62 protein-coding genes (1 of these 62 cut by a window edge) are annotated in these 57,406 nt (G+C 41.8%); 18 read left to right on the top strand and 44 right to left on the bottom strand.

From position 1 onward, the window contains the following. A protein-coding gene (locus NR125_RS20220) for a hypothetical protein (protein ID WP_071158027.1) crosses the window boundary here: on the bottom strand, positions 1–398 show its 5' portion. Its footprint begins 70 nt before the window's first position; 398 of the gene's 468 nt are visible here — the first part of the coding sequence; the start codon lies at positions 396–398; the stop codon falls past the left edge of the window. A gap of 189 nt (positions 399–587) precedes the next feature. Here NR125_RS20220 and NR125_RS20215 point away from each other — a divergent pair, with 189 nt between their 5' ends. The 4 genes from NR125_RS20215 (at position 588) to NR125_RS20200 (ending at position 4,513) form a co-directional block, all read left to right on the top strand. Continuing rightward, entirely contained in the window at positions 588–746 is a 159-nt protein-coding gene (locus NR125_RS20215) for an aspartyl-phosphate phosphatase Spo0E family protein (RefSeq protein WP_019379400.1), read from the top strand. Between the two features lie 123 nt (positions 747–869). Next, positions 870–1,322: a hypothetical protein gene (locus NR125_RS20210; RefSeq protein WP_019379401.1), complete on the top strand. Its 453-nt coding sequence runs from the start codon at positions 870–872 to the stop codon at positions 1,320–1,322. Positions 1,323–1,814: 492 nt separating this feature from the next. Then, positions 1,815–2,561, top strand: a complete 747-nt coding sequence (locus NR125_RS20205) for an ABC transporter ATP-binding protein (protein ID WP_019379402.1) — start codon at positions 1,815–1,817, stop codon at positions 2,559–2,561. Continuing rightward, the gene (locus NR125_RS20200; RefSeq protein WP_034297307.1) at positions 2,558–4,513 is read left to right on the top strand and encodes an ABC transporter permease; all 1,956 of its coding nucleotides are present in this window, start codon (positions 2,558–2,560) and stop codon (positions 4,511–4,513) included. The genes NR125_RS20205 and NR125_RS20200 overlap by 4 nt, the downstream gene beginning before the upstream one ends. Before the next feature lie 6 nt (positions 4,514–4,519). On the opposite strand, the gene NR125_RS20195 is transcribed toward NR125_RS20200, so the two are convergent. The 16 genes from NR125_RS20195 to NR125_RS20120 form a co-directional block, all read right to left on the bottom strand. After that, the gene (locus NR125_RS20195) at positions 4,520–5,515 is read right to left on the bottom strand and encodes a sensor histidine kinase (RefSeq protein WP_009335151.1); all 996 of its coding nucleotides are present in this window, start codon (positions 5,513–5,515) and stop codon (positions 4,520–4,522) included. Then, entirely contained in the window at positions 5,512–6,186 is a 675-nt protein-coding gene (locus NR125_RS20190; protein WP_009335152.1) for a response regulator transcription factor, read from the bottom strand. The genes NR125_RS20195 and NR125_RS20190 overlap by 4 nt, the downstream gene beginning before the upstream one ends. Positions 6,187–6,308: 122 nt before the next feature. Then, positions 6,309–6,788: a hypothetical protein gene (locus NR125_RS20185; RefSeq protein WP_256815987.1), complete on the bottom strand. Its 480-nt coding sequence runs from the start codon at positions 6,786–6,788 to the stop codon at positions 6,309–6,311. Positions 6,789–6,851: 63 nt separating this feature from the next. Further along, positions 6,852–7,193, bottom strand: a complete 342-nt coding sequence (locus NR125_RS20180) for a hypothetical protein (RefSeq protein ID WP_256815986.1) — start codon at positions 7,191–7,193, stop codon at positions 6,852–6,854. A gap of 106 nt (positions 7,194–7,299) precedes the next feature. Then, positions 7,300–7,785, bottom strand: coding sequence for a nitroreductase family protein (locus NR125_RS20175; RefSeq protein ID WP_009335155.1), 486 nt, complete (start codon positions 7,783–7,785; stop codon positions 7,300–7,302). Between the two features lie 51 nt (positions 7,786–7,836). Beyond that, positions 7,837–9,090, bottom strand: a complete 1,254-nt coding sequence (locus NR125_RS20170) for a multidrug effflux MFS transporter (RefSeq protein ID WP_019379407.1) — start codon at positions 9,088–9,090, stop codon at positions 7,837–7,839. A gap of 40 nt (positions 9,091–9,130) precedes the next feature. After that, the gene (locus tag NR125_RS20165; RefSeq protein ID WP_009335157.1) at positions 9,131–9,520 is read right to left on the bottom strand and encodes a hypothetical protein; all 390 of its coding nucleotides are present in this window, start codon (positions 9,518–9,520) and stop codon (positions 9,131–9,133) included. A 160-nt stretch (positions 9,521–9,680) separates the two neighbouring features. Beyond that, positions 9,681–10,664, bottom strand: coding sequence for a DUF3231 family protein (locus tag NR125_RS20160; RefSeq protein ID WP_251156652.1), 984 nt, complete (start codon positions 10,662–10,664; stop codon positions 9,681–9,683). Positions 10,665–10,735: 71 nt separating this feature from the next. Then, positions 10,736–11,626, bottom strand: a complete 891-nt coding sequence (locus tag NR125_RS20155; RefSeq protein WP_009335159.1) for an EamA family transporter — start codon at positions 11,624–11,626, stop codon at positions 10,736–10,738. A 92-nt stretch (positions 11,627–11,718) separates the two neighbouring features. Further along, entirely contained in the window at positions 11,719–12,411 is a 693-nt protein-coding gene (locus NR125_RS20150) for an AraC family transcriptional regulator (protein ID WP_256815981.1), read from the bottom strand. Between the two features lie 195 nt (positions 12,412–12,606). Beyond that, positions 12,607–13,485 (bottom strand): VanY-A/VanY-F/VanY-M family D-Ala-D-Ala carboxypeptidase, encoded by an 879-nt coding sequence (vanY, locus tag NR125_RS20145; RefSeq protein ID WP_019379408.1) that lies wholly within the window; start codon positions 13,483–13,485, stop codon positions 12,607–12,609. Between the two features lie 89 nt (positions 13,486–13,574). Further along, a complete protein-coding gene (locus tag NR125_RS20140) occupies positions 13,575–14,705 on the bottom strand; it encodes a sensor histidine kinase (RefSeq protein ID WP_256815980.1) in 1,131 nt (376 codons plus the stop codon). After that, complete coding sequence (gene vanR, locus NR125_RS20135) at positions 14,698–15,393, bottom strand: vancomycin resistance response regulator transcription factor, VanR-F/VanR-M family (RefSeq protein ID WP_251156660.1); 696 nt, start codon at positions 15,391–15,393, stop codon at positions 14,698–14,700. The genes NR125_RS20140 and vanR overlap by 8 nt, the downstream gene beginning before the upstream one ends. 107 nt (positions 15,394–15,500) lie before the next feature. Next, on the bottom strand, positions 15,501–15,929 hold the full coding sequence (locus tag NR125_RS20130; RefSeq protein ID WP_251263906.1) for a DUF4181 domain-containing protein: 429 nt from the start codon (positions 15,927–15,929) through the stop codon (positions 15,501–15,503). A gap of 156 nt (positions 15,930–16,085) precedes the next feature. Further along, on the bottom strand, positions 16,086–16,583 hold the full coding sequence (locus tag NR125_RS20125; protein ID WP_019379412.1) for a methylated-DNA--[protein]-cysteine S-methyltransferase: 498 nt from the start codon (positions 16,581–16,583) through the stop codon (positions 16,086–16,088). Next, the gene (locus NR125_RS20120; protein WP_071158041.1) at positions 16,573–17,148 is read right to left on the bottom strand and encodes a bifunctional transcriptional activator/DNA repair enzyme AdaA; all 576 of its coding nucleotides are present in this window, start codon (positions 17,146–17,148) and stop codon (positions 16,573–16,575) included. The genes NR125_RS20125 and NR125_RS20120 overlap by 11 nt, the downstream gene beginning before the upstream one ends. 118 nt (positions 17,149–17,266) lie before the next feature. Between NR125_RS20120 and NR125_RS20115 the strand changes: the two genes are divergently transcribed. Next, entirely contained in the window at positions 17,267–18,187 is a 921-nt protein-coding gene (locus NR125_RS20115; protein ID WP_071158043.1) for a DNA-3-methyladenine glycosylase 2, read from the top strand. A 127-nt stretch (positions 18,188–18,314) separates the two neighbouring features. Here the strand turns inward: NR125_RS20115 and NR125_RS20110 are convergent, their stop codons facing one another. Both NR125_RS20110 and NR125_RS20105 read right to left on the bottom strand, forming a co-directional pair. Continuing rightward, positions 18,315–18,509, bottom strand: coding sequence for a hypothetical protein (locus NR125_RS20110; protein ID WP_071158045.1), 195 nt, complete (start codon positions 18,507–18,509; stop codon positions 18,315–18,317). Positions 18,510–18,597: 88 nt separating this feature from the next. Then, positions 18,598–19,206 carry a YitT family protein gene (locus NR125_RS20105; protein ID WP_019379415.1) on the bottom strand — a complete coding sequence of 203 codons (609 nt, stop codon included), beginning with the start codon at positions 19,204–19,206 and terminating at the stop codon, positions 18,598–18,600. Positions 19,207–19,284: 78 nt separating this feature from the next. On the opposite strand from NR125_RS20105, the gene NR125_RS20100 reads away from it, so the two are divergent. Continuing rightward, positions 19,285–19,794 (top strand): GNAT family N-acetyltransferase, encoded by a 510-nt coding sequence (locus NR125_RS20100; protein WP_019379416.1) that lies wholly within the window; start codon positions 19,285–19,287, stop codon positions 19,792–19,794. Between the two features lie 75 nt (positions 19,795–19,869). Here the strand turns inward: NR125_RS20100 and NR125_RS20095 are convergent, their stop codons facing one another. Next, a complete protein-coding gene (locus NR125_RS20095; protein ID WP_009335172.1) occupies positions 19,870–21,759 on the bottom strand; it encodes a Xaa-Pro dipeptidyl-peptidase in 1,890 nt (629 codons plus the stop codon). Positions 21,760–22,031: 272 nt separating this feature from the next. Beyond that, the gene (locus NR125_RS20090) at positions 22,032–23,294 is read right to left on the bottom strand and encodes a YeeE/YedE family protein (RefSeq protein WP_252245950.1); all 1,263 of its coding nucleotides are present in this window, start codon (positions 23,292–23,294) and stop codon (positions 22,032–22,034) included. A 169-nt stretch (positions 23,295–23,463) separates the two neighbouring features. Between NR125_RS20090 and NR125_RS20085 the strand changes: the two genes are divergently transcribed. Continuing rightward, positions 23,464–24,894 carry a polysaccharide deacetylase family protein gene (locus NR125_RS20085; protein ID WP_256815979.1) on the top strand — a complete coding sequence of 477 codons (1,431 nt, stop codon included), beginning with the start codon at positions 23,464–23,466 and terminating at the stop codon, positions 24,892–24,894. A 35-nt stretch (positions 24,895–24,929) separates the two neighbouring features. Here the strand turns inward: NR125_RS20085 and NR125_RS20080 are convergent, their stop codons facing one another. After that, a complete protein-coding gene (locus NR125_RS20080) occupies positions 24,930–25,412 on the bottom strand; it encodes a GNAT family N-acetyltransferase (protein ID WP_009335178.1) in 483 nt (160 codons plus the stop codon). Between the two features lie 187 nt (positions 25,413–25,599). On the opposite strand from NR125_RS20080, the gene NR125_RS20075 reads away from it, so the two are divergent. From NR125_RS20075 to NR125_RS20065, 3 genes are read left to right on the top strand one after another with little or no spacing between them, the layout of a single operon-like run. Then, a complete protein-coding gene (locus tag NR125_RS20075; protein ID WP_019379419.1) occupies positions 25,600–26,934 on the top strand; it encodes a spore germination protein in 1,335 nt (444 codons plus the stop codon). Further along, the gene (locus tag NR125_RS20070) at positions 26,924–28,003 is read left to right on the top strand and encodes a GerAB/ArcD/ProY family transporter (RefSeq protein ID WP_019379420.1); all 1,080 of its coding nucleotides are present in this window, start codon (positions 26,924–26,926) and stop codon (positions 28,001–28,003) included. The genes NR125_RS20075 and NR125_RS20070 overlap by 11 nt, the downstream gene beginning before the upstream one ends. Continuing rightward, positions 27,990–29,072, top strand: a complete 1,083-nt coding sequence (locus NR125_RS20065; protein ID WP_019379421.1) for a Ger(x)C family spore germination protein — start codon at positions 27,990–27,992, stop codon at positions 29,070–29,072. Before NR125_RS20070 ends, NR125_RS20065 begins: the two co-directional genes overlap by 14 nt. Positions 29,073–29,361: 289 nt before the next feature. On the opposite strand, the gene dnaB is transcribed toward NR125_RS20065, so the two are convergent. From dnaB to NR125_RS20045, 4 genes are all read right to left on the bottom strand, one after another. After that, the gene (gene dnaB / locus NR125_RS20060; RefSeq protein WP_256815977.1) at positions 29,362–30,672 is read right to left on the bottom strand and encodes a replicative DNA helicase; all 1,311 of its coding nucleotides are present in this window, start codon (positions 30,670–30,672) and stop codon (positions 29,362–29,364) included. Next, positions 30,672–31,013, bottom strand: a complete 342-nt coding sequence (locus tag NR125_RS20055; protein ID WP_033196444.1) for a hypothetical protein — start codon at positions 31,011–31,013, stop codon at positions 30,672–30,674. The genes dnaB and NR125_RS20055 overlap by 1 nt, the downstream gene beginning before the upstream one ends. Next, complete coding sequence (locus NR125_RS20050) at positions 31,006–31,758, bottom strand: conserved phage C-terminal domain-containing protein (RefSeq protein ID WP_256815975.1); 753 nt, start codon at positions 31,756–31,758, stop codon at positions 31,006–31,008. Before NR125_RS20050 ends, NR125_RS20055 begins: the two co-directional genes overlap by 8 nt. Before the next feature lie 180 nt (positions 31,759–31,938). Beyond that, the gene (locus NR125_RS20045; protein WP_034297321.1) at positions 31,939–32,379 is read right to left on the bottom strand and encodes a GNAT family N-acetyltransferase; all 441 of its coding nucleotides are present in this window, start codon (positions 32,377–32,379) and stop codon (positions 31,939–31,941) included. A gap of 297 nt (positions 32,380–32,676) precedes the next feature. On the opposite strand from NR125_RS20045, the gene NR125_RS20040 reads away from it, so the two are divergent. After that, positions 32,677–34,644: a M6 family metalloprotease domain-containing protein gene (locus NR125_RS20040; protein WP_256815973.1), complete on the top strand. Its 1,968-nt coding sequence runs from the start codon at positions 32,677–32,679 to the stop codon at positions 34,642–34,644. A 74-nt stretch (positions 34,645–34,718) separates the two neighbouring features. Here NR125_RS20040 and NR125_RS20035 read toward each other — a convergent pair whose 3' ends face one another. The 8 genes from NR125_RS20035 to NR125_RS20000 form a co-directional block, all read right to left on the bottom strand. After that, the gene (locus NR125_RS20035) at positions 34,719–35,219 is read right to left on the bottom strand and encodes a hypothetical protein (RefSeq protein WP_256815972.1); all 501 of its coding nucleotides are present in this window, start codon (positions 35,217–35,219) and stop codon (positions 34,719–34,721) included. Beyond that, positions 35,216–35,842, bottom strand: coding sequence for a DUF5957 family protein (locus tag NR125_RS20030; RefSeq protein WP_009335191.1), 627 nt, complete (start codon positions 35,840–35,842; stop codon positions 35,216–35,218). Before NR125_RS20030 ends, NR125_RS20035 begins: the two co-directional genes overlap by 4 nt. 641 nt (positions 35,843–36,483) lie before the next feature. After that, positions 36,484–37,173, bottom strand: a complete 690-nt coding sequence (locus NR125_RS20025) for a response regulator transcription factor (RefSeq protein ID WP_009335192.1) — start codon at positions 37,171–37,173, stop codon at positions 36,484–36,486. Continuing rightward, on the bottom strand, positions 37,158–38,264 hold the full coding sequence (locus tag NR125_RS20020) for a sensor histidine kinase (RefSeq protein WP_192908208.1): 1,107 nt from the start codon (positions 38,262–38,264) through the stop codon (positions 37,158–37,160). Before NR125_RS20020 ends, NR125_RS20025 begins: the two co-directional genes overlap by 16 nt. A gap of 248 nt (positions 38,265–38,512) precedes the next feature. Next, complete coding sequence (locus NR125_RS20015) at positions 38,513–38,713, bottom strand: hypothetical protein (RefSeq protein WP_256815971.1); 201 nt, start codon at positions 38,711–38,713, stop codon at positions 38,513–38,515. Beyond that, the gene (locus NR125_RS20010; RefSeq protein WP_019379431.1) at positions 38,710–38,910 is read right to left on the bottom strand and encodes a hypothetical protein; all 201 of its coding nucleotides are present in this window, start codon (positions 38,908–38,910) and stop codon (positions 38,710–38,712) included. The genes NR125_RS20015 and NR125_RS20010 overlap by 4 nt, the downstream gene beginning before the upstream one ends. A gap of 280 nt (positions 38,911–39,190) precedes the next feature. Then, positions 39,191–43,021, bottom strand: a complete 3,831-nt coding sequence (locus tag NR125_RS20005; protein ID WP_256815968.1) for a S8 family serine peptidase — start codon at positions 43,019–43,021, stop codon at positions 39,191–39,193. A 341-nt stretch (positions 43,022–43,362) separates the two neighbouring features. After that, on the bottom strand, positions 43,363–43,584 hold the full coding sequence (locus tag NR125_RS20000; RefSeq protein WP_019379434.1) for a hypothetical protein: 222 nt from the start codon (positions 43,582–43,584) through the stop codon (positions 43,363–43,365). A 196-nt stretch (positions 43,585–43,780) separates the two neighbouring features. Here NR125_RS20000 and NR125_RS19995 point away from each other — a divergent pair, with 196 nt between their 5' ends. From NR125_RS19995 to NR125_RS19980, 4 genes are all read left to right on the top strand, one after another. Continuing rightward, positions 43,781–43,966 carry a hypothetical protein gene (locus NR125_RS19995; protein WP_071158071.1) on the top strand — a complete coding sequence of 62 codons (186 nt, stop codon included), beginning with the start codon at positions 43,781–43,783 and terminating at the stop codon, positions 43,964–43,966. A 24-nt stretch (positions 43,967–43,990) separates the two neighbouring features. Continuing rightward, entirely contained in the window at positions 43,991–44,641 is a 651-nt protein-coding gene (locus tag NR125_RS19990) for a pyridoxamine 5'-phosphate oxidase family protein (protein WP_372675474.1), read from the top strand. A gap of 162 nt (positions 44,642–44,803) precedes the next feature. Then, positions 44,804–46,366 (top strand): histidine kinase N-terminal 7TM domain-containing diguanylate cyclase, encoded by a 1,563-nt coding sequence (locus tag NR125_RS19985; RefSeq protein ID WP_256815963.1) that lies wholly within the window; start codon positions 44,804–44,806, stop codon positions 46,364–46,366. Positions 46,367–46,395: 29 nt separating this feature from the next. Continuing rightward, the gene (locus NR125_RS19980) at positions 46,396–47,220 is read left to right on the top strand and encodes an MBL fold metallo-hydrolase (RefSeq protein WP_256815961.1); all 825 of its coding nucleotides are present in this window, start codon (positions 46,396–46,398) and stop codon (positions 47,218–47,220) included. A 58-nt stretch (positions 47,221–47,278) separates the two neighbouring features. Here NR125_RS19980 and NR125_RS19975 read toward each other — a convergent pair whose 3' ends face one another. The 3 genes from NR125_RS19975 to NR125_RS19965 form a co-directional block, all read right to left on the bottom strand. Then, positions 47,279–47,881 carry a hypothetical protein gene (locus NR125_RS19975; protein ID WP_256815960.1) on the bottom strand — a complete coding sequence of 201 codons (603 nt, stop codon included), beginning with the start codon at positions 47,879–47,881 and terminating at the stop codon, positions 47,279–47,281. A 176-nt stretch (positions 47,882–48,057) separates the two neighbouring features. Then, positions 48,058–48,717 carry an NAD(P)H-binding protein gene (locus NR125_RS19970; RefSeq protein ID WP_217025869.1) on the bottom strand — a complete coding sequence of 220 codons (660 nt, stop codon included), beginning with the start codon at positions 48,715–48,717 and terminating at the stop codon, positions 48,058–48,060. Between the two features lie 56 nt (positions 48,718–48,773). Then, positions 48,774–48,965, bottom strand: a complete 192-nt coding sequence (locus NR125_RS19965; protein WP_009335209.1) for a hypothetical protein — start codon at positions 48,963–48,965, stop codon at positions 48,774–48,776. Positions 48,966–49,218: 253 nt separating this feature from the next. Between NR125_RS19965 and NR125_RS19960 the strand changes: the two genes are divergently transcribed. Next, positions 49,219–49,707, top strand: coding sequence for a pyridoxamine 5'-phosphate oxidase family protein (locus tag NR125_RS19960; protein ID WP_009335210.1), 489 nt, complete (start codon positions 49,219–49,221; stop codon positions 49,705–49,707). 486 nt (positions 49,708–50,193) lie between these two features. Here NR125_RS19960 and NR125_RS19955 read toward each other — a convergent pair whose 3' ends face one another. Both NR125_RS19955 and plsY read right to left on the bottom strand, forming a co-directional pair. Further along, positions 50,194–50,673 (bottom strand): DinB family protein, encoded by a 480-nt coding sequence (locus NR125_RS19955; protein WP_009335211.1) that lies wholly within the window; start codon positions 50,671–50,673, stop codon positions 50,194–50,196. A gap of 95 nt (positions 50,674–50,768) precedes the next feature. Beyond that, positions 50,769–51,344, bottom strand: coding sequence for a glycerol-3-phosphate 1-O-acyltransferase PlsY (plsY, locus tag NR125_RS19950; RefSeq protein ID WP_019379444.1), 576 nt, complete (start codon positions 51,342–51,344; stop codon positions 50,769–50,771). A 276-nt stretch (positions 51,345–51,620) separates the two neighbouring features. Between plsY and NR125_RS19945 the strand changes: the two genes are divergently transcribed. Continuing rightward, positions 51,621–52,763, top strand: coding sequence for a Ger(x)C family spore germination protein (locus NR125_RS19945; protein WP_192908203.1), 1,143 nt, complete (start codon positions 51,621–51,623; stop codon positions 52,761–52,763). Between the two features lie 254 nt (positions 52,764–53,017). On the opposite strand, the gene NR125_RS19940 is transcribed toward NR125_RS19945, so the two are convergent. The 3 genes from NR125_RS19940 to NR125_RS19930 form a co-directional block, all read right to left on the bottom strand. Continuing rightward, positions 53,018–53,284, bottom strand: a complete 267-nt coding sequence (locus tag NR125_RS19940; RefSeq protein WP_009335214.1) for a hypothetical protein — start codon at positions 53,282–53,284, stop codon at positions 53,018–53,020. After that, positions 53,281–54,156 carry a helix-turn-helix transcriptional regulator gene (locus NR125_RS19935; RefSeq protein WP_009335215.1) on the bottom strand — a complete coding sequence of 292 codons (876 nt, stop codon included), beginning with the start codon at positions 54,154–54,156 and terminating at the stop codon, positions 53,281–53,283. Before NR125_RS19935 ends, NR125_RS19940 begins: the two co-directional genes overlap by 4 nt. Positions 54,157–54,406: 250 nt before the next feature. Beyond that, positions 54,407–54,853, bottom strand: a complete 447-nt coding sequence (locus tag NR125_RS19930; RefSeq protein ID WP_009335216.1) for an Lrp/AsnC family transcriptional regulator — start codon at positions 54,851–54,853, stop codon at positions 54,407–54,409. A 118-nt stretch (positions 54,854–54,971) separates the two neighbouring features. Between NR125_RS19930 and NR125_RS19925 the strand changes: the two genes are divergently transcribed. After that, positions 54,972–55,526: a cysteine hydrolase family protein gene (locus NR125_RS19925; protein ID WP_009335217.1), complete on the top strand. Its 555-nt coding sequence runs from the start codon at positions 54,972–54,974 to the stop codon at positions 55,524–55,526. 107 nt (positions 55,527–55,633) lie between these two features. On the opposite strand, the gene NR125_RS19920 is transcribed toward NR125_RS19925, so the two are convergent. Continuing rightward, positions 55,634–56,161, bottom strand: a complete 528-nt coding sequence (locus NR125_RS19920) for a P-loop nucleotide/nucleoside kinase family protein (protein ID WP_019379449.1) — start codon at positions 56,159–56,161, stop codon at positions 55,634–55,636. A 306-nt stretch (positions 56,162–56,467) separates the two neighbouring features. Beyond that, on the bottom strand, positions 56,468–56,983 hold the full coding sequence (locus tag NR125_RS19915; RefSeq protein WP_009335219.1) for a DinB family protein: 516 nt from the start codon (positions 56,981–56,983) through the stop codon (positions 56,468–56,470). Positions 56,984–57,406 lie beyond the last annotated feature (423 nt).

Raw genomic sequence — 57,406 nt, 5'->3', positions numbered from 1 at the left:
GGATTAACAATGGCAGAATGCCATATACTCCACCATCCATAATGAAAGAAACCAAATGGATGAGGCAGCATGGCAGCAGCTTCATAGCTCAGGAAAAAGATTTCCCAAATAATAAAGTAACGTATCTTTTTCATGAAAGAACCCGTAAAAGGATACCAATTGATAAACATCAAATTTACTGGAGGGACTAAGATTGTGTAAGCAGGAAATGCTACCCAATCTATCTCTTGTGTAAAGTACCAGTATCCTTTGTATTTCAAATCGATAAAAATATCAAATAATAATTGGAATGCAATAGTAAAAATCCAAATATGGACAATTTTATTGGCTGATATCCCCTTAATGGTCTTATATATAATAAAATTAAACAGAACAACTGAGGTAATTTGTAAGATCATTTTCCACTCCGGAAAGTTTTTTAGATATTATTTGCATTTATTGGGAATTTAATCCTTCTAAATCACTCTCTGACCTTTTATTCATAATTTTTTTGTCAGTTAGAGACTAGTTTTGTCGAAATGATTCAATGTTTTTCCTTTGTTTGCAATAATAGTTCCTGGACTTTTATTATTTAAAGGAGTAAATCAATGTGTCATTTTTGCAGTGAACTTAGAAAAAAGATTCAACTTTTTAGAAAAACACTTATTGAAACTGGAATAAAGAAAGGATTAGAGCATCCTGAGACTATAAAAAACAGTCAGATATTGGATCAACTTATCTTTAGGTTCCAGTCCAAATGTAAATAGGACTCATTATCGTAAAAGATATACTTTTAATAGAAACTCACTTCACCGCCAAATAAGCAGATAAAATTCTAAAAGAGGGCAAGATAGATAAGACATAAATATATAAAAACCCGGAGAATCTGTATGGTCTATATCTATACAATTACAACACTTGCTATCAACTCCATATTGCTGTTCATTATTCCGTTAAAATTAACCCGGCAGGAGCTTTACACAACCTGGCTGGCTGTCACTGTAAATGTGCTTCTTGCAGATTTAATTTTTGGCCATGTGTTAGACCTATACGACTTAATGGATTCAGGCCCCCAGCCATTTGATTTGTTTATTGAAATCACCTTGCCAGCAACATTTGGAATCCTATATGTAAACTTCATGCCTAAACCCAGGAAGAAATTTTTGCTTTACCTTTTGTTTTGGGTCGGTTTTTCTGTATGTTACGAAGTCCTCTCCAGTTACTTTGGCTACGTAGTTTATAAGGGCTGGCATGTATGGTGGTCAGCCCTCTATTATATTGGTGCCTGCCTTTATATGCGCTGGCATTTTCGTTTTATGAGGAAAGAAAAAAAGCCACTATAAACAAGGAGTGGTACACAGTCAAAGTTACGCAGAGAAACAGTATCTCAAAAAAATGCATATAAAGATCAATGCAAAAACAAGCAGTACACACTAATGTGAACCGCTTGTTTTTCTTCATTTTAGGCTGTTTCGCAAGATGTGTTACATTTTGTATATTATATGCTGAGTTGATTGTAGCGAAAGGTACGAGATCCTCGAAATGCTATCGCATATTCCTCGTGCGGTGTTTTTCCGAGGAAGCTTATTCAATGTCCTGCGGGAGTAGCGGGGACAAGTGAGACCCCGCGGAAAGCGGGCAGCCTAGAGGAAATCAACGGACAACATTGATAGGCGCAAAATACCATTATGTAAGCAAAGAGCCTTATTTTATATTGGACACGTTTATGCCGATTCTTCCCCCAACATGACAAAATTGTCACTTTAGATCCTGTTACATCGATGGTTCGCGGGAAAAATAGCCGATATAGTATGGTAGTGAAGGAGGTCGAAACCATGACTAAAATGATACAAACCAAGAACTTATCGAAATCTTATGGAAAAACACAGGTCTTGAAAAATATTGATTTGACTGTTGAACGAGGGGAATTCACTGCCATTATGGGTCCCTCCGGCTCTGGAAAAACGACGTTAATGAATACCCTATCAACCATTGATGCCTTTAGCGGGGGGAATGTTTGGATTGAGGGAAATTCCCTTTTAGATATGAAAAAGAAAGCCCTGCGGGAGTTCCGTCAAAAAAGAATGGGATTTATTTTTCAAGACTATAACTTACTGGATACCTTAACGGTGAAGGAGAATATCCTCCTCCCGCTCTCGCTGCAAAAAACACCTGTTGCAGAAATGGAAAAGCGATTAGCGAAATTGATTGATGCCTTAAATATTGAATCAATTTTACATCAATATCCTTCTGAAATTTCCGGCGGACAGAAACAGCGCACGGCTGCCGCGCGGGCGATTATTACCAGCCCCGCAATTGTATTTGCTGATGAACCAACGGGTGCACTCGATTCCCGATCTGCTACTCAGCTGCTGGAACAAATTCAATTGCTCAATGAAACCTTCAAGACAACCGTTCTGATGATTACGCATGATCCGTATGCAGCCAGCTACTGTCAGCGCGTAGTTTTTCTCCGTGACGGAAAAATCGTCAATGAGATGTTTAAAGGCGAGCAGACGGAAAAGGAATTCTTTGACCGCATCCTGACGATCCAAAGTGCTATAGGAAGTGACTGGCGATGAACTTAGTAGATTTATCATGGAGGAACATGAAGCGGAACTTCCGGCTGTATACCATTTATTTCATTTCCATGTTTGTCGGGGTTGTCATTTACTTTACTTTTTCTGGTCTAATGTTTAACAAAGATGTAGTCGCAGCCATTCAAAATAAAGAAAACTACAAAATGGTCATTTCCCTTGCTTCGGTAATTGTCTTTTTGTTTATTGTCTTCTTTATTTTGTACGCGAACTCCTTTTTCATGAAGCAGCGAAAAAAAGAATTCGGCATGTATTTACTTTACGGAATGAAGGAAAGACAAGTTGCTGCAATGGTCTTCTTTGAAACATTATTCTTGAGCGCCATTTCGGTCTTCAGCGGTATATTAATCGGTGGCTTGCTATCGAAATTTTTCGGTGCGGTATTAATGAACTTAATGCGCTACAATGAGGACATTTCTTTTGCTTTTCCACTGGAAGCCATTGTATCAACAGTTCTGTTATTCGCCTTATTAATCATCATTATTACAATTCAAAGTTATTTTAACGTCCGGCGTGTCCAGTTAGTGGAATTGTTTCATGCAAAGGAAAAAAGGGATAAACCGTTTACATTTTCTTTTGGCCTGGCGTTATTGTCCATTATATTGATTGCCGGGTCTTACTATATGATTACCATAGGAGATACGGATATCTGGAAAGATCATTTTAAAGAAACATTAGCAGCTGTAACAGTGGCTTTGATTGCCGGGACGTATTTATTTTTCCGCCAGTTTTCCGGCTGGATGTTACAAAAGCTGAGTCAAAGGAAAAACTATTTTATTGGCAGTAAGATGTTATGGATCTCCTCTCTCCGTTTTTCTATTCGAGGAAATACAGTCAATTTTACATTCAATTCACTGATTAGTGCGATTGTCATCTTTACAGTCGGATTTATTGCTGTAGATTACGCTGTGAAAGGCGAGGTTGTGAAAAAAGAATTTCCAAATCATATTGCCTTTTCGACCCAGGATGATGCAACTCAAAGACAAATTGAACAGCTGATGAATGACTCACATCCAATCATTGATCATGAAACCATTACAGGGATTCAAACAGAAAAAATCCAGAATAGAAACGCATTTTTTAGCCATCCCGAATATTACACCGAAGAGTTTTACCTTTTTCCGGAGTCCCAATTAAATGCAATTGTTGATTTGCGCAAAGCTGGTGAAAAAGCAGATTTAGAAGGTGAAGAGGCAATTGTATTAACAAGAGGAATTGATGAACCGGAAAAATATAAAAGTTCTCAGCCTGAAATGACCGTTTTGGAAGACAATACATTTCGTGTAGTCGAAAAAATACGATACCCGCTGTTAAGCATCCCAACGAGCCCTGGCGGAAATACCCAGCCCCAGCCTTCTGTACTCATTATTTCAAACGAAGCTTTTGAGAACTTAAGAGAACATCACACCCTTTCTTCATTTGAAATTTATCAAATCGAAGATCCTAAAACATCCAATGATGTATCACGGGAAATATACGACCTCGTTATGAAAACAGAAGGAGCCTATTATTCGGCCTATATTGATATGTATTCCCTTGATACGGAGTCTTCTTCTTTAATCTTGTTCTCCGTTGCCTTTTTTGCCGTTATTGCATTGTTTGCATTAGGGAGTGTCATTTACTTTAAACAGCTGCGAGAAGCTACAGAAGAGCGGGAGCACTACGCCATTTTACGAAAAATCGGTGTAGACGACAAAGAAATGAAAAAGATTATCCGAAAACAATTGCTGTTCGTATTTTTGCCGCCGCTCCTGCTGGGGTTGCTGCACAGCTGGTTCCTTTTATATTACACAGTCATCCTGGTGATAAAAGATTTGCCTTCTTTAACGGCGATTATTTTTTCAGTCATGGGACTATATGTGTTAACGTATCTAATCTTTTACATTTCATCCGTATCTATTTACTACAAAATTGTCAGCGAAAAAAACACACGATGAGTTACATTACTCATCGTGTGTTTTTTGCATTATCAAAAACGGATCGCTATCGAGCGGGAAGTGAACGATAAATTGGGTGTACTCTCTCACATTCGACGTACAGCTAATGTAATGCCCTAACTTGTTGCTTAACTGCTGGGCTAAATATAATCCCATTCCGGTCGACTTCGAATACAATCGCCCCGTTTCTCCGGTAAAACCGCGATTAAATACCCTCGGAAGATCTTTCTGGCTGATGCCAATCCCATTATCCCGAATCAAGAGCTGTTTTTCTTGTGGGGTTTCCGATATGGAAATGGTGATCTCTCCGCCAGGTTCTGTATATTTCAAACTGTTTGTCAGAAGCTGATTGACGATGAACTGGAGCCATTTAGGATCACTTTGAACCTCCAGCATATCTGCCTGAATGTGGATGCGGATATTTTTTGAAATAAAGGTTTTGGAGTGAGACTTTACAATATCCTTAAGAATCTTGATAATATCACATTTCTGGATATCGTAATCCTGATTAAAGCTGTCTAGTTTAGCGTAATAGAGTGCTTGATCAACATAATTCTCAATTTTTGTGATTTCTTCTCTTAAACTGCCTGCGTCCATATCGGTTTGCTGCAGCAGGCGAAGAACAGCAATCGGTGTTTTTATTTCATGGAACCAGGAGACGATAAAATCGTAATGTTCCTTCTGCCTGTCCTGAATCCGATTCATTTCACGTATATGTTCACGCTTCAGCTCATCGATGTGGGTTTTAGCGAACTCTCCTTCCAGAGACAGGCTGTCATAATCCGCCCTTTCCAATTGCCTAATCACGCGCAGGTTTTGCTGGTACCGATATAATAAAAACCCGATCAATACAATCGAAGATAAGGCGAAGGCATAAAGGAATGTCCCCCATGCCAGGCTGCCATTGATATCAGTAAAAAAGATCGCTGCTGAAATCAGGAAACTGATCAGATAGAGGACTATATAAGGTTTTTCATAGGATAGAAAACTAAGGAAGTTCATTCAATTAAATACCCTAACCCTTTCCGAGTGACAATGAAGTCCTCTAGTCCAATTGCTGCAATTTTCCTGCGCATCCGATTCACATTCACGGTAAGTGTATTATCATCGACAAACTGTTCCTCATTCCATAGTGCCTGCATTAAGTCATCCCTCGAGACAATTTTCCCGATATTCCGCATCATCAATTGCAAAAGGATGAATTCATTCCGGCTTAGCTCATTGCTTTGTCCATTAAATTCAATCGTTGAATTGGTCACATTTAATTTCAGGCCGCGATGGATAAAACGGATATTCTCATCTTCCTGATAAGTATACTTCCTGCGGATGAGCGCACTGATCTTCGCGAGAAGGATATCCAAATCAAAGGGCTTCTGGATAAAATCATCCCCGCCCATATTAATGGCCATTATTATATCCATATTTTGATTTCTAGAGGAAAGGAAAATGATCGGCACTTTTGAAACAGAGCGTATTTGCTGGCACCAGTAGTATCCATCAAAAACGGGAAGATTGATATCTAATAAAATGAGGTGTGGACTTGTCTGCTCAAATTCCGTCAGCACCTGGTCAAATTGGGTTACCTCCACCACATCATATTGCCATTTTTTTAGCGTATCAGCGACAATCCGTCTTATTTTAAGATCGTCTTCTATCATCATGATTCTATACATAAATATCCCTCTTTACTGGAATAATGGTCACGTCATTCATTCTGGCACAATTTTTTTAAGTCTTAGGCTAGGGCAGTCTCTATTATTCCACAAGCAGTATATTTGAAATGATCTTTTTTCCATTAGTGATTAAGCTCATCAATGGTCTTAAAAATTCTCGAATACACATCATGAATAGATTCATCAGTCATTTCGTCATTATACAACCCATACCCCCAACTATGAAATGAATCATTTTCTTTGGATTTAAGAACTCCCACAGCATAGCTTTTACCGGCTTCCCATTTCCATGAATCATTATATTCTGGGTCTTTAACAGTAAACGGGATATAACTGCTGGCTGATATAAAAAAGAATGGAATGGATGAATCTGAATATGTATCTGCATATTTGGCTTCAGCTGCTTTAGGAAGATTTTCTTCCGTCATTATAACTGCATCATAAGAGCTCAATTCCTCATTTGTAAGTTCATCAAAAGAAATTTCATGAAACTTCACTTGTTCTTCATTTTCTTCTGGCGGTTCTCCAACTACCGCAATCCTTAATGCCCTTCCATCATACGGCTCGAAGTCAGGGGTTTGAGTACAAGCTGTTAGTAACATGGGTAGAATTAGCAATATATAAGAAATCTCTCTCGTCATTCTTGTCATACTCATCACCTCTGCCTAGATACTATAAACAATTGTGCCAATTATCCCAACAATCATTAAGGCCAGGCCCTTTATAACCTTCCTCTGTCTGAAGGCAGCCATACATCCTGAAACAAAGCCGATGAACACTAAGCCTGCACCTATATGCTGAATGATTTTGATTTCTGAAATGCTGCCGGTAATAAAGACTTGAAAACCAATGCAGCCGCCTACAAAAATCAGGAGAAATGAAGGGTTTTTCAACTCTTCTCTAGCATCCTGCTGTTCTTCTTTTTCCATTTTTTTATAAGTTTTTATAAAAAGGAAAATCGGAATCGCCCATATTAAAATGATTATAATAGCCTGAAAGATCATCATATGAACCCCTCCGGTAAGATATAAATCTATTACTTCAAAATCATACCATATTCTAACAAAAACAAAAAAGAGCACCATCCATTGGATAGGCGCCCTATAAAAATACTTATGATAAATGCCTTATTTTCCTTTCAATCGGTGTACGCTCCTTCGCTTCAGGTACCTCCTCAGGAAAGCCTACTCCTAAAATACCAACTACATCATAATCATCCGGGACATTTAAAGCAGTTCTTGCTGCAGCTGAAACCCCCAGGGAAGACCAGAATGTCCCTACTCCTGATTCCCACGCCATCAGCATGAAGTTCTGAATAAAGCAGGATACTGCAGCCATATTCTCAGTTCGTTCCAGGTCGGTTGCTCCATGCCTGGACAGGATGGCCAGCACGACTGGCGCCTGGCAAAAATCGGTTTTGTGATTCAGCTTTGCCCTTGTTTCCGGACCAACAAATAATATCTCCCATGGCTCCGTCATTTTATGGTTGGGTGCCATGCTCGCAGCCTCTAGCCAGGAGGTGATTAAACTATGCTCCACTTTATCAGATTTGAACTTTTTTATGTTGCGGCGAGTCGTGATTATTTTCTGTATATCCACTGTTAATTTCCCCTTTCATTTATAACTCATTTTACTAGATTAATAGGTTATTTACATGGCAGCTTTCTCATTATCAATGGATTTCCCACTGGGCCGGGCTGCCAGGAACATATAGGACAGTACAGCCCCGGTACTTGCACATGCTATGACAATCCCCATCGATATCGCCGGTCTGTCTCCTAAGCCAACAAGGGGAGCCACACCTCCTCCAAAGATTAAGGATAGTACTCCCAGTAATGCGGAGGCACTCCCTGCCGACTTGCCCTGATTTTGCATGGCAAGCGAGAAGCCTGAAGTACTCACCACCCCAATACTTGCAACCACAAAGAATAACGGCGGCAAAATAGCGTACAAGCCTGCATCTAAAAGAAGCATGATTAATAGAGCAATAGCTCCAATGAAAGAGATGCATATGCCAGCCGTAAAAAGCTTCCTTTCGCTGATCCGCCCCGCCAGCCTTCCCGTGATTTGACTGGAAATGATGATTCCTAGACCGTTGATGGCAAATATCAGGCTGAACATCTGCGGGGAGGCCCCATACATGTTCTGAAGGACGAAAGGTGAGCCGGATATATACGCAAACATGGCAGCAAACACCAGTCCTTGAGACAATGCATACCCTATGAAACTTCGATCAGATAAGAGCTGCTGAAAGGTGGTTAATGTGTTTTTTATACCGCCCTGTGAACGGGAATCTTCAGACAGCGTCTCTGGCAGACCGAATAGTACGACAAGAAACATCACCAAGCCGATTACACTCAAAACGATAAACACTCCCTGCCAGGGAGCAATCCGCAATAACTGGCCGCCAAGTATAGGAGCAAGGATGGGGGCCACACCATTCACTAAAGCCAGCAGAGAGAAAAATTTAGTCAGCTCAGTGCCTGAGTAAAGATCCCGGACAATCGCACGGGAGATGACAATTCCTGCTGCCCCGGCCAGACCCTGAATAAACCTCAGCCCAATCAAGCCCCAGATGGACTGGCTAAAGGCGCACAAGAGAGAAACAGCAAAATAAATCAATAGCCCTATAAGAAGCGGCTTCCGGCGTCCGCGCACATCACTGAGCGGCCCTGCAAGCAGCTGGCCTAGGGATAGACCGAGCAGGAAAAAGGTTAAACTAAGCTGGACCAGGGACGGCTTGGTATGCAGATCATTAGCTATATCAGGCAGAGCCGGCAAATACATGTCGATGGATAACGGGGCAAACGCAGCTAAAGTACCAAGTACGATCGCCATCCATAATCGCCTTGACTTTGAAGGTGCACCCGGGGCATTTCTTATATTTCCTAAAGAATCATTCATTGATTGTCCTGCCTTTTCTTATGATTTTTGGACTTTAAGCTCAAAGGTTATGGATAAGAATCCGTATGGCTTCTGAAACATCCACCTTTTTTTCCTGGCAGAAATGATTCAGCTTTTTGAACATTTCTTCATCCAGCCGGACATGGATGGAATGCTTAAGCTTTTGGCCTTCAGGCTTCTTGGGCCGGCCCCTTCCAATTTTCCGCTGCCCTGTTTCGTCCCTCCAGACGGCTATGGTCACATACCCGTCTTTTTCCAGCCATTTCTGAAGATCGTTTTCCTTCCAAATACGCGCTGCATCATTCTCATGTTTTTTCAGATATTCTGCAAGACCCTCACCTTCCAGACCTTTCCTTTTTGCTTTATAAATCATCTTATTTCTAAGATACTCTTCATATTGTTCGAATGATGTAAAGGTTTGTTCTTTCATAAACCCTCCGGAATATTTTTTGTTCTACAAAAAATAATAAAGAATATTAATTCACAATGCAATCTTTTTTGTAGAACAAAAAATACTATGGAGAAATAAGCATAAAAAAAGCCTAACTCTCTCCGGCACATCAGGAAGAAATTAGGCTTTCATTATATTTTTATACATCCATCCGCGGTGCTTCCTCAAGCCACCCATTGGAAATCATGATCTTTACACCTTCACGTATATACTCAAAAACCTCAATTCCAAATTTACCAAAATTCATATTTAGATCATTGCGAAGGCTGAAGCCGATGCCAAATCCCTGTCCGCCAATACTAAACCCGCATAAAAGATAGGTGCAAAATATCATTAGCTTATCCGAAAATGGAGCCTCTGTTGAATTTGTCACTGTTCCCCCTGAAGTGGCAGGCGGCTGGATATCGTTTTGAAGGAGCTTTTCCCCAAACTCTTTAATAATTTCTTTCGAAAGCTCTTTCCCTTTTAAAAAATATTTTCTAACTTCTTCTCCTTCTGCACATTGAGCAAATCCAGCCATCAGCTGCATGCCGGTGATGTTTGTTTCAATCCCGTGATACAGCAGCCCAAATTCCACCGTATTAATGGGGCGCTTCTGACCAAGAATATTAGTTCCTTTTAAATAGTTATTACTGGTTACAAAATCAGCTGATTTAGGGAAGTTTATAAAGGTGGGACTTGGAAGCAGCCCTTCATCCAAAAGAAATTGGGTAAATTTACCATAATATTCCTGAGTTAAATCGGTCATGTCCCTATAAAGCTTAATAATATCCTTTCGATAAGCCATGGTTAAATGGAGGACATACATGCCCATGCTAATTTCCTTTAAGATCCGGCAAAACATTATATCAAATCCGTTCTCAAACAATATAGGAGCATTTAAATTAACGTCCTGATCCGTAAAGCCGTTAGGGACAGCCGCCCCCTCATTTTGCAGCAGTTTTTTTATTTCAACAACTTTAGGATGAAGTTTTTCCCTCAATCCTGACATCAAATTTTTCGCTTTTGGGTTTTTCGATTTCTCAATAAAATATTCTAATATACGAAGAATCATCGTTTTTTTTTGATACGTCATCCATAATGCACCCAGTTCGGATGAACTGATTTTAGATTTTTCAGGCATAAGAACACCTCCATTTTGACTAAATAATAGTATGTGTTCTTTTGGAGTTTTTATACGATGAATGGTTTCCATTAAGACTCTGCTGCTCTTATTTTGCGGCCCGAATTTTGAGATGAACCGATTAATACCCCTATCCCCATCATTATGAGGAATATCCCTAGCCAGGAAACTGCGGTTAACGATTCTCCCAATAGGAAAACTCCTAATAATGCTGCAGTTAAAGGCTCCGCCAGCGCAAGTGTGACAGCCGTTGAAGAGGAAACATGGACAAGCCCTTTTGAAAAAAGAAAATAGGCAATTCCCGTAGCCAGAATCCCCAGGTGCAGGCTGACAGTCAACCCCCGAACACTCCCAAGCCAGGACATGTCAAAAATAAATAAGAATGGCGAAAGAAAGATGGCACTTAAGGTGAAAACAACGGCCACTACTGACAAGGATGAATAGTTTTCAACCAGGTCCCTGCTGACAAGCGTATAGCCTGCAAATGTTAAACCAGCCCCCAATGCCAGTAATAGGCCAGCCGGGTCCATATGAACCGAGTTTTTGTTCATGAATAGCAGGACACAGCCCAAAATGGACAGGAAGGTAGAACACCACCAAATGGCAGAGGGGCGTTTTTTCAAATAGAGCCATTCAAGAAGACCCGATAAGACCGGTGCACTCCCGATCGCTGTCACAGTCCCAATGGCTACCCCTGTAAGAGTGACCGCTGAAAAGAACAATGGCTGGTACAGGGCCATACAAAGTGATGCCATCAAGGTGTTCTTAATAGGCCAATTTTTCAGGTCCAGTTTCCCCGCCAGAAAAACCATGCATAATAAAAATAAACCGCCTGCCGCCAGACGGGCAGCCCCAATGGCAATCGGGTGTGCGCTTTCCGGCGCAAATGCCTGCGTGGTACCCGTAGTCCCCCAGAGCACTCCGGCAAGCAATATGAAAAATGGAGCCGTTTTCCCGTTCATGTTATCACCTCAATAAAAAAAGATAAAAGGAATCATTAAACTTATCTTAGAAAATTCCCTGAGAATTTTCTTTACCAAGTTTAATATCCCTTTTATCCATTCTTAAGGATTCTGTATTTTTGTGGTGCTATTCCTTCACAGCGGGTAAACCACCGTGTAAAGGAGGAAGAATTTTCGAAGCCTAATTCCCCGCTGATCACCGACATAGACCAGGAGGTTGACATTAATAAATGCTTCGCCTCTTTCAAGCGCAGATCAGATATATAGCCTTTTGGGCTTTTCCCGGTTTTCTTCTTAAACCATGCGGAATAATAGGCAGGATGATAATGTTCGATTTTCGCTAGACCCTCCAATCGGATCGACTCCTTATAATGCTTATGAATATAATCAATCGACGGAGGCTTGGCGATTTGCAGTTTGCCGGCCACAAACCTGGTCAAATCAGCCAGGGAGGATGCATTCCCCTGATTCCCCGCCTCTTCCAGCAGCAAATAACGGATCGAAGACCATTGCTGATCCAGCTGAATGTACATACTGCTGGACTCCTCCGGCAAATAGGCCGTCGGGATATCCAGGATCAAAAACTCATTCCGGTCCATCGACCGATAGTTATGATCAGACCCTGGCGGAAGATAAAAACAATAGTCGGGGTCAAGCTTGATATCCTGCCACTTCGTCTTGATATCCAGGGAGCCCTGCAAGGGGAAAAGAAACTGGCCAAACTCATGCTGGTGCGAATGAAACTCTCTGGAATAGGATCTTTTTCCGCAGGTGATGCTTTGCATTTTACTCCCCCCTCATCATGCTTTGAGTATATTATCATTCTAATGAAATAAAGGTGAAAGATGAAGCTAAATGATAAAAATAACTCCCATTAAGATGTTTATTTTAGCCTGGGATTTCCAGCGAAAAAAAGGTTATTTCCACATTCTTGCCTCTCGCACCCCTGTCGGCAACTGCTCCGAATCAGACATTAATTTTCATTCTTTCACGGTCACTATGACTCCATCCATATTGTTTCCTGAAATTTCAACATGACTATGAGCCGGTACGTTAATCGTCTTGCTTTGAGAAATTGGATAATAGGCAATATTGTATTTTTCGCCATTCATACTCATGGAAATGTGTGTTTCTTTCTTTAGGTAATCCAAATATTCTTCTAAAGCAAAATTCTTTTCCTTCATAATTGCACTATGCGGAAAACCAACATAGCGAATATGCCAAGGTTCATATTGAATTCCTGTTACATCCGTTTTATCCTTTGGATAGCGTAAAATAAACCCGTATTTCCAGGCGTTTTGTTCGATCCACTTTCCTTCGGGTGCTTCAGCCATTCTCATTTGAGTGGAGCCTACGTCAAGCGATAGACCCAGATTATGTTCGCTATAGCCGGCTGGCAAGGCATAGTCAGAACCCATTTCCTGATAAAGTGCATTCTGCTCGTCAAAGTCCCGAAATCCACTCGTAATAGAGAAATTGCGAACTTCTTCTTCTTCTGCAGCAGCCATCATCTCTGAAAATCTGTGTGCTATATCCTCTGATAAATAAATTTCACTGCCCAGCAATCCGTAACCCTGTGTCAATTCACCGTGAGCAGACAGATTGATGATATCCGATTTAACACTTTCCGGCTGTACCGGATAGCTGCTGTTGACCAAAAGCAGATTTCCCAAATAGATTTGATCTTCTGTTATCTCTTTTTTTGAGCTGTTACTTTCAGTCCTCTCATCTTCTTCCTGATCAGGTTCATATTGATTATATTGTTGTATCTCTATTTTTGGCTCAAAAAGAGAATCCATATTTATATAAGATAATCCCAAGCACAAAACTAGCAGCAATAAAAATCCCCACTTCTTCATTTTCAGTTTCCTCCTAAATCTTATTTGATTAAAAGAATAGGAAAAACTATTAAAATAAAGAGTAGGGAAAAGATTAAATTTTTCTTAAATCATGTAATGGAAGTTACTAGTTCTTTCGTATCCAGTTCATTGTCTTTTGGTAAACGGACTTCAAAAACGGTCTGAATGACGCTGCTCTCAGCCGCAATCGATCCATCATGCTGTTCCACAATATTTTTCGCAATGAACAATCCAAGACCTGTGCTATCTTCTTGATGAGTTCGCGCTTTGTCACCGGTATAGAACATATCAAATAGATAAGGCAGTTCATTCGAAGGAATGCTATCTCCATAATTCACAATTTGGACGACTACTTCCTCCGCCTCTATATACCCGTTAATATCAACATACTGTCCTTCATACCCATAGCGGATTGCATTCGTCATAAGATTTTCAAAAACGCGTGCGATCAAATCTCCATCACCAAAAATCGGCAAGTGGGGCTCACTATTCATCCGTACAATCAAATGATTTTTTTCGAATACAGGGTACAATTCTTCCTTTAATTGATTAAGCAGATCTGTTAAATTGATTCTCTTTTTTTCTAGAGGCAGCATTCCATAGTTCATCCTGGTAATCTCGAATAATTCATCAATCAGCCTTTCTAATCGTTGAGATTTAGTAAAGGCAATGGTTAAGAAATGTCTGACTTGTTCTTTTGTCAGGCTTTCATCCTTAAGGATCAAATCCAAATATCCTAAAACGGATGTAAGAGGGGTCCGCAAATCATGAGCTAAATTAACAACCAATTGATCCTTGCTGCTTTCCGAAAAGTCCCCCCGCTTAATTGCTTCCTGCAATTTTTCACTTGCCAAATTAATGTCCAGCGCAATATCCCTGAATTCATCATTTGACTGGATATGCACCTTGTGTTGAAAATCACCCCGAGCAAGATAACGAATGCCGCTGGAAATCTCATTAAAATAAGCAGAATAGGGCTTCGTAAGGAAAAAGAAAAAAAGGAAAGATAGTAAAATGAATAAGATGAAAAAAAGATTAAAATCCCCGAATCTCCCCAAAAAGATGCGGAACTGAGCCATAGGATCCTCATACTGCACCATCGTGTGATAATAGTATTGCAGTCCTTTGAAGATTAGATAAGTTACGAGCCCTGAGAGGAGCATACTCAAACCGAATAACAGCACCATTTTTGATCGAAAACTGCGCATTATTTTACCCATTGAAGGTATACCCTACTCCCCATACAGTCTTGATCCATTTGTCTTTTCGTTTGTCTTCCTCAAGCTTTTTTCGAAGCGTCCGTATATGGACCATAACGGTATTTCCGCCTTCAAAATAGGCTTCGCCCCACACCTGCTGAAAGATATTTTCCACATTAAACACCTTCTTTGGATGGCTCGCCAGTAAATACAGAATATCAAATTCTTTCGGTGTCAGGTCGATGGTTTTTCCATAAAGAGTGACTGTACGCTGATCAGGAGTAATCACTAATCCGCCATATTCCAGGCTGGTTTTAATATCTGCTTTGGGCTGATTCAGCTTCATAAAACGCCGGAGCTGGGCATTTACACGAGCAACCAATTCTATGGGGGTGAATGGTTTCGTCATATAATCATCTGCTCCAATCACCAGGCCCTGCACTTTATCAAAATCAGATGTTTTCGCACTCAAAAATATGATCGGCATATTATGCTGTTCGCGAATGCGGCGGGTTACTTCATATCCATCCATCTTTGGCATCATAATATCCAAAACCAGCAAATCAATCGACCGAGTCTCAACAATACGTACGGCCTCTTGTCCATCCGATGCTTTAATAACATGGTACCCTTCTTTTTCTAAATGAATGGCAATCAGATCAGCAATCTCCTCCTCATCGTCCGCAATCAATATCGAAATATCTCTCATCATTCCACTCCTAAATAAAGTTAACCAAAAGCAATAGATTAGGTCTTATTCATTTTCTATTATTTCCTATTCTTTTTCAAAAATTTGCTGACGCCTGTTTAGCAGCTCTACAGCATCCAGAAAAAGTCAGTCTTAATAACAATGAATAACAAAAATAAAACAAAGGCCAGGTGGAAAATCGTTACAAGATAAGCCTTGCGATTTTCTGCATATTTCCACTCCATAAAAGCTCGGGCCGTTTCGGAAAGAACAATAAAAACAATCAGCAGAACCGCTGGCTCCAAATACCATATAAATTCCATCGGGTACCGCTTCATGTTAATAACATATCCGGTCAAGAGGGTAACTAAAAAACCAATCCGAATGGTCCAATCCACCTTTTTATGTTTATCATTGATATGGTTATAAGAAAAAAATTTCTTCTTCTCCACTTTCAGCCATTTTCTTAAACCCAATTCGAAAGAATAGATTAATACTCCAACAATCGTTATTAAAAGTAAAAGCTTTGGCCAGAACATGGGATCAATTACATACATCTTTTTCTCCTCCTCTGCCTTTACGCGTACGCTGCGTTCACTTACCTTTTTCTACGGTTACTGGAGGAAAAAGTTCCCATTACTGTCATTGCAGAATCCAATTAAACGCCCAAGTTGGTTAAAGCAAATTAAAAATAGCCGAAGAGGACCATCTCTTCAGCCTTGTTTCTCCAATTCAAGTAAATGATGCTTCATTTCTATGCCTCCGCGATAGCCGGTTATCGCTCCATTTTTTCCAATGACACGATGGCATGGGACCGCGATTAACAGCGGATTGGCACCGATTGCTTTCCCTGCTGCCCGGACTGCCTGCGGCCTGTTTATTTTCTCTGCGATGTCCGAATAGGAGACAGTTTTACCGTAAGGAATCTGAGTTAATGCCTCCCAGACTTCCTCTTGAAACGGAGTGCCTTTCACATCCAGGTCCATTGAAAAAATTTGTCTTTTCCCGAGAAGAAATTCCTGTAATTCCATCATGTATGGCTGCAGTGCTGCTTTATTTTCTACAAGCACTGCAGCTGGAATATATTTTTTCAGTGACCTTTCAAAATCCTTAAACTCCGGGTCAGAGCCTATATAGCAGAGACCTTTTTCTGTTCTAGCGAGATACAGGCTCCACTCACCTTCCTGCATGTTCGCCCATTCAATGTTCATTCTTCCGCTCCTCCCTTGTTTTGTTTCGATATGCTGCAGGTGTTGTGCCCAGCTTCTTTTTAAATAAAGAGATAAAATAAGGGGTGCTGGGGAATCCTGCTGATGCACCGACATCGGCTATCGATTGCTCACCTGCCTCCAGCATATGAACGGCTTTTTCAAGCCGGATATCCTGAATATACTCTGTGGGCGACTTCCCGGTAACCCGTTTGAACACCCGCTGCAGATGATAGGGACTTCCATGAAACAAGTCCCCCAATTGATGCAATGTAATCGGGGCGCAATAATGCTGATCGATCCACACAGTTATTTGCTTAATCCATTCTTCTGCAGGCAGGCTGAGCCCTTCCGGTTTGCAGCGCTTGCACGGTCTGAAATTTTCCGCCAGTGCTTGAGCGGCATTTTGAAAAATAGCGACATTGCCGATATTCGGGACTCTCGACCGGCACGATGGCCTGCAGAATATCCCTGTCGTTTTAACACCATAAAGAAAAAGATCATCATAGGATTTGTCGCAATCCTTTATCGCGTTCCAATATTCTTCCGGAATCTGTTCATAAGCCACCTGCGCTCACCTCTGCTAAAAAGTATACACAAAAAATGTTATCATCAGCGATTTCCTAAATATAAACGCAAGATAACGTAATCCTGAGGATTTACAATAAAGAAAAGGAGGAATCCAAATGAGCTCTCATACTGTTAATTGGAAAGAGGATGAAAATGGCCTGGTCCTTTTCACTCCGCATGAATTCAGCTTTTCCGAAAACCTGCGATACTTATCAAGATCGGCAAACGAATGCCTTTATGAGATTTCCGGCGAGACCATTAGACGTGCCCTTTCCTTTGGGAAGGATAAGCTGCTGCTTGAAATAAGTGGTGAGTCAGATCAGTTCCTATCCGTCAGTATTCATAAGCCTGTCACGCATCAATTGAAAGCAGAAATTGCGGCATATGTTCATGATTGGTTCGACCTTGGAGCAAATCTGAACCCATTTTATGAGATGGCACAAACAGATCCCTTGCTGCAAAAGCCCGCGGAGCAATTTTTCGGGCTCAGAGTGATGGGAATTCCCGACTTATTCGAGGCTCTTGCGTGGGGAATCCTGGGGCAGCAGATCAACCTTACATACGCATATACACTAAAACGGCGGCTCGTTGAAAAATATGGGGAGTGCCTGGAATACGGCGGGAGCAGATACTGGCTCTTTCCCGCAGCGAAAACGATTGCCGGGTTAACCATCGAAGATCTGGCCGACTTAAAAATGACCGTTAAAAAATGCGAATATCTCATTGATGTGGCAAGCTTAATTGCAAATGGCAAGCTTTCAAAAGAGGACTTGCTGAAAGAGGGAAATGTAAAAGCTGCAGAAAAAAAGCTAACGAGAATACGCGGGATCGGCCCATGGACCGCCCATTATGTCCTCATGCGGTGCCTGCGCTTCCCGAATGCTTTTCCAATCGATGATGTCGGCCTTCATAACGCAATCAAAGGGATCACAGGCTCTGAAAGAAAACCGGCCAAATCGGAAATCTTGAATTATTCGGCTGCATGGAAGAATTGGGAAGCGTATGCTACTTTTTATTTGTGGAGAGTATTATATTAAATTATTTTCACCATGACATCTTTGAAAAGCTAATGTGGAGCGGAGTGGCCGATAAAATGAAAATCCGTCCAATATCCATAACATCTTGGCCGATAGATCTGGTAGAGGACAGGTTCCCCTGTCCTTTCTATGTCAGAAAAAAATATAGTGGTGTCATCACAAGAAATAAAGCCTGAAAAAAGCATCCGCCGGCACAGCCAAGACAGCCCTCATCCGCCAGCTGCTCCCCTGCTTCATACGTATTCTCGCCTACATCCCAGCCATTATCCTCTTCTTCATTATTCTTCTTGCTATTCTCCTTATCTTCTTGCAGCTGAATCATTGTATCCCCGCTTTCCTGTTATTAACCTGGAATAGTAGTAAATTATTTTTTTTCCATTAAAAAGAAAAGGCCTGCACGGCCCTTTCTTTTAGTAATGAATTTTATATTTCTCCGCAAGGATTTTTATATCAACCTTGTAAATAAGATCAATCATCCGCGTCCCAATCATCTGGCAGATCACCGCATAAACAATAACCTTCCAGTCCACGACAACCCCTGTAAGCAAAAGCAGACTGCCATTTATGTAAAATAACGTCCGTCCCGGCGCACTTCCCCTTGCTTTGGAAATGATTAACGCGAGGATATCCATGCCTCCTGACGAAGCGCCCATCCGGAATAAAATGCCGACTCCTGCTCCAAAGACTACCGCTCCAAGCAAAAGATCCAGGAGAACCGAATTCAGCGGTTCCGTTATGTATGGTGTCAGAGAATCAATCGTAACCGAAGTAACCGAAACACAAAACAGCGTCCAAATCACACTGCTTTTCCCGAGCCATTTGGCCGCTGCCAGCAGCAGGCCCGCATTCAAAACCCACAATGTCACCGAATAGGGCGTGTCCAATAGATAATTGAATAAAACCGCCAGACTTGCCGCACCGCCGGACGGGATAAAATGCGGAAACAAGAAAAAGGTCATCGCGATCCCCTGGATGCTGGCGGCCATTCCCAAAATCAAAGATTTATAGAGTACATGCATGACAAAAACTCCTAACGTTTTTCCTTACTCTATCTTATAATATTTTCATAGAAGAGAAAACCGCACGAGGTGAATAGAATGACCATTCCTTTTGAAACGGATCGGCTCCTGCTCCGGACCATGCAGGCCGATGACCTGGATGCAGTTTATGAGATTTGGGGCAGCCCGGAGGTAATGAAATACTGCGGCGGCGCCAGCACAAAAAGCCAAATCCAGCGCTCCATCAAATTTTACCGGCGGCTGCAGAATGAAAAAGGCTACTCTGTTTATACTGTTTTGCTAAAAGAAAACTCCTCCATCATCGGGGTTTGCGGGTTTAATCCGGCAGAAAATGAACACGAAGCCGAGCTCCTCTATCATTTTAATCAGCTTTGCTGGGGAAAGGGATATGCAGCTGAAGCTGCCGCTGCATGCGTGGCCGCTTTAAGGAAAAATGGCCCGAACGTCCGGAAAATAATCGCGGCTGTGGATCCGGCCAACCCTGCATCCGGAAAAGTGCTCAGGAAAATCGGCATGACTGCGGCCGGAATGAAATGGTTTGAAGATACACAGCAGGAAGAACTTTGTTATGAAATGGAACTTGCGTAAACAATTATCCTTCTTATTTTGCTGAGAAAAAAAAAACGAGTCTGCTCTTGCTGCAGACCCGCCTCTTCTATTCTATTAAAATCCAACTGCCTTTTTTCCGCCCACAACAGGCAGGCTGATATAACTTTGCCCAAGCTTTACTTCAAACGTGGCCCCTGTTGTTGATGGAATCGTACGTCTTCGATCGCTTCCAGCGATAATGATGCCGATTCGGTGACCTTCCTTAAATACGTAGTCTTCAGGCAATACATCCCATTCAAACTTATAGCTCTTGCCTACTTTTAAAGGGTCATCCTTCTCAATCGTTTTCCAGTTCTGCGGATCAAACCATCCTCTTGTCACGACTTCATATGGTGCTGTGTGAGTGGTTTTTTCTGTTTCTTTGTAACATCCATCATCTGTTGAAATACTTTCTCCCCAACAGCTTTCTGTATTCAGAGTTCGGACTCCCTCTCCCGGGCCTTCATGATGAATGCGGGTATCCTCTCCATAATCGACAATGAGAACTGTCAAATTAGAGTCTTCTTTATTGACCTTTGCCCGAAGTGAAATTTCAGGTATGCCGCTCAAACGGACATCTTCTTCAAGCTGTGGAGATAAAAATGCCAGGCGGTCGCTTTTGACAGCCGTTTCATTGGTTACCATCTGCTGCTCGGTTTGTGTTGGGTTATCTGTAAAGGATTGCTGAAAATTCCCCTTTACAGGCCCTGTGGTCAGCATGCCATTTGTCTGATCATTCTCGCCTGGCGCTAATCGTATTTTAACATTTGCCGCATTTTGATCCGGCCATGAGGACTGGGTTTCCCAATTATCCGCACCTCTTTCAATATCAACGGCAGGCTCGTCCATAATGCCATTCTCGATATCCATCAGCCAGTAGTCGAACCAGCGATGCAGTGTATCAACCCACTCTGCTCTGCGGAAGTCAAATGGATCGACATGGCCAGTTTGGGTGAGCCAAAGTTTTCTCGGAACCTCTTCTTTGGATAGGGCTAACCACCAATCCGCGAGGTGATTCATTTTCACATTGAAATCATTTAATCCATGGACAGCAAACACACTTGCTTTTACATTTTTTACGTCCTTAACGTAATTTCTTTCATCCCAGAACTCATTATAATCTCCTGATGGATCATCCGCTTCCGCATTCAAGCGATCGAACACGGGCTTACAGACATCTTTGCGGGAGCTGCTGGCAACTCTGCTGGCCAAGCCTCCTGGTCCGTTGTTGTAATATGTAAGTCCCTCATAGCGGTAATAATTGTACCAGCTGCTAATGGCTCCAATTGGAACAATTGTCTTTAAGCCTTCTACGCCTGTAGCCGCTACCCCATTAGCCAGCGTGCCATCATAGGACTTTCCGATCATTCCGACATTCCCGGTTGTCCAGTCTGCTTTCACTTCATTATTATCTTGATCCCAAGCTTTTGCCCTGCCATTCATCCAGTCAATCACGACCCGGATGCTTTCAATTTCCTCATATCCGCCTGTTGTCGGGCAGCCATCCGAATTGTTCGTTCCAACCATCTCTGGCAAAGCGACTGCATACCCTCTTGGAACAAAATAATTATCATAAAATAGAGGAAACTTCTCATTAATGCCATCCTTGTCCCGGTCTTTCACTTCACTTTCATTTCCACGCCCCATGCTTTCATAATATGGACTCGCATCCATGATTACGGGAACCTTCAGGCCTTCTTCTGTTTCCTTCGGACGGATGATATCCACAGCAATCCTATCTGCTTTTCCGTTTTCATCCGAATCAAGTGTGGATTCGACATACACAGTCTCACGAATCGCCTCCTCATATGAATAGATTGGCTGAGACTTTACATCCTCAATTTGTGCTGTCTGTACCGGTTTTTCTTTCGCTGCTGCATTTCCGGGTGTGTAGGCAAGTGATGATAGAGTCATAGAAATGACAGCTAACACAGCTGCAGGTCTGAGAAGTTTTTTCTTTTTCATATAATCCCTCCTCTACTATTTGCCACTCATTATATTTCGAGTATGGAAATATTAATAGATTACTTTTTCCTAAAATTCAATATTTTTCAAAAAATGTTACTTAGTTACTAATAGTAGGAAAGTCTGGGGAATAGCGGGATTCCTATCAACGGAACGGTAAAAGACTAGTCGGGGATTTCCAGGTGCAGCTGGAGAGTAATCATTTATGGCAGCAGAAACTAATTACTTTGCAAAAAAAAAACTGGCACTCATTGAGAGTGCCAGGCTTTCCATTAACAAACCGAATCAGTAGATTTCGGGTTCTTCAATCCAAACAGCGGACGGATGAACAGCGCCACGCCCGTTCCAAGCATGGCCATGATGGCCCATACCCAGCCGTGCAGGCTGAAAGATGCGATTCCGCCGAAGTAAGCGCCGATGTTGCAGCCGAATGCAAGGCGGGAACCATATCCCATCAGCAGTCCGCCGACAATCGCAGCACCGGCAACACCAGGCTTGATTTTCCCAGGCTTGAACGTTCCCTGTAATGCCGCTGAAATAAAGGCACCCAGGATGATGCCGAAGTTCATAACGCTTGTAGAATCAGCAAGAACGGTATTTTTTAGTGCGGCTAAGTTCGGTTCAGTCGCAAAATAACCCCATGATGTTACGTCAATGCCCATTGCCATCAATGTTTTACCGCCCCATAATGCGAATGCGGATGTGATGCCCCAAGGCGTTCCACGCACAGTCAGAGTCAGTGCATTCAGCAATGCCAACACAATCGCTGCTGCAAACAATGGCCAGGATCCTCTCAGGATTTTTTTCCATCCGGCTGTTGTAGGCAAAGCTTTCATCATTGGTGCTTTTCGCTTTTTCGCGATTTGCAGAGTTACCCAATAGATTAATGCAAATAGAGCAAGCTGCAGAACCAATGCTCCGCCGTAGCCGAGTCCCGTAGATGTAGCCAGGGAGATTGGCGGCAATGCCGGTGTTTCTTCCATCCAGAATGAGAAGTGGTACGCCCCGATCGTGGAACCAGCGATGAAAGAAATCAGTGTCAGAATCATCGAGGATTGTCCTCCGCCTACCGAATACAAAGTACCGGACGCACAGCCATTCCCAAGCTGCATCCCGATCCCAAAAATAAATGAACCAAACAGGACGCTAACTCCTACAGGAGACACATATCCTTTAGGCTCGATTCCTGTAAAACTAAAGCCAGTGCTTAAAATAACCGCAAATAGGGCTGAAGCAACTGCCAGCATCAGCATATGCGCCTGCAGCCCCTGCCCGTTTCCGACGCTTGCGAAGCGCCTGAATGCAGATGTGAAGCCGAAGCGGGCATGAAGCAAGGTCATGCCGAGTGCAATTCCAATAATAAATAGAACTCCCTGTGTCATGTTCGCTGCATTTATAATGGAAATGAACAAAATGATAGCTGCAAGAACGCCAGCTGCAACAAAAGGCTTTTGAATTGGATTTAAGTTTGAAACAACTGTTGTTGGTGCTGAAACCCATGATTTGCTTTTAACTTCTACTTGAGCCAACCTCATTCACTCCTTTTCTTATCTTTTTAGTCGGATTAAAGTGTTATTTTATACTATATTTTTTTAAAAGTAAATGGTGAATTTTTCACAAGACCGATGATTTTCCCTTTTTCACCTGATATAATTATATATTTGGAGAGTCATAATTTTACAGACAGGAAAGGAAAGGATATCATTGCTTAAGCGGTTAAAATGGCCATCATGGGCATTATTTTGCATCTTCATTGCAGGCATCTATTATTTCATCAGCTCTGGAGCTGACACCAGCCTGCAGGCTTTTTCCAGAACAGAAACCACTTCCCCGGCAGCTTTCCCCGGATTAAACCTTGAAACCCGGACAAAGGAAACGAAATCTTATACCCTTGCGATCAGTACTCCGATCACTGAAATTGAGAATTTGAACAAACCCATGAAAGAATGGATTCAGGCGCAGGAAATGGAATTCCTGGAACTTGTGAAGGCAAACCGGCAGGTGCTGGACAGTGAAGAATTCCGTGCCCATCTTAATATCAAGGCGGAGCCGAAAAAAGTCTCCGATACCATGTACACCCTAGTATTTGAAGCCTACCAGTACACAGGCGGCGCAAATGGGCAGGCTGCGGTCAAAACGTTCACTATCGACCTTGCGAATCAGAAAATGGTACATCTTGCCGATGTGATTCGTATGGATGAGGAGTCCCTGGCGACTCTCAGGCCGTTGATAAAAAAACAAATGGGCGAGAAAGAAGAACTCCAGGACTATCTGTTTGAGGACCTGCTTGACGAAGCGCTGGAAAATCCGTCGAGCTGGAAATGGGCACTGAGCGGCAAGAATTTCACCCTTTATTTTAACGAATATGAAATTGCGGCCGGTGCAGCCGGAGCGGTCAAAGTGAAAATTCCAATCGAACAGATCCGTCCCCTCTTAAAGGATGAAATCGCCCAGCACTTGAAGCTCCCTGACATTCAGCTTCCTGAACCGGAAGTCAAGGAACCAGAAGCGGCTCCGCTGGATCCAAACGGCAAGTATATTGCCCTTACCTTTGATGATGGGCCACACCCGAAAGTCACACCGCTTATTCTGGATATTCTAAAAAAACATAACGCAAAGGCTACCTTTTATATGCTTGGCAGCCAGGCACAATTCTATCCTGCCCTCGCAAGCCAAGTGGCTGAAGAAGGTCATGAAATCGGAAATCACAGTGACAGCCATGCGGACCTTTCATCCCTCGGTGAAATCGAAATCCGCAAAGAAATGGAAGAAGCCAGCACCAAAATCAAAGAAGCAAGCGGCCAGCTTCCAGCAACCGTCCGCCCGCCTTATGGGGCCATGAATGAAGATGTGAAAAAAATTGCCGGAATGGCCCATACACCGCTTATTCTATGGTCGGTCGATTCACTGGACTGGAAAACACTTAATGCCTCGGCTATTCAAAAAATCGTGAAGGCCAATGCAGTGCCAGGCGCAATCGTTTTGATGCACGATATCCATAAGCCAACTGCTGAAGCACTTCCAGACCTGCTGACCTATCTTGAAAAAGAAGGCTACGAATTCATTACCGTCTCCCAGCTTCTCTCCTTGCAGGAGCAGGAAGTGACCGGTACGTTCTTTGGAAAACGGCAGTAATCATTCAACAAGACGCTCAGGAAATTCCTGGGCGTTTAGTTTTTGTCGTTCCTGCTCGAAGATGCGCCAGTATCCTTTTCATATAACTTAATGGAATCCCCGCTCGCCCCGTACACCTCTCCGCTATGTGTCCAGCCGTATTTTTCATAATACCCTTGCAAATCCGTCTGGAGATGGAGCTTCTTAAATCCAAGCTTCGCCGCTTCTTCAATAGCATGATCAAGCAGCCGGGCGCCAAGCTTCTTTCCCCTGCTGCTGGGATCAACGTACAGACATGCCAGCCACGGATGCAAATCCTGCCGGCTATTGAGGTCATTGCGGATTAACGCATACGTGCCTATGATTTCTTCATTCTCGATCCCAACATAAAACCTCGGGATGCCGTCCCCCGATTTCCCTGAATGGATCATGCAATCCTCATAAAAGCGGAAGTTTTGCTCATTCCCCCACTGTTCCCAGAAAAATTGGACTGCGCCCTCAACTAAATGCGGATGTTCGTGAACTGCGATAATTTTCATTTAACTTCCCCCCCCCCACATTAACTATTCCTCTCGAGTTTTGATAATTCCTGGCTGAACTCTTGTTCAAAGACGAAAGATACCTCTTTAGCCGAGGTTTAAAACGCCAGATAAAGTTTATAGGAATAAAATTTTCCAGCAAGCGAAACTTAATAATATTTATGTCTTTATAAAGGGGTAACCCGCAATGGATCGATTTGTTATTGAAATAAAAGCAGAGCTTGGAAACAATGGCGATTTTCATCTTCAAAGGGACTATCTTGCGGATGCTGCCGTGATGCTGATGGGATTTAATACACTCATTGATTTTATCAAAACGAGAACGGTGCTTCACAAGCATGCGGAGAGCATCCTTTCGCAGAATCAGCCTTCTGAGGATTTATGGCGGGCCATAGGGGAAGTGATTGAAGGCGATGTCCGGAAAGCCATTTCATCCATATATGAAGGCAAACTGATTATCCATTTTGAAAACACCTCCCGTTTTATCATTATGGAGCCTGTACCTGCTATGCTCGATCGTTCGATTGATACGCCAACAAATGAAAATGTTATTAAAGGAGCATTGGATTCGTTTACAGAAGGTATTGATGCCAATATCGGCATCGTCCGAAAACTGGTGAACTCGGAGGAAATTAGAATCGATTCTTTTTCGGCCGGACACAGCCGCAAAAACAAACTTTCCTTGCTTTATATAGACGGCCAAGCGGATATGGATCTAGTTAATAGCATACGTGATAATATTAAAAAAAATATCCAAATGGAAGCATGTGATCTTCAGGGGCTGGCTAAAATGCTGGGGTTTCCATCATGGAATGCTATATCAAAGTTTAATACGACCGAGCTGCCCCATCATGCGGTTCAGAATCTGAGAAAGGGAAAAGTGGTTCTATTCGTGGATCGCTTGCCTTTTGCGCTCATTCTTCCAAGTCTGTTCTGGGATATGTTTGCTATTGAAAATGACCGGAATTTTCCCCTGCCCCTCATGTTAGCCATTCGGTTAATTAGAATCATCGGCATTTTAATCACGCTGATAACACCAGGGCTGTATGTGGCTCTGGTTTCCGTAAACCCTGAAGTCTTGCAGCTCCAGCTTGCTTTATCAGTTGCCCAAAGCCGTGAAGGAGTTCCCTACCCGGCATTGGTGGAAATTTTCTTCATGCTGCTTATTCTGGAATTAATCCTGGAAGCCAGTGTAAGGCTGCCTAAATCCATTGGCCCCACCATTACCATGGTCGGGGGAATTATCCTGGGACAGGCTGCCGTGGAAGCGAAATTAGTCAGCAACCTGCTGATCATCATTCTAGCCGCCACTACCATTGCCAACTCAACCATCGTCGGCTTTCAAAATTCTGTTTCCATTCGGCTGTTCAAATATGCCATTGTGGTCCTGGCAGCAATTTTTGGCATTTTAGGACTGGTTGCCGGTTTGGTTTTCGTAGGCGCTTACCTGGCAAGCCTCAATACTTATGGCAAGTCCTATCTCTACTTAAATTTAAAAGGGAATGAGAGCAATGGCGGATAAAAGTTTGCATGTCATGCTGATGTACGTCATCAGTCATTTGGGCCTTATTTTCTTTATGTATCCCGGCAATGTTATTTCAAGCACAGAGCAGGGCCATTGGCTTCCTGTTCTGGTCGGTGTGGTCATTCATTTCATTTTTATTACTATTTATATGAAGGGGCTAAGCTATTTTCCGAAAAAAGACATCATTCGCATCTATGCAGGAATCGGAAAAGGGACAGCTATCCTTTTTATTGCCCCTGTTTTCTTATATTTCTGCATGATTTTATTGATAACACTCCGGGCTTATTCAGAAATTATTACGATTGTCTTTTTATCAAACACACCATTATGGGCCATCATGCTATTATTGATATCCATTTCGACCTATATAGCAGCCAAAGGAGCCGAAACCATTTTTCGCACCGGTCTTCTTCTATCCCTTTTGTTTCTTCCCATCATTATCTTTATTTTCTTCACTTCTTTTCAAAACGTGGATTGGAGGTACGTGGTTCCTTTAGATGCAGATTTCGGATTTATTATAAAACGAACATATTTGGAAAGCTTTTTTGCTTTCTCCGGAGGCTTTTTGTTTCTGGGTTTTGTTCAGCCTTATTTCTCCTATAACAGAAAATATATATTATGGGCCGCTGCCTTCCTTATTCCCTTTTTCCTTTTTTCAGTCTATATTCCCGTGCTGACTTTTGGGCAGGCCACCTCAGCCACAACCTTCCTTCCATATGTTGTGGCCGTGGACGCCATCAATATTAATTGGCTGATGTTCGACAGGGTCACGATGTTTTTTCTATTGAGCCTCATCTCCTTTATCATGCTTTACCTTGCCCTTGTGTCCTGGAAGACAATCCGTATCTTAACTCATTACCTTCCTTCCATTAAACCGGTAAAATTGTTGCTAGCCCTATCTGCCGCAGTCTATCTTTCATGTTTCTTCATCCAGGACTGGAAGGATGTCGAGAAATTATTTTGGTGGAATACGTTTCTGAGGTTTTACATTTTGATTGCAGTCCCATTTTCAATCTTTTTCTTTGGACGCCGCATAAAGAGGAAGGGTAAAAATGAAACCAATTAATCTAAAATCTAAAGCCCCTATTACGGTCTGTCTGCTTCTGGCAATGATGACTTTAACCGGCTGCTGGGACATTAGGGATATCAATCACCGGACACTCCCCGTTGTCCTTGGCATTTCTACAGATGAAGATGGCAAATACAAGGTATTCTTGAAAATCGTTGAGCCCATCGAAGATAATTTGGAAGTGAAAGTCGTTACCGGAACTGGAGAAACTATCTCCCACGCCGTCGATGTGATCAGCCGAAACATGGAGACCAGCGTAGACCTGCTTCATGTAAAAGTAATCATGATTGAGCGTAAAACGGCTGAGGAAGGCATGAAGGACATTATTGCCGGTTTCATGAGATCCCGGGAAGTTTCACCCAAAGTGCTAATCGCCATTTGTGACCAGAACATGGATGAGTTTTTTTCAATACTTACAGAATCAAAGGAGCTTCACGGAACCAACATGTTCGATTACTTCGAAAAAAATGCAGGCTGGAATCCGGAAATTGCCCTTACAAGGATATGGGAAGTCTACCGAAGCATTCATTCCTATACACGCGATGTAGCCATCCCCCTGTTAATGACAGGAGAAACGACAACTTACAAGCAAGTTGGCTCTGCCGTTATCAAAAACGGAAAGATGGTAGAGCAGATCAGCAATGACGAAACCCTGCTATTCAATGCATTTAATAATGAAAGCACCCATGGACAAATCGAAGTCCTGGATCACGCAAGTGTCATGATCATCGGCAACTCCATGGACCAGCATATTGAATTGACTGATAAACAGCCGTTTTTGGAAAGCCGAATAAACCTGAAGGTTGTCGTCCTCGAAACACGGGGCAAAACATCCAGTGCCATGATCAAGAAAGAATTAAGCCATCTCCTGTCAGGCCGATTCAGCAGCATGTTAGCCAAACTCCAGGAAAGCGAAGCAGATATTCTGGGCTTGGGACAATTGTATCGCACTAAAATCGATCGAAACGAGCTAAAAAACTGGAGATCCATTTACTATCCAAATTTGAAATCTGATATCCAATTTCAGATAGACATTCAAAATGAAGGGTATTTAAAAACAACCTGATGGGACAGTGAACCTGTCCCTTTTCCGGTTACGCGTTTAATAAGTGTGACAATTAATTGTGCTTGATGCCGGTTTGCTTTATTTGAGGATACCTTTCAGCTCGATTAGTTCCGTTCATTATCAATTTTTCATTGCGAAGGGAACGATTTCACCCAATTCGTGCGCTCCATTTTTCCGCACAAGGGGTATGATTCCACCTCATTCGTGCCCCTCATCAACAACTTCCCCACCCAAAGGACGATTCCCTTATTCGTCCCGCTCACAACTCTCTTCCCTAAAAAGCAGCAGCTCACCCAAACTCCCCCGGCGGCAAATCCCCAAATTTCCCTATTTCCTTCATAAAAGCCAATCTTACTGTCCCAATCGGTCCATTCCGCTGTTTGGCGAGAATGATCTCAATTGTATCCTTGCGGTCGGATTCCTTATGGTAATAATCATCTCGGTACAAAAACGCAATCACATCCGCATCCTGCTCAATCTGCCCGCTTTCCCGCAAATCTGAAAGCAGCGGCCGCTTGTCCTGCCTGCTTTCCACACCCCTGCTAAGCTGAGACAAGGCAATGACTGCTACATTCAAATCCCTTGCCATTGTCTTCAGCTTCCGGCTGATCTCGCTTATTTCCGCCTGGCGGTTCTGATGCCTGGGATCACCCGCAATCAGCTGCAGATAATCAATCACCACCAGTATCCGTTTACCCTCGCTGTACTTCCTGCGAGCTTTCCGGACCTTGGACCAGATGTACTGAATATCCATTCCCGCCTGATCGAAAATATGCAGATTCACCTCGCCGAACGCTCCCATCACACCGGATAAATGAGCCCAGTCTCCATCATTAAAATACCGCTTCGGGTTCCTCATTTTAATCGAACTGATCTCCCCTTTGCAGCTGATCATCCTTTTCAGGAGCTGCTTTTTGGACATTTCCAGTGAAAATATAAGGGCCGCTTCCTGATCAGCCGCGTTCAAGGCCATATTCAGAGCAAAGGCTGTTTTCCCGACACTTGGCCTCGCTCCGACAATGACCAAATCAGACTCCTGAAACCCGCCGGTCAGCCTGTCCAGGTTCCTAAAACCAGACGGAATCCCAGTCATTTCGCCAAGATCCATTTCCGCCTCCCCGTAAAGCTCAACCAAAGCAGGCATGATCTCGCCCAAGTCATCATCCCCAAGATGATCCTCAACCTGCATGAGATCATGGATGCCATCCCTCAAAGTGGAGGCAATGTCACCATTCTGTGCATGTTCCTGAATCCGCCCCGCAATTTCTACCGCCTTGCGCTTCTGGTAATATTCAAGAACCGTGTCCTGATAAAATGTAAAGTTCGCCACAGTCGGCACACTTCCGGCAAGCTGGGTGATATAGCTGATTCCACCAATGCTCTCAAGATTGTGCTGGCCCGCTTCCTCCACAACCGAAATCACGTCAACAGGCTTCCCCTTCGCATCAAGCTGCAGAATAAGCGACATCAGCCGTTTTAGTCTGGCCAAATAAAAGTGTTCCGGCCGCAGCGTGCAATCTTTAATAAGCCCATCCTCCAAAAACAGCGCTCCCACTGTCGCCTCTTCTGCTTCCTGGCTGTAAAGCCCGTACCCCTGCATCAGACTTCCCCCCTGACTATGCCGAGAATCTGCCGCATTTTCGCCAGTTCAGCCTGAACCACTTCCTCGCTTGCCGGCTTCCAGGAAATCGGAACAATAAAGGCCGAATCCCTACAATCTGGAATCGCTCTCGAAACAGCCGCAGACTTTCGCATCAGATCCGAAATCTTCGGAGGATAAGGTGACACCTCCACATGCTGAAGCAAATTCTGCCGCAGGTCTTCAACCTCATGATGCCGCAGCACCTCATGCCAGTAATCAATTTTTTGCTGATTCACCTCAAACTGCTCGTAATAAACGGCAATCAGCGCAAGCAGCGTATACGTCTCCCGTTTAGTCATCAAGGTTAAAATCCTCCTCCCGCATCCGCTTACCAAGCGGCTTTTGATTCAGGTACGATTCAAAGCGGGTGCCAAACAGCGTCTCCGGTCTCAGGAACTTCCTCCAATACGGATCATGCAGCCATTCCTCCGACTTCAGGTCGATCATTTTTTTAAAATCCTCGAGCCTGAATCCCTCCAGCCACCGTGCCCGGATCAGCTTCTTCGTTTTCTTCGAGCCTGTCCGGTATGCTGAATGGGTTTGGCTGTTCAGGTATTCGATAACCGCAGCATAAGCAATATCTTTTTTCTCTGTTGCAGTCTCTGCAGTAGTCTCTGGTATTGGTTGTTCCGACCCGGCATCCTCCATAGGGCGTTCTGGCTGGCTCGACAGTTCCATCTGACTGGTTCCAGATGCCAGAAAGTACTCTTGGCAGCCCTCCACCTCAGCAGCAAGCTTCTCATAATCAATCGTGTACCATTTTGTCTTATCCATCTTTGAAAAATTAAAATTCCCCGATATCAAAAAGCCTTGATCTTCAAGCGAGCGAATCGTCCGCTTAATGGTTGTCTCAGACCAAAATGTCATTTGCTTTTTCCAATCTTTATATGTATTAAAAATCCAGGTTCGTTCTTCTATTACATGCTTGCTGTTCAACAGCCAATAATGGATCTGCTGAAGCATCACAGCTTCATTGAAACCAATCTTTTCTGCCAAAGAAGGCAGAATCAAAATTGGATTCTCCTTCACCAAAAGTTTGCTCATCTTAACCCCTCCACCCGTTTTTTGTTTTTGCACCGTCCGCAAATTCTTTTTGGAATTACGATTAGATCACACTTATAAAATCGAAATTAACCATTAAAAAAGGCAGGGTTTATAAATATTTTTAATTAATTATGAAGATTTCGTGAACAAACAAATAAAGGCTGCCCATTTTCGGCAGCCTCAAGTATGTAATCGTTTCTCCAGCACTATCTTATGCAATCCTTTTACATCCGTATAAGTTTCAATCACATCAAATCCATGCTTAATATTTAAAATCAGCATGCTTCGCCATTTGTTCATCGTCTTCGTCCTGACCACTTTATAGCCCTTTTCTTTTAGGTATCCGTGCTGCTTTTCCATCAGCATGGAAGCAATCCCACTTTTCCTGTAATTAGGGGCCACCCCGCCAAGCCAGCTATAAAACGTATCCTCATCAATGGCATACCCCATTTTATACCCGATCACCCTTTCTCCATCCATAGCCGTCAGCACCAGTAATTGGGGTTTGCTTTTCATTTTGCTCACCAAATCATCAGAATCACCGAATATGTTTTTATGAAGTTCTAAGATTCCATTTAATATGCCAGCATCTGGCATCGTGCAAAAGATAGTTATTTTCATTTGTGCCTCCAGCTTTTATCAATGATATATATATTTTTTCAACCAAATTCTCACCAGACCTTCTTTCTATGTAAAATTTCTCAAATTCTTCCCCGCTATTTTTTTAGGTTAGCAACTCTATTAACTAAAGAATACCCCTGCTTCCAGCAGGACCTTTTCGACAAATTTCGGGAGGTGACAAGCACCAATTTTAGGACTTCTCTATCATTTTGAATATTTTAAATATTTTATATTTTTAAAAACGAAATAAAATTGTATAATTTACCAGAATGCTAGAATTAAGGGAGGCGAATTAAGTTGAGGCAATTGAAAAGGTCTTTTATCATGCTAGTTACATTTCTTTTACTGACAGTCTCTTCTGCAGCATATGCAGAAAAGCCAGGTCTCGAAGACTTCCCGGATCCTGCAGATGCGCAGTCATGGGAACTTCCTGAAAATATGACCTGGGAAGATTACCGGCCAGTTCCGGGAATTGACTGGCGCACGGCTGATATTGAACCTGAAAGAGTATTAAGGGGAGCACTTGTTATTGTCGATTTTCCTGACAGGGAGTTTATTTTAAGTCAGCCTGAAGGTTCTGAAGTAGCAGGCAACCCCATTGGCACCGGCAATATCCCACGGGATGAAATCGGCCAGTTCTGGGTGGATTTCCTGAACAAACCGCAGCCATTGAATAATTACCGGACCATAAATGAATATTGGAGAGAAAATTCGTATGGCAAATGGGCTGTAGAACTGGATTCATTTGGAACTTATCGGATGGATCACAATGAATTCCAATACGGACTTAACGAGTTTGGACAGCAAGGCAATATGCCAGGAGAGTACGAAGCAAAAAATTTAAGAACTGAAGCTATGGAGAAGGCGAAAGCTGATATTGCAGCTTCAGGAAAGAATTATGATTTTACCTTCATCCTGCATGCCGGATATGATGAGTCAGGTGTCTGGCAGGAGTTTGGGGAAATGATGTTCCAAACCGCAGAGGATGTAGCAAAGGAATTCGGCCCGCCTTTTGAAGGGTTCCCTAATTCCGCCAATACACGCTATGTTCCCTGGACTTCATGGCTTGCTGCGAAAAGCATCTGGTCAAGTGCCAGCCGAGGGGTTTCGATCCAAGGCGAAAATGATGGAATGGGCACCTTCGCTCATGAATTTGGCCATATTATGAATTTAGGGGATAACTACAACAATCCATATGGAGAGCCTGTATCCCGCTCCTATTCCGGACCTTGGGAATTAATGAGCCGCGGAAGCTTTAATGGGCCTGCAGGGCCGCATACGCGCTGGATGGTACTCCCTACTCTAGGCGGGTCAGCGCCGTCCCATCATATGCTCCGGAACAAGATCAAGCAAGGCTTCTTATCGGAAGACCAATACCTGAACATCAGCCGGGGAGAATTGGCTGAATCCGGACCTGTGTTTGCGGATATCCTTGCACGTGCCGTACCCGCTGGTGAAGAATTTGGCCGTAGTGCCCTTCACGGCATTAACATCAGCATGGAGGATCTGACTCCGAAAAACTCGCTTGAGGACGACTGGCGTGCTGATATGCAGCGCGGGGAAAAATGGTATAACAACTATACTGTTGAAGTTGTTGACCGAGTAGGATTCGACTCTTTCACTCCAGATTCCGGCGTTCTTCTTGCAAAGACAAAAAATTCTGAATCAGCACCGAACATTTGGGTCATTGACTCGCATGCGGAAGATATTAACCAGGTTGACTTTAAACGTCCTGACGGAACAGAAGCCATGTATTCCAAAGGGGATTACAGGCAGCTTTCCGATTCCCTCTTTAAGGCAGGTACTGCAGATGGTGTTGTCAGCGAATATAAGGACGAGCATAACCGGCTTCACTTTTACATTTTAGATAAAAAGCTCGATAATCAAGGGGCACTCTCCTATCGAGTCGCTGTACGACATATGGATGACTCCGGCTCGTCTATGAGGGGAGTTGCTGCAGAGAACAGCAAAGTCCAATTTGCCGCTCCTGGCAGGGTTGCAGCCTATTATTTCAAGGTAACCAATACGGGCAATGCAGCGGATCTTATCCGCCTCAATGCAAAGACAGAAGCTGGATGGGAGCTCATGCTCGAGCATAATGTCATTGAAGTGCAAGCCGGCGAAACCGTGGAAGTTCCCGTTTACGTGAAAATTCCAAAAACCAAGCCTGTTCCGACAAACCTTACATTTACAAGTACATCTGAAACAGATCCCGCCAAAAAAGATACTGCTGCACGACGGGTTGGTCCAGGGGCAGGGAAATAATCTATGGGGGGACACTCTTTAGTGTCTCCATCTAAATGAAAAGGGACAGGCCCCGCCTGTCCCTTTTCATTTGCCTACTCACTATAACGCAATCTGCACTGATAAAATTTCAAAAAACCGACAAACACCATGATTGCCCCGAACGTGTTGCATGCAACCCTTATCCAATTGATCATCAGAAATTCACGCGCTGTCTGTTTCAGAAATTGAACTGAATGGACAGTCTGCCCCTCAATAAACATAATTTCGTTTCTCGGCCATTCAAACACCATGGATATGACACCTAGCAGAATCATGACAAGGATACTTCCCAGAACCCAGTTACGGGCAACTTTCATTTTCCAAACCAGGAGCAGCGCCCCGGCTCCAGTGACCCAGCTTGCAAAACCGAGCGGCGGGAAAAAGGTATGGGGACTTGCGGCCTCCATAAAATCCATCGATACTTCAAACGATTTCGGGATGTTATGAAAGATATTCGGATAAACCATGAACACCTCCAATAAAAAGGCACCCAGCATAATGAACGTGATCCATAAATACGCAGCCATAAAGAAAAATGTCAGTTTTTGTTTCATTCCTTTTCCTCCTCCATTTTGCGTCTCTTTTTTAACTGCCAAACCGGCAGAAGCACTGCGGAGCATGCAGCCAGAAAGAACGGCAGAAATTTAATGCCCATTGGTTTATCGAATAAAATCAAGCCAAAAATCCCGATTAAATTGGACAAAATGACGCCCGCCGTTAATCCGCCGGCTGCACCTGCCAATGCCCAAATCAGCATCCCTTTGTTCTTTTCTTTTGAGTGGCCTGCCTCCCGATGCCCCTTCAAGACCTTCCAAACCGCTGCCGCGCCTGCCCCCAGCAGCAGAACCCCCGCAATCGGGTGAAAAGCACCCAGCCAGCCGACTCTCCAGCCCATGTTTGCCGTGAAATACATGGCAAACAGCAGCAGGAAAATGACCATGATCTCCTTATAGATCAGCGTGAAAAACCCTCCTGCCAGCGCAGTTATGATCATCAGCACTGGAATGGCATAGCCAAACATATGCACAAAAAGTTTATGGGCGGCCCACTTGGATGGATCCTCAAAAATCGACATGCCCGCCAGAAAAAATTGAATCAGCAGGCAGCCCAGATAAATCATACCCAGTCCTATATAACTATTTTCAGCCAATGTTCTTTTTGGCAATTTCTCCTTCATTTCGTTCCCTCCCCGCTCTTTTCTTGAATGTTGAACTTTATGAAACACTCATGGCGACCATTTTCAGCCCTACTCTTGATTTTTGGGCTTTATGATGCACTCATGGCGACCGTTTTCGGCCTTCTCATCGAATTTTCGGCTTCATGAAGCCTTCATGGCGACCATTTTCAGCCCTACTCTCGATTTTTGGGCTTCATGATGCACTCATGGCTACCGTTTTCGGCCTTCTCATCGATTTTTCGGCTTCATGAAGCGTTCGTGGCGACCATTTTCAGCCCTACTCTCAATTTTTGGGCTTTATGATGCACTCATGGCGACCGTTTTTGGTCTTCTCCTCGAATTTTCGGCTTCATGAAGCGTTCATGGCGACCCTTTTCAGCCCTACTCTCGATTTTTGGGCTTCATGATGCACTCATGGCGACCGTTTTCGGCCTTCTCATCGATTTTTCGGCTTCATGAAGCCTCCATGGCGACCATTTTCGGCCTTCTCCTCGAATTTTCGGCTTCAAGAAGCTTCATGGCGACCAGATTTCCTTTACAAAACCTATTCTAAGCGGGGGTTCTAACATCACTCTTATCAATTTCTTACAAAAATATTAAATCCGGGAATATAAAAAGAACGCATAGAAATCTATACGCTCTTACCGCTTAAATCGATAGCCCACACCCCAAACGGTTTCAATATAATCAGGATCGGACGGGTCTTTTTCAATTTTCTCCCTCAGTCTTCTGATATGAACTGTAACGGTTGTCACATCCCCATAGAAATCAAATCCCCACACCTGCTCCAGCAGATGCTCTTTGCTGAAAACCTGGTTCGGTGATGAAGCCATAAACAGCAGCAGGTCAAACTCTTTGGCCGTAAGCACTTTTTCCTGGCTGTTCACAAAAACTTTCCGGGTCACCGGCTGAATATGCAAACCCCTGATCCTCATGTCTTCTTCTTTGTTTTGTCCGCGGGAAACCAGCCGGTCAAACCTTGCTATGTGGGCCTTCACCCTGGCAATTAATTGATTGGGATTAAAGGGTTTTGCGATATAATCGTCCGCTCCGCGGCCCAATCCCCGAATCATATCAATTTCCTCATTCTTGGCCGTTACCATAATAATCGGGATCTCTGAAATCTCCCTGATTTGCCTGCAGATTTCATACCCGTCCATATCCGGAAGCATCAGATCCAATAGAACCAGCCGGTAGGAGCTCTGCTTTAATCGCTCCAGCCCTTCCTGTCCTGTTGCAGCAATGTCGGCTTCATAATGATTCAATTCGAGGTAATCCCGTTCCAGCTCGGCAATATTAAGCTCGTCTTCTATAATTAAGATTCTTTCCAATCGTTACCCCCCTTTTTTAACGTGAACCATATACTCAGTCCATGTCCGGTGCCTCCTCTTGCCCAAATGGTCCCCCCATGGCCTTCAATGATCTTTTTCACGATCGAAAGCCCCAGCCCGGTGCCTCCTGTAGCAGAGTTTCGGGATACATCTGTACGGTAAAAACGGTCAAATAAATAGGGCAGCTCGTCCTTTGAAACACCTGCTCCATTATCCCGAATTTCAACTATGACTTCCTCCGCTTTTGACGACAGCCTGAACATTAATTCTTTCTTTTCCTCATTCATGTATTTCAAGCTGTTTTGAACAATATTGGCAACGACGCGATTCAATTTCCCCCTGTCCGCATGCACCCGATAGGATTGATTCGGCTGACACTCAAGGCTTAGACTGACATTTTGTCCCGCAAGATTAAAACGCAGCTCCTCCAGATAATGATCAAAATAGGACACTAAATCCATCTCCCTCATATCATAAGGCACATTTGGCAAGTCAAGCTTAGAATATAATAAAAGCTCAGAGATTAAGGATTCCATTTCATCCGATGTTTTTTCAATCGTGCGGATATATCGATCCATTTTCTCTGGTGTATTGGCCACACCATCTGATATTCCTCTGATATAGCCTTTAATGCTCGTTAACGGCGTTTTTAAATCATGGGAGATGCTCGCAATCAATTCCTTCTGATTTTTTTCATATTGCATTTGTATGTCAGCGGCTTCCTTCAATCTCCCGCGCATGATATCAAATGCCATCGCCAATTCGTTCAGCTCATCCTTTTTCCCGGAAACCTCTATTTTTGTATCCAAATTTCCTCTGCTGATATCGTTAGCAGCTTCTTTAAGCCTGAGGAGCGGCTTAATAATGCTTTTTGAAACAAGGTATGTTAATAGCCCGTTTGTTAAGACCAGCACCCCAACTAACAAATAAATCCGTATTGACCGAAAAAAAATGAGATCCTCCTGATCCACCTCGCCTTTCACAGGATAAAACAATAGATATCCAATAATCATTTCCAGTACTAAAAATAAGACAACAGGAAGCAGAACCATCCCTATATTCGATAAAAGCAAACGTCTTTTTATGGACACTCTGTCACCCCAATTTTTTAAAAATTGACTATCGCTCCCAGCCAGGCACTCTTTATTCTTTACATCATAGTCCGGGAATAATAAGTGTAACCAAAGGTTCTAACCAAATCATTATGTAGTTATTACATTTTTCTTAACAAAAAGCTGATATAAAAAGATTGATGATCGGGCTGCTTTCAACTAAAAAAGTGTACAGATTTCTTTCTGCACACGAACATTCGGAAAGCCATTTTTCATTTAATTACCTTCTACTCATTCTTCTCTTCCATTTTCAAAAGGAGATGATCGATTTTTTCCTCCATACGCTTCAGTCTGTCGTTTCTTCTCTTGAAAATGAAAAATAAAATAACGAGAATCGCCGGAATCGTCAGTAAAAAGACGAAAGCCAACAGCTGAAATAAAATATCGCCAGCATTAAATCCAGCCTGAGCCAGAATTAAGAATTTCATGAAGATTCCCCTTTCTGAGATGCCATTGTTAAATTATATAAATGCCTGAGGGATACAACGAGAGCAAAAACAGCCAGAGCATTAGTCACGGAAAAGAATTCTATACCCGTTATCATGTTTCTAATCATCAATAATATGGCTATTACAGAAATGATGATGGCCGAGTAAAAATCAAACCTGCCGCTATTTTCTTTCAAAACTACTCCCCCTTTTATGATAATTTACGATTTTACTGAAGGGAAAGTTTCATGGTCAGTTCTAAAAATGCCCGGCAAGCTGCAAAACCTTATTTACAAAGCTACTATTTGGAGGATCGGGGACTCTATTTGCAGGTTCAACGTTTCTAATTGCAGGTTTCCCCATCCTATTCGCAAAAACAGTCGATCTATTTGCAGGCTGCCCCTTCCTATTTGCAAACCACTCCCCAAAAAGAAAACCCGGCTCCTCTGAAAGGAATCCGGGTTTCTCCAAACCTATTTATTTATCTTTCTTCCCATTCCCTTTCCCAGGCTTTGCCGGGCCATCAGGGGTTTCATGATTCTGGGGTGGCTGCTCGCCTTTTTTCAGCTTATACAGTTCGACTGTTTTGGTCGTTTTATTTCCTGCCAGGTCCTCAGCTTCGAAAGTAAAGACATTTAAGCCTTCTTTCAATGAGAGTTTAATGTTATTGAATTCTTTTTCAATTCCCCTCATTGCATACGGTTCCTGGAATTCCTGGTAGAAAAGCTCGCTGCCGTCCTGGTAGAAGCGAAGCTGGTCAAAGTTATCTGTCACGGTGATATTGATGACAGGGTCTTTTTTGTTGTGCTTAATGTACTTGCTTGAAGGAAGTCCATCGATTTCGACAGTTGGGCCAGTCGCATCGACGATGATTGTGCGCTTGAAGGAAATTGCATTATTCGCAGTATCCACCGCTTTCACTTCCAGGCTGTGAACGCCATCTTCAAACGTCATCGTTGTTTCAAATTCATATTCCCCTTTTGCTTCATTGTAAGTAGTCTCAATAGGAGTTCCGGCAATGGTGAATTCCTTCATGCCAGACTCTTCTTTGATCGTGCCGCTGACATTCAGTTCATTTGTGTTGTACACTTCAAGCGCCTCAGGCTCTACGAGGTACACGTATGGAACTGTCTTGTCATTGCTCACTTCGCCTATTTCCACAGTTGCTTCTGAAGAGTTTCCGGCAAAGTCATAGGCTACAACCTTAACATTTGTGCCAGCTTCTAATTCTTCCGGAAGTGTAAATTCTTCTGTATCGCCGCTTAGCGCTTCATCCAAAATAGACTCTTCATCTACGAAAATATCAATATACGAAATGCCCGAACCTTCAGGGTTATCAGCAGCTTCCAGCTTTAAGGCTGTGTTTCCTTTGATAAGTTCAGCCTGAACACTTGGCGCTGCCGTGTCCACTTTCACAGGGATTTTCACGGACTGCCATTCAGCCCCTGCATAGTCGATAACAGATTTGATCTCAAAATAGTACTGTCCATCCTGCGCAAGCTGATTGCTGATTTTTCCATCCCAGCCCCAATTCGGGTTAAGCGTATAGTTCGGACCAAGTCCTCCATCGTAATAATGCTTGCGAAGACTGTTTTCCGTGCGAAGCTTTCTTAGTGTTTTTCCATCTTCATCTGTAATCGCGAATTCTATCTGTTTAGCATTTCTCAGGAATGAAAGAACCGGGATCAATTGATCCTGAACTTTGTCTCCGTTCGGAGAAATGGCAATCGCGTCACCGTTGAATGTGTCATTTACCGGATCATATCCTAAATAAGAATAGCCCTCGGCCGTTTCAGAAACAGCTCCTGCCATTCCGTAGAATGAACTGTCATCATATTTCATGCCATCAAGGATCGGAGCTTTATCCCAATCACCCTTGAAGCCTACATAAGGAACCGTTAATTGCGGGTTCACATCAGAAGAATCTGTCAAAGTGACATACCCTTCAACAAAGTATCCGTTCGGGAATATCTCTTCAATATCTACAGGTGTTTCAAAGTTTCCTGTTTTCGAAGGATCTACCACTTTTGCATTGCTGACATCCACACTTACTTTAAAGCTTACAGATCCATTCGCAGGAACGGTTACCTCTGCTGCATCCTGGCCATCCACTTTTACAGAAGCATCTAAAATCTTCTGAGCTTCAAGCTCATCTGCTGCCCAGCCCATCTCTCCATAGGCTGCAAAATCAGTCTGCAGATTCGCTGCCACATCATAATCCACATCTTCATCACTGAAGTTTTGTGCTTTTAACGTGAATTCAAACGTATTGCCAACCTCTTTTAAAGCCACTTTCCCTTCATTCGTTGAAGCCTCCGTTACGATAACAGGAGAAGATAATGCCGAATGAAGCTGCATGATGCCGGAACCCTGGCGGCGTGGAGAATAAGGGATATTCCATTCAAATGCACTGTTTACGGTTCCTTTATCCATGACCGGCGCCGCTGTATTCATCATCAGGTTCTTCGCAACGTTAACACGGTCAAAGCCGGTTACGCCAAATTCTGTATCCACTCGCTCAAGAACAAGTGCCGCACCCCCGGAAACATGAGGAGCTGCCATGGATGTACCGCTCATCATTCCGTACTGGTTATTCTCAAGAGTTGAGTAAATTTGTCCGCCCGGAGCTGTAATTTCAGGCTTAAAGTCCAGGTTAGGCGTTAATCCCCAAGAAGTGAAGGCGCTCATTTTGCCTGCTTCAGGGTTTGCTGATTTTGTCTTTTCCCCGTTAAAAGAAAGCGTGACTGTCTGGCCACCCTGTATCGCTGCTGCCAGCTTGTCTCCGTCTGTCTTCAGCATGAACAGCTGCGGGATTGTAATGGACGGATCGCTCGCCATGTTGACATATCCGTCAGCATTATTGTAAATTATGACCCCAAGGGCTCCAGCTGCCTGGGCATTAATGGCTTTATCAACAAATGCCAATTCCCCCCGCTGAATTAATGCATATTTTCCAGCAACACCGGACAGCTCTTCAGGCTTGCCCAATCCGCCGTAGGCCACTTCAAATGTTTTCGTCTCAACATCGTTCGGGTGTACATTTCCAGCTGACAAGAATGCAGCTTTTCCAGACTCTTCACCGAATTGGTAGTTGACTGCATCCAGATCCATGAAAGTATTCTCAATGGACGCTACCTGAAGAGAATCATAGGAAACACCAGGTGATCCGGAAACACCGATATCCGGGTTTTCACTGCTTGGATTTGCAAAACCATTTCCAAAGTGAGCAGAGTTCCCTGCAGAAATAGACATTAAAATACCATTTTCCACAGCTCTGGCAATTGCTTTTTGCTCAGCTGATTCAGGGCTGACAAACCCGGCTGTAGAACCAAGGCTCATGTTCAGCACGTCTGCACCAAGGATAATCGCATCATCAATCGCCTTTACATAAATATCACTGTATGTAGAAGGCATATTCGGATCATTTCCGAATACTTTAAGCGCAAGGATCTGGGCTTCAGGAGCTACCCCTTTAATGCCTCCATTCTCCTCATCGCCATTCGCTCCGACAGTACCGGCAACGTGCATTCCATGCATAGAGGCATCCGGGCCGATATCGCCGATGGTGTCATTTTCATCCATATAGTTGTATCCATATGGCACTTTTTCAGAATAATATTTCCCAAGAAGGCCATTGTCTTTCTTAAATTTGGAGATTTCAGCCTTCGTTAATTCCTTTTCCGTTTCCTCTGCTAATACCATGTCGCGATGGGAAGGATCCATACCGGTATCGATGACACCGACTACCATTCCTTCACCTTTAAAGCCGTAATCACGCCATGCTTCCTGAGCTTGTACGAGCTCTTTGCTGTAAAGCATATCCGGCTTTTCCTGTGGCTTTTCGTACTCGTTCACCACTTGTACTTCGGCCACTTCCGGCATTTCTTTTACAAGCTCAATGTCTCCATACATCATCTCAGCACTGAAACCATTTACTATTGTAGTAAAGCTTTCACGCTCAATCATCTTAACTTTATTCTTTTTAGCGCGATCCTTTACCTTCTGCTGTTCAGACAGCTTTTCAGTTTTCAGCTTCTGCTTCGTTGCTTCCGGAAGTTCTTTATACTTCTTTTTCTGCTTTTGGGCATAAAGGACAGACGGCTCTGTCTTCATCTCCACTATGACCCTGACTATATCTGTTTTGCTGTACTGCTTGTCCAATTCACTTTTCTTTATTTCCTGGATGGTCTTGCGGTTTTCTTCTCCCTTGGTGCTCGGTGACTTTTCGGGTAAAACGGCCCCTGACACCGAACTGGAGAACATTAGCATGAACATTAATAAGGCCACTGCTGATCTTTTAAACCTCATCCCCTACCTCCTAGTTATATTATTCAGAATTTTTCTAATACACTATAAAGGTATCAAATCCAAATTTTTCATATAAGGATCAAAAGACCTAATTAATACTTCGACCAACGGTGAAAAAGTCCTATTTTTAACGAAAAATGCTGTTGAAAAATTTCATATTTTAACAGAATATGAGATTTAACGGGACAGGTGAACAGGTTCTTTGTCCCACTAAAGGATCCAGTCATGAACAAAGAAAAAAAGGCATAACCAGACAGCAGCCCTGCCTGACCATACCTCAGCCAGATTGATTCTAGTTCCGATATTCCGTTTCAATATCCGGTTTCGTCTGGCGGTCTTTGTCAGCTTTCAAAGGCATACAATATAATCTCAATCCCGCTATGTGTCTTACACCAATCATAAACGACCAGTACGCTCTTATCTGTCCTGTTTTCCACTTCAGCCTTAAATCCGTTTTTAATCTCCTCGATAATGATTCTCTTATCCTCATACTTTCCTGAGATTACTTGCCTTCGATCATCATAAACAATTGCATAGTCTAATAACTTGTTAGAAATATTCATTTACTCCCTCCTTTAAATATGGATATTTATGTTAAAATATAGTTTACAGCCTTTCTTTATTCTTTAATTCATCCAGAATCTCATGATTTAATTTTGTGATATATTCCTGCTCTTTCTTCATTTCATGCTGCCTATAGGCAACGAATATGAAAAAACGCACACACAGAATTTTATAAAATTGAAGGCGGTAGATATTTTGAATAAATCGCAGCGATTTTTATTAACCCTATTAGCCATCATTTTGAGCTTTGCCCTATTTGTTGTTGGAATACTATTTGCTGAAAAAGTGCCTTTCCTGACTGTGCTGGGGATATTGGGGCTTAGCGGGGTTTATTACTTTGTTTTCCGTATTGTCAAAAGATCACCTAAGACAGACCACTAAGGATACTTATTCCAATAGAAAAAGGTGAAATTTATGAGGTCAAAATATACAGATATTATCACTACCAAGGAAGAATTCGAATCTTTTCGGGAAGAAATCGGCCAGCCCAGTGCGCGTGCCGCCAGCAAAGTCATTACTTTCATCGATGAGCATTGCAGTGATTTTATTTCCAAATCCCCCTTTTTAACCTTGTCCACTTCAGATTCTGACGGAAAATGTGATGTTTCTCCGAGGGGGGATTCCCCCGGATTTGTGACGGTTCTTGACGAGCAGCATCTTTTTATTCCGGAACGGCCGGGCAATCGAAGAATGGATTCCGCTCATAATATCATTGGAAATCCCAATATTGGACTCCTTTTTCTCATACCCGGGCTTGGAGAAACGCTAAGAATAAATGGCAAAGCTTATATTTGCCGTGACCCTGAGCTCTTAGAGAAGAGCAAGGTTAAAGGCCGAGCTCCTTTATTTGGAATTTTAGTAGAGGCAGAGGAATGCTTTATCCATTGTGCGAAAGCATTGATCCGATCGGGTTTATGGAACGGAGAATCATGGCCCGCGAAAGAAGCCCTTCCTTCTGCCCCTGCAATGCTGGCAGCTCATGCAAAATTGCCGAATGATACATCCGAACAAGTGGCGAAGGACCTCAAGGATAGCTATAAAAATAGATTATATTAAGGCAGCCTCCAGAAAAGAGCGGCTGTCCTGGCACTTGGCGCTGCTGCTGCAATGAAATGACCTTTCCGGAAACGCAATGAGCCCTATATCTAATAAAGCTAGTTTTATAGAAAAAGGAATTATATAATAGGGGAAAAATATTTTCATTTGGAGAAAACTCATATGGGGCACGAATTATGGATGTACATCCTCATTCTCACTTTTTCAGGGACACTCAGCTTATCGCTTTGTCTCTTTGCACATTTTAAACTAAGGAATGCACCGGGTGCCGGACCTTATAAGATCTTAACACTGCTGTCCGCAATTTTTGCCTTTTCTTATGCATTCGAACTGTCGGGCTCCACTTTAGCAGAAATTCAATTCTGGCTGGGCATTGAATATTTGTTCATGCCATTCATTCCTGTTTTCACTTTATTGATGTGTCTGGAATATGCCGGACACAAGCTGGGCAAGCGCCTATATTTTTCCCTGTTCATCATCCCGATTTTAACCATCTTTATGCATCATACCAATAAGCTTCATCATTTCTACTACTCAGCAGTCAGGCTGAGAGAGGATACGCCATTTCCCGTATTGGATCTGGAATATGGATTCTGGTTTTACGTGCACGCCATTTTCCTTTTCATGTGCCTGATGTTCAGTATGATCATCCTGCTTCTGCGCTTAAGAAGATCCTTCTGGCGTTTCCGAATGCAAATCCTTTTGATGACCGCCGGACTGGCTGTTCCGATTGTCGCCAATCATTATTATCTGAATAACCTGAGTCCCTACGGCATTGATTTAGGCCCTGTATCCATGAGTATTTCCTTCATCCTGCATGGCATAGCGCTCTTCTCATTCCAGATGTTCAATCTCGCTCCAATAGCAAGGGACACGGTTTTTGAAAGCATGAAGGAGGGTGTCATCGTTCTCAATCAGAACGGGGCAATCGTGGATTATAACCAGGCGATGCTGCCTGTTATGCCTGATCTGAAGCAATCTGCCATCGGCAAGCATATTCATGATGTTCTGCATGGAAACAGCACGCTTAGAAAAGTTATCTGTTCTGGAAAGAATGGGGATTATGTATGGGAAAATGAGGGGGAGCAGGTCCATTTCCAAGTACAATTTTCACCCGTCTATTCCCTGAACAAAGACCCCATTGGACGAATTATCTCATTGGCTGATGTAACTGAAAAAGTAAATATGCAGAAAACCCTTAAACGTTTGGCCAGCGTTGACAGCTTAACCCAGATTTATAATCGGGCCTATTTTTTAAGTGAGATGGAAAGCTCCCTGAGCACCCTATCTCCAGGTTCGGATGTTTCACTTATTATGTTTGATATTGACCACTTTAAACATGTCAATGATACATATGGCCACGAAGCTGGCGATCTCGTGCTGGTTCAGATTGCAGGCCTCGTGAAAAACAGCCTTCGAAAAAGGGATATCATCGGGAGATATGGCGGAGAAGAATTCATGATTTATTTGCCTGACACGCCTGCACACGATGCACACCTGCTGATCGAAGCGATCCGCCTGGACATTGCCGGGAGCCCGATCATTGTGGATGATAACAGAATTTCCATCACCTCAAGCTTCGGCCTGTCACATACAAACGTCTCAGCGGATAATCTGGATAATCCATCCAAAACCCTATTGAAGCACGCCGATCTCGCACTTTATGATGCAAAAAGGAATGGCAGAAACAATGTACAGCGTTACGGCGAAATACTTCATGCATGACCCTGATATCAGGAAAGGAGCTGAATGTTTTGTTTGTTAAGAAAAAGGCATCCACGGGAGAGAAACACGGTGTTTCCTACCTGAATGGCCAAATTAAGTTTCAGGGTGTTTCCTTAAATGTCTATAGCTATTTAACGGATGGAATCTTAATTGACACTGGCGCCCAGTCCTTACATACATTTTTCCAGCCATTTATGGATGAAGGCGATTTTGACCAGGTCATGATCACCCATTTTCATGAAGATCATACAGGCTGCGCGGCATTTGCTGAAAAAACAAAGAAACTGCCTATCTTTTTAAACGAAAAATCTATCATTTCCTGTGCTAAAAGGGCCGATTACCCTTTATACAGGCAGCTCTTTTGGGGAAGAAGAAAGCCATTCAATGCCCAGGCCATGCCTGACTCATTTTCATCCCGTAAAGCACAATGGGATGTCATCGACACCCCCGGCCACGCTTCCGATCATAAAGCCTTCTTAAACAGGGAAACAGGCCAGCTGTTTACTGGCGATTTATTCGTCAGCGAAAAGACCAAGGTCGTTTTAGCGGAAGAAAGCATACCGGAAATTATCCGATCACTTGAACGCGTTCTCACTTACGACTTTGAAGATGTATTCTGCAGCCATGCAGGCTATGTAGAAGATGGACGCGCAGCACTCAAGCGAAAGCGGGATTATCTGTTATCTATCCAGGATGACGTATTCGCTCTGCACAAAGAAGGGAATTCAGCCGACGCGATTCAGCAAAAGCTTTTTCCGAAAAGATATCCGATCGTCAAGTTTTCAGGCGGGGAATGGGATTCACGGCATATTGTCACATCAATACTGGAGGAAAGCAGCACACGCACACCTTAAGTGAACTCGCCAGGGGGCGAGTTTCTTATTTGTTTGATCCACTGAGTCACACTTTTTCTTAATGAGGAACCTTTTCCACCAGTGTAATTTCTTCAACCCTCCACTTTTCCTCACTGTCATATTGTCCCGGCGCCTTGGCCATAACAAATTGGTAATCCTGTGTAACTTCTTCTGCTGTTTGATAGGTGAGGCGGATTTTATCTTGTTCGATTCTAAACTCTTTAAGATCAAGAACGGAATTGGGTATCCATTCAAACCCCTCACCATTGAATATAAACCCGCAATGGCACTTGCCGGATCTTTCTCCTGCATAGTATCCCAATCCATCTATTCTGGCTATAAACGCATTCGCCTCCTTAAATGATTGTGCTGCCTTGTAGGATTCAATCGTCTTTATCGCTGCTGAAAATTCCCTATATTCAATAGCAGACCTTAAAGATTCGATTTCCTTCTTCAATTCATCAATCTCCTTCCTTGCCACATCCAGCATCTTAGCATTATTTTCATATTCTTTTTCGAAACTTGCGGCTTTCTCAGCTAATCTATCTTTTTCTTTTCTCAGCTCCTCAGCCGCATTTGAATTATTTAAACCGTCCATGATAGCCAAAATGGCAATCATCAATAGAACGGCAAAAGCATAAGTTATGTAGTTTTTTTTCAATCAAATCCCTCCTATCCCAGCCAGAAATTCTGGCTTGCACCGCCATCCCGCATCATAACTATATTCCCAAATATCACCTAAAACACCATATAAATCCCCTGTTCACTTTATAAAAAAATAACTTTGACCTTTTTGTCCAAAGTTATTAGTATCATACTTTATGAGGTACATATTGATTACTCGATATTATTTAGCCCTGCACATTCCCAAATCGCTTTGCCTTCTAGTGTAAAAAATCCGTTATCCTTTGTTTTAGCGGAATGAACCATGGCTTCCGCCAATATTTCTGTCGGCAGAGGCTTTTGAGAACGAAGTATTCCAAATTTATTAAAAAACTGTATGGCCTTCAATCCGGCAACTTCCATTGTTCTATCACTATTTTTTCGTATCAATACAGGCGGCTTGAAGATTGATAGCTTTGGGAACCCTAAAGCCTTTACAGCTTCTTCTAACTGCCCCTTCATCCTTGTATAAAAAATGGGAGAATCAGGCGAGGAAGAACCTGATGATACTAATACATAATGACTCACATTATTTTCTCTGGCAGCTTCCGCAAACTGGTATTGATAATCGTAATCAATTTTCCATTGAGCTTCTTTACTTCCCGCAGCTTTTAGTGTAGTTCCCAAACAAGAAAACAAAACATCCCCCTTCACCAAATGCTTCCATTGTTCCGAGTTGTCAAAGTCAATCACATGCACCTTTAATTTTTCATGCTGGATATGAAGATCACGCCTGGCAAAAATATCAACCCGATGAAAAGAATCATCCTCCAGCAATATATCCAGCAAGTCCTTGCCAGTTGCTCCCGTTGCTCCTATTAATAATGCGTGCATTTTTTTCTCCTTATATTTAATATAGTCTATTCCAAATTATATACCACGTTCGTTCTTTATTTGTCATTATCTAAATCACGATCAAGAAATGAATCCCTTTTCTTATTAATCCCATACTTTGTTTCGATCAATTGACCAGCCACAGATTTGTTAACACCATCCCTGACTGCTGCGGAAATGACTATATACAGAATAAATATTCCAGCAATCCAAAGAATGATAGAAAATAAGAATGAACCAAAAACCATTTATACCTCCTCCTGACTTTTAAGCATTTCACTTTCAATCCGCTTTCCTCTTAATACTTATCAGGTGTGTAATGCTATTTATTTGACTTCCTTGTTCGATTACCCTACCTCTATGTTCAAAAAGAAAAAAAGTTGCCAAGCAGTGGTCTGAACATGGTTTTTCGGTTTCACTTTGAATATAGTTAGGCTACACCTGAATAATAGCAGGAATGAAGGGTAATATACCTCTATATAACTTTAACGAGGTGATGGAATGTCTAATATGATAAATCAAGAAGAAATAGAAACATTAAGAGAGTTAATCAAAGACATAGACACGGCCATGCTGACAACGGTAACTAAAGAAGGGCTTGTGTCCCGGCCCATGAAAACACAAGAAGTAGAATTTGATGGTGACTTATGGTTTTTCACTAAAAAAGAGACTAATAAATATGATGAAATTTTACATGATCAAGATGTTAATGTAGCCTATGCAGGTAAATCCTATGTTTCCGTCCGTGGAAAAGCGGAAATAGTTGAAGATTTAGATAAGAAAAAAGAATTGTGGAGCAAAGCATATGAGGAAATTATGCAAACTTCTTATGATGATCCAAACGTTGTCCTGATAAAAATAAAAGCAGAAGCAGTCGAATATTGGGAAACCGGTAACTTTACGAAGAAAGTAGCCTTTCTCTTTAAACGCATGACAGGGCAAAGTTCTAAATCGACAGATGTAAATGAAACGGTTGAATTGAATAAATAACAGCAAAAATGGGTTGTCTAATTATAGGACAACTCATTTTTGTTGTGTAATTGCTGATCCATTTGTTTCTATATTAATCTCTGGGTTTTCTTTAGCTGATTTTTAATTTAGTACTTTTAAATACTGAAAAGTAGACTGCCTTTGTCATTCCTTATCAGACTAAGCCTAGCCCCATCTATTTAACAAGAACTATTTTCACTTGAAACCTTTCGCAATAGTTCATCATGTAAAAAAGACCCCTGCTATGACGACCCAGGTTTAATTTAATAAAAGTATATAGAAGAATGAATTCGTTTTAAGTTCCTAGGTGTTTACTAATTCCTCTGTAGTTAACCATAACACCTCAAAACAAGCTGCCTTGTTGGCAATTGCTCATAAATTTACTTTACATCTATTTCAATAACCTGCCCTGATCTTGAATAAAAATGATTGGCTTAGCTGCTGAATATTTTTTCTTTTGATACTTTCGAAACCTCATTAATTATCTTACTTATTTTTCCAACTCCTTTGCAGTTTCCGGACGTAAATGATTTGTCCTATATGGTAGGCGTTATGAGTGGATAGATTCCCAAGTATTGCCCACCACTCTGCAGCTTCGGGGAAACCCTCAATTTCACTTTCCAGTTTTTCTTGGGAGAGCAGTTCCTGCCACTGCAAGAGTACCTCTAATAGCTGTTCTTTTAAGTCAGTAAACTTTGCATTTTCCGGAATTATAAAGCTTTCATTATTATCAGCTAGGGGTGGAACAGCATTTACGTGAGATTTTTGATACCTCTTTTGCCAGGTTTCATTCCAATAAAGCAGATGCTGAACAATTTCTGCGATGCTATTGCTCTCCTCATTGGGTTTCCAAAACGCATCTTCCTCTGATAAGTCTGCAACTGATTCTGAAAATGGAATGTACCAGCTAGGGTCATTTGCATTTGCTGACAATTGATCGGCCAAAACATCGATAGCATGAGACATATTCGCCACGCTCCCTTTGATTAGTTACTATTCAGCAATCTCTAAATCCAATTATTTTTTGCCTTTGCCGAATACCTTGTGATTTTTGAATATCATTACCATAGTTTGTTTTCAGTTCCTGTTATCAATCTTTTGATATTTTGTCTATGCAAAATGATCACTAATACACTAATAAATAATGAAAGAGCAATAATGACTTTATCCTCAAATATAAGGCTGTAAATAAATATGGCTATTCCAGCTAACATTGAACTTAATGAAACATACTTAGATAGTATCAAAGTTAATAGAAATACAACAAAGCCAGTTAAAGTACCGAAGGGTGTCAAAAATAATAAGACACCGGTTGCTGTCGCAACAGCTTTCCCGCCTTTAAACCCTGCAAAAATAGGGAATACGTGGCCCAATATGGCCAATAAACCACAGATAATGGGATTAACCGCAGAATTAAGGATTTGAGGAAGTAAACAAGCAAATGTACCTTTTAATAAATCAGCAATTGCAACAATTAGTCCTGCTTTCTTTCCAAGAACCCTATAAACATTGGTTGCACCAAGGTTCCCGCTGCCGTAACCTCGAATATCGGTTTTATAGAAAAGTTTACCGATAACTAAAGCAAATGAAAATGAACCAATCAAATAACTTAAAAATAGAGTTAAAATATTGAGCATGCTATTCCTTTCTTACTTAGCTTATGTATATGGATATTCCAGTTAATAACCTTATTTTCCTTCCTTCATGTTCAACTATTCTGCCCCTTTCGCACAAAAAGCTGTAACCGATCTGCTAAACCTTTATAGAGAAGCCAGCCCCCTAAAGCGTCTACTTTCATCTTAATAACTAAAACCCCTTATTCAGGAATCCCCTTATTACGAATATTCTTCCACACAAAGATTCATACTAATTTTGTACTCATTTTCATTGAAGGCAGTAACCATGACATAGTTATGATCATGCCAATAGCAATTGGCATAGCGATTTTAATTATGTTGAATGGAATCCGTATTGCCAATATTAAAGGTGAAGCAGAAATGAAAAAGCTTATACTAATATGCCTGTTCTTGCTGCTTTCGGGCTGTGTTGATAAAGAAATCATTGATGATATAAATATTGAAGTAGGTGTCGGCTACGATTTAGCAGAGGATGAGAAAGATAAGTTTAGAGGAACTGTATTATTCCAGGAATTCCAGCCAGATCAAAGTGTAATTAACAGAACATTTTCTGGAAATGGAAAACTTGGGCAGGACGTACGTCTCGATGTTTCTAAACAAACATCAGAACCAGTAGTCACAGGTGGATTAAAGCTGGCTATATTTGGACCTAAAATTTCCAAAAAAGGAATTTTCGACTTGATAGATTCTTTTCAGAGAGATGCAAGTATGGGGGCACGCGTATTTGTTGCAACCGCAGAGGGAAAATCAGAAGAATTGTTAAACGGCGATTATGGAACCAGGGGAAACGCTACGTATATCTCTAATTTGATTCAGCATAATATTGAACATCGCGATATTCCAATAACCAATTTACATATTTTTTCCCGTGATTACTATCAGGATGGTAAGGATCCCTTCTTGCCCCGACTAAAGAAAGCCGGGAATGATAAGGTGAAGATAACTGGAATTAGTCTTTTCCAAAAGGATAAAGAAGTGGCCATCCTCCCTGTGAAGGACATGTTCTTTTTTAAATTGCTGGTAGATAAATATAGCGAAGGAAACTTCGATGTTAAGTTAAAAAAAGAAGCATATGCTGCTGTAAAGAGCATTAAATCAAAGAATAAAACAAGGGTGACTAATAATCATGCCGCCATAACCATTAATCTTGAAGGTATTATTGATGAATATACGGGAGATATTTTAACCCCACAGATTGTTGGAGAGGTTGAAAAGAAACTGGAGAAAAAAATTGAAAAGGAATGCTTAAGATTATTACTGCAATTTCAGGATCTCGGAATAGATCCTGTTGGCCTCGGTCAAAAGAAAAAAAACCGGAATCGGAACTTTGACTTTAAAAAGTGGGAAGACGATTACAAAATGTTAAGCTTCGATGTTAAATGCAATGTAGTAATTGAAGAAACAGGCGTTCTTGAATAAGAGCGGACCATAAGTCTGTATTCCCAGCTTTCCAGGTTGAAAAAATGTTTTTTTAAAATAGATCGAAATAAAATTGAAATGGTCGAAAGAATGTTGTTGAAATGCAATCTAACACTCTTTTTTATCGATCTGTTATTTAATCAGTCCCTCACAACCTCTTTTAAATGACAACTTAATGGAAGGCGCTTCCTTTATTTCAGAAAAGCGCCTGATTGCTGACGTCTGTTACATGCCATACTCTTGCACCTGATTGTTTAAGTGTACTCTTTAAAACGCTGATTAACTAACGAGACAAATTTCTTTTTTTCTACTTCGCTTTTTAAATTTAGACTTAGAACTAACTCTGCCAGGTTATCGTCAGTTTCAAAAATTCGTTGATTGTGCTGATAGCATTGCAGCATATTAGGATACTCTTCACCTAGTTTTTCCATTTTCGTTTGAATTTTATATTCCTTTGTCCCAAAGCCTAGTGATGAATAGAGTGTAAAAAATAAATCAATAACTAAATCAAAAATAATCAATCTTCATCAAATCCTAAATTAATCGGCTCTAATGGTAATTTATCCTGTGTAAGCATATTTGTTGATGCAACGGATAAATCTGCTTCTTCAAACTTAAATCCATCAACCCAAACCTTGCCTGTTCCCGTTAATAGGATACCAAAGTGAATAGAAGCACTTTCTTTTGGAACATCTAATACAATCGAATAATAGTTCCAGTCCGTTGTACCGTGAATCGGACGATTATCCATATTATCAAACTGAATCACATCGCTTGAAGCATTATCTACTCGACACCAAACTCCACATTTTACGACTTCCTCTGTCTTTAAGAAACAAGACACTTTAATGCGTTTTCCTTTCCAGTTATTTGCTGAAAAGCTTTGCATCATTGTCCCGAAATGTTCTTCACCTGCATCCGTTTTTGAAGTCAGTAAACCTGATTTCGTACCCGTATGAAATACTTGTCCATCCGTTTTCATTTCATAAAAAGCTGGGTGATAACCACTCAAAATCCAGCCTTTGATTGCTTCAAAATCACTCATATTTTTTTCCTCCATCCCTTGAAGAGTTCGCATTTGTTTGCGATATTTTCCAGGCGGCATATTATATAGCTCTTTAAAAGAACGTGTAAAAGCTTCTTGTGATTGAAAATGTAATTTAAACGCAATTTGAATAATCGATTCATCTGAATGTAATAAATACATTGCTGCTGTGGCCAGTCTTCGTTTTCGAATATATTCGCTTATCGTCAATCCAGTTTCCTGTTTGAAAATGCGTGATAAATGGTATTTCGAATAACCAATTTGCGATGCATAATCATCTAAATGCCAATCATCTAATAAACTTTGTTCTAAAAAATAAATTACATCTTGAGTTACTTCGCTATACATATTGCTCACCTCACTTACTGATTTTAGAGGAATTATAAACGATTTTTTTGATATCATTTGCTATTTTTACTATTATTTTCATTATATATAATCTCAAAGGCAGCTATGGTGTAAAATTAAATTCCTTATTCCACTAACCTGCTCATTTGTAAGAAAATAAAAAGCCGCCTAGTTTGGCAGCTGATCTTGAGCATTTGGACCCGTTAGCTTAAGTACAAATCATCACAATCTGTGTTTTTCATTAAGATTTCTATTGTATTGCAGCAGTCAATGGGTGAAGCTGTTTTATCTCTTGTATTGATAGGTGTAAACTATAGTTTCCATGTTCGAGAAGTTTATTAAGAAAAAGATTTAATTGTTCTTGGGATTTAACTTTTATTTTTAAATGGTAACAGCCTTCTCCAGATACTCGGTGAGCTTCAACTACCTCTATTTGACCTTGAATAAAACGGATAAACGCATCATGATTAGCTGTTTTCATATGAACAATGACAAACGCTGTATAAAAAAGCCCTAGTTTCAGTTCATTGATTATAAGGGAGTAGGCTTTAATTACACCACTTTCCTCAAGCTTTTTAATACGATTCCCTACTGCCTGGCCAGTCATATGAATTTGTTCTCCTAAGTCCTTCCATTGAATACGTGAATTTTCAGTTAGTAACCGGAGGATCTGAAAATCAATTTGATCAATATCCATAATAAAATCCTTTCACCGTGAAATTGTTTGATATAAAAGTCTTTCATCAAAGTATCGATAAAAATCAAGATATTATTTATCATTTTATTATACTGAATCTTTAAATGAGGTGGAAAAAATGAGCACAGCTTTAATCATTGTCGATATTCAAAATGACTATTTTCCTAATGGAAAGATGGAATTAAGCAATCCTGAAAAAGCAGCCGCTAATGCTGCTAAAGTTCTCAATTGGTTTAGACAGAATAACAAAGATAATATTTTCCATGTGCAGCATATCGCAAGTGATCCAGGGTTAGGCTTCTTCCTTCCGAATACGGAGGGAGTTAAACTAAATGAGGCTGTTCTGCCATTAGAAAACGAAAGCATTATTATTAAAAATTTCGCTAACAGCTTTTTAAAGACACAATTAGAAAGCAAATTAAAAGAAAAAGGAATAACCAAGTTAGTGGTCACAGGTATGATGACACATATGTGTATTGATGCAACAGTAAGAGCTGCTGTGGATCTAGGCTTTGAAACTACATTGATAGAAGATGCGTGTGCGACAAGAGACTTATCTTATCAAGACAAGGTCGTGCCAGCTGAACAGGTTCATTATGCGTTTATCAGCGCACTTAACGGTATGTATGCCAATGTAATTTCGACCGAGGATTTCCTGCAGCAGAACAACTAATTAAATTGAAATGGGAGTTTGTTTAAAAACAAATTCCCTTTTTGGCTGTTGTTTATAGAGTACAAACCTGCTCAGTTAATTGAATAATTTTTTCCTTTTTGATAGTTCTAATTATCAATCACCATTTCTCCTTCACCATTTGGTATTTCAAAACCATTAAGGTAAGAAGTTAAAATTTCTTCTGAAATAGGGAACGCGTTTGCATCAAATCGTTTGTTACGTAACTTAAGCCGTTCACGTAAATCATTAGGCTGAACTTTTAAATAAATAAGTTTCCATTTACCCCCAGAATCCTCAATAAGTTTTTTATATTGGTACCTTCTTGCCCGATCCCAAAAACTGAAGTCGATTACCACCTGTTGTTTATCGTGTATTAACTTTATTAAACGATTGCGTAAATTTTTTTCTGCATCTTTCTTGTATTCCTCAATTTTTTCAATTGGGAAATCAATCCCATAACGACCATTAACAGCCCATATTTCTTCATCAATAGAAAGACGTACAAAACCTTCTTTTTCCAATTTTTTTGAGAAAGTAGTTTTCCCAGAACCAGCCACGCCACACATCATCACCACTAATGGGGTTAAATTATTTCGTTCACCATAAATCAAGTCAAAATTAAATTTTCCAAACACCTTTATATCCCCCATTCAATTAGGAATTCCTTCCTTACCTTTATGGTAAATGCCCTTTCTATATTTAATGAATCGTGTCAAGAACCAGCAGGATTATTTTTTAATCGTTCTCTTTTATCTTCAGGCGTTTCAGTACCAATAGTTTCTACAGTGAATATATTCTATATTTTATCGTCTATACCTTTTAAAGCTAACCTGCCCCTGTAGTTAAAAATAAAAAGCCGCCTAGTTTGGCAGCTGGATCTTAAATCGGTTATTATGTCTTTCTATATTGATTAAACCTACTTACAATAGTGGCTCTAGAGTTTAATCAAATAAAGTTTGTCTAGGTTCAGCCATTCCAAATTGTGCCCATTCTTCTTTTGAGGGACCATAGATCCCTGGAACACTAAGTCCTGCTTGTCTCATTAGTATAGTCATTTGTCCCCGGTGATGAGTTTGATGTTGGTTTAAAAATAACAACAGACTTCCCTTTGTCATTTTCATGCCAAAGAAATCAATTTGTTCCAACAGGGTCTCATCGGCCCATTGAGTTTCCAACGCCTCAATTAGGTTATTTGAAGCATTAGTATAGCTCTCAGCAATGATATTAGCTGAAGATGGAACAGACCAGTCTTCACTAGGAGCTGCAAACCTTAAACCTGCCTGTGAACTAATCACTTTAATAGCAGTGACGGTATGCCATGCTATACGCCCTAAAGACCATTGATTTGAAGTGACTTCCTGCTTTAATGATTCATCCGTGAGATTCTTAAGAACCCTGCTTGTAGCCCCAGCCTCAAATTCCCAGGATTTAAAAAAATCGCTTAAGCTATGATACATTTTCAGACTCCTCTCAATTTATACTCATATTAACATTCTCCCTCATACTTAAATTACCTCCTCTTTTTTCATGGCTGCACCCCAGAAATTTTGGATTTCCAATCATTAACTGCCTCGTATTTTTAATTAACTTAAAAAGTAAAGTACATAATTTTTATAGCTGCTAATCAAACTAAGAAAAAAAGTGGTGAATCCAAATGGCTAATTCAAGAACTAACCGACTGCTTATTGGAAGTACAATTTTATCTAGTGCTCTTAGTATCACAATTATTGCTTTAACTATATATCACCATTTTACAATTCAAGATAAAATCGATGAACTGAAGAAGGCTTAGGAAACTAAGCCTTCAGACTGTCGACAAACTCGATGAAAATCGTGCTTGTCTGCAGTCTTTTTTATTTTAAAATAGAAGTAATACAATG

This window comes from Cytobacillus sp. Bac17 (assembly GCF_024519925.1).
In the GTDB taxonomy this organism is placed as follows: Bacteria; Bacillota; Bacilli; order Bacillales; family Cytobacillaceae; genus Cytobacillus; species Cytobacillus pseudoceanisediminis.
This window is presented reverse-complemented; position numbering and strand designations above follow the sequence as displayed.

Excerpts from the sequence above, each read along its gene's own strand:
- NR125_RS19955 (WP_009335211.1), bottom strand. The coding sequence starts at position 50,673 with ATGTCTCATGCTATCGATGTTTTGGCCGATCAATTGTCAGCAAATGCA.
- NR125_RS19965 (WP_009335209.1), bottom strand. The coding sequence starts at position 48,965 with ATGGTTTTTGGTTCATTCTTATTTTCTATCATTCTTTGGATTGCTGGA.
- NR125_RS20200 (WP_034297307.1), top strand. The coding sequence starts at position 2,558 with ATGAACTTAGTAGATTTATCATGGAGGAACATGAAGCGGAACTTCCGG.
- NR125_RS20140 (WP_256815980.1), bottom strand. The coding sequence starts at position 14,705 with ATGGGTAAAATAATGCGCAGTTTTCGATCAAAAATGGTGCTGTTATTC.
- NR125_RS20155 (WP_009335159.1), bottom strand. The coding sequence starts at position 11,626 with ATGAACGGGAAAACGGCTCCATTTTTCATATTGCTTGCCGGAGTGCTC.
- NR125_RS20210 (WP_019379401.1), top strand. The coding sequence starts at position 870 with ATGGTCTATATCTATACAATTACAACACTTGCTATCAACTCCATATTG.
- NR125_RS19945 (WP_192908203.1), top strand. The coding sequence starts at position 51,621 with ATGATCATGCCAATAGCAATTGGCATAGCGATTTTAATTATGTTGAAT.
- NR125_RS20165 (WP_009335157.1), bottom strand. The coding sequence starts at position 9,520 with ATGAAAGAACAAACCTTTACATCATTCGAACAATATGAAGAGTATCTT.
- NR125_RS20090 (WP_252245950.1), bottom strand. The coding sequence starts at position 23,294 with ATGAGGTTGGCTCAAGTAGAAGTTAAAAGCAAATCATGGGTTTCAGCA.
- NR125_RS20080 (WP_009335178.1), bottom strand. The coding sequence starts at position 25,412 with ATGAAAATTATCGCAGTTCACGAACATCCGCATTTAGTTGAGGGCGCA.
- NR125_RS19970 (WP_217025869.1), bottom strand. The coding sequence starts at position 48,717 with ATGCACGCATTATTAATAGGAGCAACGGGAGCAACTGGCAAGGACTTG.
- NR125_RS19985 (WP_256815963.1), top strand. The coding sequence starts at position 44,804 with ATGGGGCACGAATTATGGATGTACATCCTCATTCTCACTTTTTCAGGG.
- NR125_RS20055 (WP_033196444.1), bottom strand. The coding sequence starts at position 31,013 with ATGACTAAACGGGAGACGTATACGCTGCTTGCGCTGATTGCCGTTTAT.
- NR125_RS19925 (WP_009335217.1), top strand. The coding sequence starts at position 54,972 with ATGAGCACAGCTTTAATCATTGTCGATATTCAAAATGACTATTTTCCT.
- NR125_RS20150 (WP_256815981.1), bottom strand. The coding sequence starts at position 12,411 with ATGCAAAGCATCACCTGCGGAAAAAGATCCTATTCCAGAGAGTTTCAT.
- NR125_RS20110 (WP_071158045.1), bottom strand. The coding sequence starts at position 18,509 with ATGATTCAGCTGCAAGAAGATAAGGAGAATAGCAAGAAGAATAATGAA.
- NR125_RS20115 (WP_071158043.1), top strand. The coding sequence starts at position 17,267 with ATGAGCTCTCATACTGTTAATTGGAAAGAGGATGAAAATGGCCTGGTC.
- NR125_RS20170 (WP_019379407.1), bottom strand. The coding sequence starts at position 9,090 with ATGAATGATTCTTTAGGAAATATAAGAAATGCCCCGGGTGCACCTTCA.
- NR125_RS20035 (WP_256815972.1), bottom strand. The coding sequence starts at position 35,219 with ATGAAACAAAAACTGACATTTTTCTTTATGGCTGCGTATTTATGGATC.
- NR125_RS20045 (WP_034297321.1), bottom strand. The coding sequence starts at position 32,379 with ATGAAAATAACTATCTTTTGCACGATGCCAGATGCTGGCATATTAAAT.
- NR125_RS20205 (WP_019379402.1), top strand. The coding sequence starts at position 1,815 with ATGACTAAAATGATACAAACCAAGAACTTATCGAAATCTTATGGAAAA.
- NR125_RS20100 (WP_019379416.1), top strand. The coding sequence starts at position 19,285 with ATGACCATTCCTTTTGAAACGGATCGGCTCCTGCTCCGGACCATGCAG.
- NR125_RS19935 (WP_009335215.1), bottom strand. The coding sequence starts at position 54,156 with ATGTATAGCGAAGTAACTCAAGATGTAATTTATTTTTTAGAACAAAGT.
- NR125_RS20180 (WP_256815986.1), bottom strand. The coding sequence starts at position 7,193 with ATGATGATCTTTCAGGCTATTATAATCATTTTAATATGGGCGATTCCG.
- NR125_RS20050 (WP_256815975.1), bottom strand. The coding sequence starts at position 31,758 with ATGAGCAAACTTTTGGTGAAGGAGAATCCAATTTTGATTCTGCCTTCT.
- NR125_RS20000 (WP_019379434.1), bottom strand. The coding sequence starts at position 43,584 with ATGAATATTTCTAACAAGTTATTAGACTATGCAATTGTTTATGATGAT.
- NR125_RS20190 (WP_009335152.1), bottom strand. The coding sequence starts at position 6,186 with ATGTATAGAATCATGATGATAGAAGACGATCTTAAAATAAGACGGATT.
- plsY (WP_019379444.1), bottom strand. The coding sequence starts at position 51,344 with ATGCTCAATATTTTAACTCTATTTTTAAGTTATTTGATTGGTTCATTT.
- NR125_RS20095 (WP_009335172.1), bottom strand. The coding sequence starts at position 21,759 with ATGAAAAAGAAAAAACTTCTCAGACCTGCAGCTGTGTTAGCTGTCATT.
- NR125_RS20075 (WP_019379419.1), top strand. The coding sequence starts at position 25,600 with ATGGATCGATTTGTTATTGAAATAAAAGCAGAGCTTGGAAACAATGGC.
- NR125_RS20130 (WP_251263906.1), bottom strand. The coding sequence starts at position 15,929 with ATGTATGTAATTGATCCCATGTTCTGGCCAAAGCTTTTACTTTTAATA.
- NR125_RS20125 (WP_019379412.1), bottom strand. The coding sequence starts at position 16,583 with ATGAACATTGAATGGGCGAACATGCAGGAAGGTGAGTGGAGCCTGTAT.
- NR125_RS20105 (WP_019379415.1), bottom strand. The coding sequence starts at position 19,206 with ATGCATGTACTCTATAAATCTTTGATTTTGGGAATGGCCGCCAGCATC.
- vanR (WP_251156660.1), bottom strand. The coding sequence starts at position 15,393 with ATGAGAGATATTTCGATATTGATTGCGGACGATGAGGAGGAGATTGCT.
- NR125_RS19960 (WP_009335210.1), top strand. The coding sequence starts at position 49,219 with ATGTCTAATATGATAAATCAAGAAGAAATAGAAACATTAAGAGAGTTA.
- NR125_RS20030 (WP_009335191.1), bottom strand. The coding sequence starts at position 35,842 with ATGAAGGAGAAATTGCCAAAAAGAACATTGGCTGAAAATAGTTATATA.
- dnaB (WP_256815977.1), bottom strand. The coding sequence starts at position 30,672 with ATGCAGGGGTACGGGCTTTACAGCCAGGAAGCAGAAGAGGCGACAGTG.
- vanY (WP_019379408.1), bottom strand. The coding sequence starts at position 13,485 with ATGAAGAAGTGGGGATTTTTATTGCTGCTAGTTTTGTGCTTGGGATTA.
- NR125_RS19915 (WP_009335219.1), bottom strand. The coding sequence starts at position 56,983 with ATGTATCATAGCTTAAGCGATTTTTTTAAATCCTGGGAATTTGAGGCT.
- NR125_RS20195 (WP_009335151.1), bottom strand. The coding sequence starts at position 5,515 with ATGAACTTCCTTAGTTTTCTATCCTATGAAAAACCTTATATAGTCCTC.
- NR125_RS20065 (WP_019379421.1), top strand. The coding sequence starts at position 27,990 with ATGAAACCAATTAATCTAAAATCTAAAGCCCCTATTACGGTCTGTCTG.
- NR125_RS20215 (WP_019379400.1), top strand. The coding sequence starts at position 588 with ATGTGTCATTTTTGCAGTGAACTTAGAAAAAAGATTCAACTTTTTAGA.
- NR125_RS20070 (WP_019379420.1), top strand. The coding sequence starts at position 26,924 with ATGGCGGATAAAAGTTTGCATGTCATGCTGATGTACGTCATCAGTCAT.
- NR125_RS20185 (WP_256815987.1), bottom strand. The coding sequence starts at position 6,788 with ATGTTACTAACAGCTTGTACTCAAACCCCTGACTTCGAGCCGTATGAT.
- NR125_RS20015 (WP_256815971.1), bottom strand. The coding sequence starts at position 38,713 with ATGAAATTCTTAATTCTGGCTCAGGCTGGATTTAATGCTGGCGATATT.
- NR125_RS20160 (WP_251156652.1), bottom strand. The coding sequence starts at position 10,664 with ATGCCTGAAAAATCTAAAATCAGTTCATCCGAACTGGGTGCATTATGG.
- NR125_RS20005 (WP_256815968.1), bottom strand. The coding sequence starts at position 43,021 with ATGAGGTTTAAAAGATCAGCAGTGGCCTTATTAATGTTCATGCTAATG.
- NR125_RS19930 (WP_009335216.1), bottom strand. The coding sequence starts at position 54,853 with ATGGATATTGATCAAATTGATTTTCAGATCCTCCGGTTACTAACTGAA.